At 72.0% G+C, this 55661-nt stretch carries 53 protein-coding genes, 1 tRNA gene and 1 pseudogene (1 of these 55 running past the window's edge); 24 read left to right on the top strand and 31 right to left on the bottom strand.

Features of this window, described 5'->3' with window-relative positions:
• From ACWEBX_RS09065 to ACWEBX_RS09045, 5 genes are all read right to left on the bottom strand, one after another.
• Positions 1-469, bottom strand: partial view of an FG-GAP repeat domain-containing protein gene (locus ACWEBX_RS09065; RefSeq protein ID WP_451884243.1) — the beginning only. It extends 2627 nt beyond the left edge of the window; the window shows 469 of its 3096 coding nt (coding positions 1-469); its start codon is at positions 467-469; its stop codon lies off the left edge, out of view.
• A 109-nt stretch (positions 470-578) separates the two neighbouring features.
• Positions 579-2306 carry a methionine--tRNA ligase gene (gene metG / locus ACWEBX_RS09060; protein WP_451884242.1) on the bottom strand — a complete coding sequence of 576 codons (1728 nt, stop codon included), beginning with the start codon at positions 2304-2306 and terminating at the stop codon, positions 579-581.
• 163 nt (positions 2307-2469) lie between these two features.
• Positions 2470-4236, bottom strand: a complete 1767-nt coding sequence (locus tag ACWEBX_RS09055) for a VWA domain-containing protein (RefSeq protein WP_451884241.1) — start codon at positions 4234-4236, stop codon at positions 2470-2472.
• Between the two features lie 243 nt (positions 4237-4479).
• Positions 4480-6414: an FUSC family protein gene (locus tag ACWEBX_RS09050; RefSeq protein ID WP_451884240.1), complete on the bottom strand. Its 1935-nt coding sequence runs from the start codon at positions 6412-6414 to the stop codon at positions 4480-4482.
• A gap of 135 nt (positions 6415-6549) precedes the next feature.
• A complete protein-coding gene (locus ACWEBX_RS09045) occupies positions 6550-7449 on the bottom strand; it encodes a hypothetical protein (protein WP_451884239.1) in 900 nt (299 codons plus the stop codon).
• Positions 7450-7638: 189 nt separating this feature from the next.
• Between ACWEBX_RS09045 and ACWEBX_RS09040 the strand changes: the two genes are divergently transcribed.
• The gene (locus ACWEBX_RS09040) at positions 7639-8190 is read left to right on the top strand and encodes an SH3 domain-containing protein (protein ID WP_451884238.1); all 552 of its coding nucleotides are present in this window, start codon (positions 7639-7641) and stop codon (positions 8188-8190) included.
• A 69-nt stretch (positions 8191-8259) separates the two neighbouring features.
• Here the strand turns inward: ACWEBX_RS09040 and ACWEBX_RS09035 are convergent, their stop codons facing one another.
• Positions 8260-8697: a hypothetical protein gene (locus tag ACWEBX_RS09035; protein WP_451884237.1), complete on the bottom strand. Its 438-nt coding sequence runs from the start codon at positions 8695-8697 to the stop codon at positions 8260-8262.
• A 180-nt stretch (positions 8698-8877) separates the two neighbouring features.
• Here ACWEBX_RS09035 and ACWEBX_RS09030 point away from each other — a divergent pair, with 180 nt between their 5' ends.
• The 3 genes from ACWEBX_RS09030 to ACWEBX_RS09020 all read left to right on the top strand — a co-directional run bounded on the left by ACWEBX_RS09030 (position 8878) and on the right by ACWEBX_RS09020 (position 12187).
• Positions 8878-9516: an NAD(P)-dependent oxidoreductase gene (locus ACWEBX_RS09030; RefSeq protein ID WP_355768400.1), complete on the top strand. Its 639-nt coding sequence runs from the start codon at positions 8878-8880 to the stop codon at positions 9514-9516.
• Between the two features lie 28 nt (positions 9517-9544).
• Complete coding sequence (locus tag ACWEBX_RS09025; RefSeq protein WP_451884236.1) at positions 9545-10738, top strand: PP2C family protein-serine/threonine phosphatase; 1194 nt, start codon at positions 9545-9547, stop codon at positions 10736-10738.
• A gap of 168 nt (positions 10739-10906) precedes the next feature.
• Positions 10907-12187 (top strand): hypothetical protein, encoded by a 1281-nt coding sequence (locus tag ACWEBX_RS09020; RefSeq protein WP_451884235.1) that lies wholly within the window; start codon positions 10907-10909, stop codon positions 12185-12187.
• Positions 12188-12208: 21 nt separating this feature from the next.
• Here the strand turns inward: ACWEBX_RS09020 and ACWEBX_RS09015 are convergent, their stop codons facing one another.
• Positions 12209-13456: an amidohydrolase gene (locus ACWEBX_RS09015; RefSeq protein WP_451884234.1), complete on the bottom strand. Its 1248-nt coding sequence runs from the start codon at positions 13454-13456 to the stop codon at positions 12209-12211.
• A 72-nt stretch (positions 13457-13528) separates the two neighbouring features.
• Entirely contained in the window at positions 13529-13702 is a 174-nt protein-coding gene (locus ACWEBX_RS09010) for a hypothetical protein (protein ID WP_451884233.1), read from the bottom strand.
• Positions 13703-13852: 150 nt separating this feature from the next.
• On the opposite strand from ACWEBX_RS09010, the gene ACWEBX_RS09005 reads away from it, so the two are divergent.
• The gene (locus tag ACWEBX_RS09005; protein WP_451884232.1) at positions 13853-15196 is read left to right on the top strand and encodes a helix-turn-helix domain-containing protein; all 1344 of its coding nucleotides are present in this window, start codon (positions 13853-13855) and stop codon (positions 15194-15196) included.
• 21 nt (positions 15197-15217) lie between these two features.
• Here ACWEBX_RS09005 and ACWEBX_RS09000 read toward each other — a convergent pair whose 3' ends face one another.
• Together ACWEBX_RS09000 and ACWEBX_RS08995 are read right to left on the bottom strand one after the other, a co-directional pair.
• Complete coding sequence (locus tag ACWEBX_RS09000) at positions 15218-15967, bottom strand: hypothetical protein (RefSeq protein WP_451884231.1); 750 nt, start codon at positions 15965-15967, stop codon at positions 15218-15220.
• Positions 15957-16514: a SigE family RNA polymerase sigma factor gene (locus ACWEBX_RS08995; RefSeq protein WP_384790505.1), complete on the bottom strand. Its 558-nt coding sequence runs from the start codon at positions 16512-16514 to the stop codon at positions 15957-15959. The genes ACWEBX_RS09000 and ACWEBX_RS08995 overlap by 11 nt, the downstream gene beginning before the upstream one ends.
• Before the next feature lie 111 nt (positions 16515-16625).
• Between ACWEBX_RS08995 and ACWEBX_RS08990 the strand changes: the two genes are divergently transcribed.
• The 3 genes and pseudogenes from ACWEBX_RS08990 to ACWEBX_RS08980 all read left to right on the top strand — a co-directional run bounded on the left by ACWEBX_RS08990 (position 16626) and on the right by ACWEBX_RS08980 (position 19133).
• Entirely contained in the window at positions 16626-17573 is a 948-nt protein-coding gene (locus tag ACWEBX_RS08990) for a L,D-transpeptidase (RefSeq protein WP_451884230.1), read from the top strand.
• Positions 17574-17736: 163 nt separating this feature from the next.
• A pseudogene (locus tag ACWEBX_RS08985) lies at positions 17737-18626 on the top strand (tyrosine-protein phosphatase).
• A 285-nt stretch (positions 18627-18911) separates the two neighbouring features.
• The gene (locus ACWEBX_RS08980; RefSeq protein ID WP_037614735.1) at positions 18912-19133 is read left to right on the top strand and encodes a hypothetical protein; all 222 of its coding nucleotides are present in this window, start codon (positions 18912-18914) and stop codon (positions 19131-19133) included.
• Positions 19134-19213: 80 nt separating this feature from the next.
• Here ACWEBX_RS08980 and ACWEBX_RS08975 read toward each other — a convergent pair whose 3' ends face one another.
• Positions 19214-20062 carry a hypothetical protein gene (locus ACWEBX_RS08975; protein WP_451884229.1) on the bottom strand — a complete coding sequence of 283 codons (849 nt, stop codon included), beginning with the start codon at positions 20060-20062 and terminating at the stop codon, positions 19214-19216.
• 176 nt (positions 20063-20238) lie between these two features.
• On the opposite strand from ACWEBX_RS08975, the gene ACWEBX_RS08970 reads away from it, so the two are divergent.
• Together ACWEBX_RS08970 and ACWEBX_RS08965 are read left to right on the top strand one after the other, a co-directional pair.
• Positions 20239-20574, top strand: coding sequence for a MerR family transcriptional regulator (locus ACWEBX_RS08970; RefSeq protein ID WP_451884228.1), 336 nt, complete (start codon positions 20239-20241; stop codon positions 20572-20574).
• A gap of 302 nt (positions 20575-20876) precedes the next feature.
• Positions 20877-21080 (top strand): cold-shock protein, encoded by a 204-nt coding sequence (locus tag ACWEBX_RS08965; RefSeq protein WP_020871138.1) that lies wholly within the window; start codon positions 20877-20879, stop codon positions 21078-21080.
• Between the two features lie 142 nt (positions 21081-21222).
• Here ACWEBX_RS08965 and ACWEBX_RS08960 read toward each other — a convergent pair whose 3' ends face one another.
• Positions 21223-21645, bottom strand: coding sequence for an ATP-binding protein (locus ACWEBX_RS08960; RefSeq protein ID WP_451884227.1), 423 nt, complete (start codon positions 21643-21645; stop codon positions 21223-21225).
• 224 nt (positions 21646-21869) lie between these two features.
• Positions 21870-22328, bottom strand: coding sequence for a cupin domain-containing protein (locus ACWEBX_RS08955; protein ID WP_451884226.1), 459 nt, complete (start codon positions 22326-22328; stop codon positions 21870-21872).
• 81 nt (positions 22329-22409) lie between these two features.
• On the opposite strand from ACWEBX_RS08955, the gene ACWEBX_RS08950 reads away from it, so the two are divergent.
• Positions 22410-23342 carry an FkbM family methyltransferase gene (locus ACWEBX_RS08950; RefSeq protein WP_451884225.1) on the top strand — a complete coding sequence of 311 codons (933 nt, stop codon included), beginning with the start codon at positions 22410-22412 and terminating at the stop codon, positions 23340-23342.
• Between the two features lie 7 nt (positions 23343-23349).
• On the opposite strand, the gene ACWEBX_RS08945 is transcribed toward ACWEBX_RS08950, so the two are convergent.
• The 3 genes from ACWEBX_RS08945 to modA all read right to left on the bottom strand — a co-directional run bounded on the left by ACWEBX_RS08945 (position 23350) and on the right by modA (position 26467).
• On the bottom strand, positions 23350-24432 hold the full coding sequence (locus ACWEBX_RS08945; RefSeq protein ID WP_451884224.1) for an ABC transporter ATP-binding protein: 1083 nt from the start codon (positions 24430-24432) through the stop codon (positions 23350-23352).
• A 106-nt stretch (positions 24433-24538) separates the two neighbouring features.
• Positions 24539-25423, bottom strand: coding sequence for a molybdate ABC transporter permease subunit (gene modB / locus ACWEBX_RS08940; RefSeq protein WP_451884223.1), 885 nt, complete (start codon positions 25421-25423; stop codon positions 24539-24541).
• A 198-nt stretch (positions 25424-25621) separates the two neighbouring features.
• Positions 25622-26467 (bottom strand): molybdate ABC transporter substrate-binding protein, encoded by an 846-nt coding sequence (modA, locus tag ACWEBX_RS08935; protein ID WP_451884222.1) that lies wholly within the window; start codon positions 26465-26467, stop codon positions 25622-25624.
• 220 nt (positions 26468-26687) lie between these two features.
• Here modA and ACWEBX_RS08930 point away from each other — a divergent pair, with 220 nt between their 5' ends.
• Complete coding sequence (locus ACWEBX_RS08930) at positions 26688-27185, top strand: molybdopterin-dependent oxidoreductase (RefSeq protein WP_451884221.1); 498 nt, start codon at positions 26688-26690, stop codon at positions 27183-27185.
• Between the two features lie 21 nt (positions 27186-27206).
• Here the strand turns inward: ACWEBX_RS08930 and ACWEBX_RS08925 are convergent, their stop codons facing one another.
• From ACWEBX_RS08925 to ACWEBX_RS08910, 4 genes are all read right to left on the bottom strand, one after another.
• Positions 27207-27602, bottom strand: a complete 396-nt coding sequence (locus ACWEBX_RS08925) for a TOBE domain-containing protein (protein WP_451884220.1) — start codon at positions 27600-27602, stop codon at positions 27207-27209.
• 226 nt (positions 27603-27828) lie between these two features.
• A complete protein-coding gene (locus ACWEBX_RS08920) occupies positions 27829-29187 on the bottom strand; it encodes a M20/M25/M40 family metallo-hydrolase (protein ID WP_451884272.1) in 1359 nt (452 codons plus the stop codon).
• Positions 29188-29189: 2 nt separating this feature from the next.
• Positions 29190-29627: a hypothetical protein gene (locus ACWEBX_RS08915; protein ID WP_451884219.1), complete on the bottom strand. Its 438-nt coding sequence runs from the start codon at positions 29625-29627 to the stop codon at positions 29190-29192.
• A complete protein-coding gene (locus ACWEBX_RS08910; RefSeq protein ID WP_451884218.1) occupies positions 29624-31093 on the bottom strand; it encodes an APC family permease in 1470 nt (489 codons plus the stop codon). Before ACWEBX_RS08910 ends, ACWEBX_RS08915 begins: the two co-directional genes overlap by 4 nt.
• Before the next feature lie 360 nt (positions 31094-31453).
• Between ACWEBX_RS08910 and ACWEBX_RS08905 the strand changes: the two genes are divergently transcribed.
• Positions 31454-32707 carry a threonine/serine ThrE exporter family protein gene (locus ACWEBX_RS08905; protein ID WP_451884217.1) on the top strand — a complete coding sequence of 418 codons (1254 nt, stop codon included), beginning with the start codon at positions 31454-31456 and terminating at the stop codon, positions 32705-32707.
• Here ACWEBX_RS08905 and ACWEBX_RS08900 read toward each other — a convergent pair.
• Positions 32679-34106, bottom strand: coding sequence for a hypothetical protein (locus ACWEBX_RS08900; RefSeq protein WP_451884271.1), 1428 nt, complete (start codon positions 34104-34106; stop codon positions 32679-32681). The genes ACWEBX_RS08905 and ACWEBX_RS08900 overlap by 29 nt on opposite strands.
• A gap of 261 nt (positions 34107-34367) precedes the next feature.
• Here ACWEBX_RS08900 and ACWEBX_RS08895 point away from each other — a divergent pair, with 261 nt between their 5' ends.
• Positions 34368-35651 carry a molybdopterin-dependent oxidoreductase gene (locus tag ACWEBX_RS08895; RefSeq protein WP_451884216.1) on the top strand — a complete coding sequence of 428 codons (1284 nt, stop codon included), beginning with the start codon at positions 34368-34370 and terminating at the stop codon, positions 35649-35651.
• Between the two features lie 445 nt (positions 35652-36096).
• Here ACWEBX_RS08895 and ACWEBX_RS08890 read toward each other — a convergent pair whose 3' ends face one another.
• Genes ACWEBX_RS08890 through ACWEBX_RS08880 form a run of 3 tightly spaced genes read right to left on the bottom strand, consistent with a single transcriptional unit; the run spans position 36097 to position 38695 of the window.
• Positions 36097-37140 carry a class I SAM-dependent methyltransferase gene (locus tag ACWEBX_RS08890; protein ID WP_451884215.1) on the bottom strand — a complete coding sequence of 348 codons (1044 nt, stop codon included), beginning with the start codon at positions 37138-37140 and terminating at the stop codon, positions 36097-36099.
• Positions 37137-37916, bottom strand: a complete 780-nt coding sequence (locus ACWEBX_RS08885; RefSeq protein WP_451884214.1) for a TIGR04282 family arsenosugar biosynthesis glycosyltransferase — start codon at positions 37914-37916, stop codon at positions 37137-37139. Before ACWEBX_RS08885 ends, ACWEBX_RS08890 begins: the two co-directional genes overlap by 4 nt.
• Complete coding sequence (locus tag ACWEBX_RS08880; RefSeq protein WP_451884213.1) at positions 37913-38695, bottom strand: glycosyltransferase family 2 protein; 783 nt, start codon at positions 38693-38695, stop codon at positions 37913-37915. The genes ACWEBX_RS08885 and ACWEBX_RS08880 overlap by 4 nt, the downstream gene beginning before the upstream one ends.
• A gap of 103 nt (positions 38696-38798) precedes the next feature.
• Here ACWEBX_RS08880 and ACWEBX_RS08875 point away from each other — a divergent pair, with 103 nt between their 5' ends.
• Both ACWEBX_RS08875 and ACWEBX_RS08870 read left to right on the top strand, forming a co-directional pair.
• Entirely contained in the window at positions 38799-39593 is a 795-nt protein-coding gene (locus ACWEBX_RS08875) for a response regulator transcription factor (RefSeq protein WP_451884212.1), read from the top strand.
• A gap of 14 nt (positions 39594-39607) precedes the next feature.
• Positions 39608-40702, top strand: a complete 1095-nt coding sequence (locus ACWEBX_RS08870) for a sensor histidine kinase (RefSeq protein WP_451884270.1) — start codon at positions 39608-39610, stop codon at positions 40700-40702.
• A 17-nt stretch (positions 40703-40719) separates the two neighbouring features.
• Here the strand turns inward: ACWEBX_RS08870 and ACWEBX_RS08865 are convergent, their stop codons facing one another.
• From ACWEBX_RS08865 to ACWEBX_RS08845, 5 genes are all read right to left on the bottom strand, one after another.
• Positions 40720-41715 (bottom strand): NAD-dependent epimerase/dehydratase family protein, encoded by a 996-nt coding sequence (locus ACWEBX_RS08865; RefSeq protein WP_451884211.1) that lies wholly within the window; start codon positions 41713-41715, stop codon positions 40720-40722.
• Between the two features lie 170 nt (positions 41716-41885).
• Complete coding sequence (locus tag ACWEBX_RS08860; RefSeq protein ID WP_451884210.1) at positions 41886-42233, bottom strand: hypothetical protein; 348 nt, start codon at positions 42231-42233, stop codon at positions 41886-41888.
• Positions 42234-42455: 222 nt separating this feature from the next.
• Complete coding sequence (locus tag ACWEBX_RS08855; protein WP_451884209.1) at positions 42456-42800, bottom strand: helix-turn-helix domain-containing protein; 345 nt, start codon at positions 42798-42800, stop codon at positions 42456-42458.
• 614 nt (positions 42801-43414) lie between these two features.
• Complete coding sequence (locus ACWEBX_RS08850) at positions 43415-44911, bottom strand: DEAD/DEAH box helicase (protein ID WP_451884208.1); 1497 nt, start codon at positions 44909-44911, stop codon at positions 43415-43417.
• Between the two features lie 534 nt (positions 44912-45445).
• Entirely contained in the window at positions 45446-45649 is a 204-nt protein-coding gene (locus ACWEBX_RS08845) for a cold-shock protein (RefSeq protein ID WP_073754952.1), read from the bottom strand.
• A 588-nt stretch (positions 45650-46237) separates the two neighbouring features.
• On the opposite strand from ACWEBX_RS08845, the gene ACWEBX_RS08840 reads away from it, so the two are divergent.
• Positions 46238-46882 (top strand): hypothetical protein, encoded by a 645-nt coding sequence (locus ACWEBX_RS08840; RefSeq protein ID WP_451884207.1) that lies wholly within the window; start codon positions 46238-46240, stop codon positions 46880-46882.
• A 72-nt stretch (positions 46883-46954) separates the two neighbouring features.
• Here ACWEBX_RS08840 and ACWEBX_RS08835 read toward each other — a convergent pair whose 3' ends face one another.
• Positions 46955-47620: a DUF4142 domain-containing protein gene (locus ACWEBX_RS08835; RefSeq protein WP_451884206.1), complete on the bottom strand. Its 666-nt coding sequence runs from the start codon at positions 47618-47620 to the stop codon at positions 46955-46957.
• 600 nt (positions 47621-48220) lie between these two features.
• Between ACWEBX_RS08835 and ACWEBX_RS08830 the strand changes: the two genes are divergently transcribed.
• The 3 genes from ACWEBX_RS08830 to ACWEBX_RS08820 all read left to right on the top strand — a co-directional run bounded on the left by ACWEBX_RS08830 (position 48221) and on the right by ACWEBX_RS08820 (position 49450).
• Complete coding sequence (locus tag ACWEBX_RS08830) at positions 48221-48376, top strand: hypothetical protein (RefSeq protein ID WP_451884205.1); 156 nt, start codon at positions 48221-48223, stop codon at positions 48374-48376.
• 2 nt (positions 48377-48378) lie between these two features.
• Positions 48379-48906: a hypothetical protein gene (locus ACWEBX_RS08825; RefSeq protein ID WP_451884204.1), complete on the top strand. Its 528-nt coding sequence runs from the start codon at positions 48379-48381 to the stop codon at positions 48904-48906.
• Between the two features lie 289 nt (positions 48907-49195).
• Positions 49196-49450, top strand: coding sequence for a hypothetical protein (locus tag ACWEBX_RS08820; RefSeq protein WP_451884203.1), 255 nt, complete (start codon positions 49196-49198; stop codon positions 49448-49450).
• 778 nt (positions 49451-50228) lie between these two features.
• Here ACWEBX_RS08820 and ACWEBX_RS08815 read toward each other — a convergent pair.
• Positions 50229-50993 carry a hypothetical protein gene (locus ACWEBX_RS08815; RefSeq protein ID WP_451884202.1) on the bottom strand — a complete coding sequence of 255 codons (765 nt, stop codon included), beginning with the start codon at positions 50991-50993 and terminating at the stop codon, positions 50229-50231.
• 811 nt (positions 50994-51804) lie between these two features.
• On the opposite strand from ACWEBX_RS08815, the gene ACWEBX_RS08810 reads away from it, so the two are divergent.
• The 4 genes from ACWEBX_RS08810 (at position 51805) to ACWEBX_RS08795 (ending at position 55208) form a co-directional block, all read left to right on the top strand.
• Entirely contained in the window at positions 51805-52086 is a 282-nt protein-coding gene (locus tag ACWEBX_RS08810) for a hypothetical protein (protein WP_451884201.1), read from the top strand.
• A 422-nt stretch (positions 52087-52508) separates the two neighbouring features.
• A complete protein-coding gene (locus ACWEBX_RS08805) occupies positions 52509-53120 on the top strand; it encodes a hypothetical protein (RefSeq protein ID WP_451884200.1) in 612 nt (203 codons plus the stop codon).
• Between the two features lie 9 nt (positions 53121-53129).
• Positions 53130-53214 (top strand) — tRNA-OTHER (locus ACWEBX_RS08800).
• Positions 53215-54992: 1778 nt separating this feature from the next.
• Entirely contained in the window at positions 54993-55208 is a 216-nt protein-coding gene (locus tag ACWEBX_RS08795; protein ID WP_451884199.1) for a hypothetical protein, read from the top strand.
• Positions 55209-55661: the final 453 nt, after the last annotated feature.

Below are 55661 nucleotides of genomic sequence, written 5' to 3'. Positions count from 1 at the left end.
CCCGGTACGCCTCGTCCGAGGCGAACGACGTCGTCGTCCGGGTCGCCGGGTCCCACAGGGCGACGGAGCCGGACGACGGCAGCGCGACCAGGTCGGCGTCGCTGCCGTACCAGGCGGTGGGGCAGGTCGACGAGCCGAGGTTCGCGCAGACACCCGTGGGCGCGTACACGCCGTCGGCGGTCCGGACGACCGTGCTCGTGCCGGCGGCGTAGTCCGTCCACAGCAGCCCGGTGATCCCGGTCTGCCGGTGCAGGAAGCCGCTCGCCCCGGCCACCAGCGGGCGGTCGGCGCGCGGCTGGGTGCCGACCGGATCGGTCAGGGTGATCTCGGAGGTGGACCCGGCCGGTGCGGCCGGGTCCGCCGAGGCGCCGCTCTGCGGCAGAACGGCGATGGCCGCTGCCGCTACGGCGACCGCGAAGGAGGAGACGGCGGCGGCAAGGCCGCGCCGTCTCGGGGCGTGTCTGCCCACGTGCGAAGTCCCTCCCCGCGAGGGCGCTCGCCCTCGCCAAGTGAGCGGACTTTACCAGCCCTTTTACCGCCCTTGACGGGCGGGTGGGCCGCTGCGCGCGGGGGCTCCCTCAGCCCTGCTGCTCGCCGCCGAAGCGCTCCTTGTACGACTCCAGGTCCTCGTCCGTGATCTTGGCGAAGAGGACCGGGGGCACGGTGAAGGGGGTGCCGGCGGGGAGGAAGGACAGGGCGCGGGCCTCGTCGGCGCTCACCCAGGTCGCCGTGTCGTCCGCGAGGGCGAAGGCGGAGCGCATCGCGCGGGCGGACGCCGGGATGAAGGGCTCCGAGACCACCGAGTACAGGTGGATCAGGTTCATCGCCGTGCGCAGCGTCAGGGCCGCGCCCTCCGGGCTGGTCTTGATCTCCAGCCAGGGGGCCTTCTCCTCCAGGTAGGAGTTGCCCGCGGACCACAGGGCGCGCAGCGCGGCGGCCGCCTTGCGGAACTGGAGGGCCTCCATCTGGGTCTCGTACTCCGCGAGCAGGGCCGCGATCTCGGTGCCCAGCTTCGCCTCGGCCTCGCCGGCCTCCGCACCCGCGGGGACCTCCTCGCCGAAGCGCTTCTTGGAGAAGGACAGCACGCGGTTGACGAAGTTGCCGAGGGTGTCGGCCAGGTCCTTGTTCACCGTGGTGGTGAAGTGCTCCCAGGTGAACGAGGAGTCGTCCGACTCGGGGGCGTTGGCGATGAGGAAGTAGCGCCAGTAGTCGGCGGGCAGGATGTCCAGCGCCTGGTCCGTGAAGACACCGCGCTTCTGGGACGTGGAGAACTTCCCGCCGTAGTACGTCAGCCAGTTGAAGGCCTTGACGTAGTCGACCTTCTTCCACGGCTCGCGCACGCCCAGCTCGGTGGCCGGGAACATCACGGTGTGGAAGGGGACGTTGTCCTTCGCCATGAACTGCGTGTAGCGGACCGGGTTCTCGCCGGAGTCCGCGTCGTACCACCAGGACTTCCAGTCGCGGTTCTCCGTGTCCTGGTCCGACCACTCCTTCGTCGCGCCGATGTACTCGATCGGGGCGTCGAACCAGACGTAGAAGACCTTGCCCTCCGCCGCCAGCTCCGGCCACGTGTCGGCCGGGACCGGGACGCCCCAGTCCAGGTCACGGGTGATCGCGCGGTCGTGCAGGCCCTCGGTCAGCCACTTGCGGGCGATGGAGGAGGCGAGCTGCGGCCACTCCGACTCGTGGCGGGCCACCCACTCCTCGACCTCGTGCTGGAGCTTCGACTGCAGGAGGAACAGGTGCTTCGTCTCGCGGACCTCCAGGTCCGTCGAGCCGGAGATCGCCGAACGCGGGTTGATCAGGTCCGTGGGGTCGAGGACGCGCGTGCAGTTCTCGCACTGGTCGCCGCGGGCCTTGTCGTAACCGCAGTGCGGGCAGGTGCCCTCGACGTAACGGTCGGGGAGGAACCGGCCGTCCGTCGGCGAGTACACCTGACGGATCGCGCGCTCCTCGATGAAGCCGTTCTCGTTCAGGCGGCGCGCGAAGTGCTGGGTGATGTCGCGGTTCTCCGGGCTGGAGCTGCGGCCGAAGTAGTCGAAGGCCAGCTCGAAGCCGTCGTACACGGCCTTCTGCGCGTCGTGCGCCTGCGCGCAGAACTCGGCGACCGGCAGACCGCGCTCCTTGGCCGCGAGCTCGGCGGGGGTGCCGTGCTCGTCCGTCGCGCAGATGTACAGGACGTCGTGGCCGCGCTGGCGGAGGTACCGGGAGTACACGTCCGCCGGGAGCATGGACCCCACCATGTTGCCCAGGTGCTTGATCCCGTTGATGTACGGAAGGGCGCTGGTGATGAGGTGTCGAGCCATCGCGGGCTGCTCCCAGGTCGCTACGTGGGGCGACGATCGCGTCCGGTTTCCGGTGGGCCGGTCGTCGCCGGTGAACCTTGAAATCGTAGCCGACATGGGTGGGCCGCCCGCTTCCCGTTTTAAGGCGTGGGAAGGGGGCGGCCCGGGGTGCTGCTCGGACGGGTTACGGGCGCCAGTTCTCCAGCACGCCGTCGTAGACCTCGACGTCGGTCAACTCACGCGGGGCCGGACCCGCGTGGAAGAAGGCCGTATTCCCGGTCTTCAGCTTGCGCAGGTAGTCGAAGGCCTTGTTGTCGTGCTCGCCGAAGGCGACGAACGAGAAGAAGACACCCGGGTGGTCCTTCGCCGCGTCCGTGAGGGACTGGGTGGCGGGGGTCTTGGCGTCCGGGGCGCCGTCCGTCTGGAAGATCACCAGGGCCGGGTCGGTGGAGCCGGACCGCTGGTGGTGGGTGACCACTTCCTCCACGGCGACGTGGTAGCTCGTACGGCCCATGCGGCCGAGGCCGGCGTGCAGGTCGTCGACCTTGTTCTCGTGCTCGGCGAGCGTGAGGGTGCCGGTGCCGTCCAGCTCGGTGGAGAAGAAGACGACGTGGACCGTCGCGGCCGGGTCCAGGTGGGCGGCGAGGGCCAGGGCCTGCTCGCCGAGGGCCTGGGCGGAGCCGTCCTTGTAGTAGGCGCGCATGGACGAGGAGCGGTCGAGGACCAGGTAGACCTTGGCGTGCTTGCCGGTGAGGTCGTGCTTCTGGAGGGCGGTGCCGGCTTCCTGGTACGCCGTGACCAGGGCCGGGGCCTCGGCCCTGACGTGGTCGAGTGCGTCCGGCTCCGCCGTGGTCACCGGCTCCGTCTCGACCTGGGTCACGGGCTCGGCCTCGGTGACCGGCTCCGTCTCGGCCTCGGCCACGGGCTCCGCCTCGACCTCGACCTCGACCTCGACCTCGACCTCGGCCTCGGCCACGGGCTCGGCCTCGGTCACCGGCTCCGCCTCGGGCTCGGCCTCAGTGACCGGCTCGGGCTCGTCCGTGGCTTCCGCCTCGGCTTCGCCTTCGGCGCGGTCGTTCCCACCCGCACCACCCGTGCTGCTTTCGTCGTCGGCTGCGGGTGCCTCCTGTGGGGCCTCGCCGCCGTCGGCGACCGCGGGCTCGTCCACCTGCACGGCCTCGACGACCGGCTCCGCCTCCGCCTCGACGGCGGCGACGGGCTCGGCCTCAGCGGCCGGCTCGGACTCCGCGGCGGCTTCCGCCTCGGCCTCGGGGGCGGCCTCGGTCTCGACCTCGGCCTCGACGGTGGCGACGGGCTCGGCGTCAGCGGTCGGCTCGGCCTCGGGCGCAGCCTCAGCCTCGGCCTCGGCCTCGGGGGCGGCCTCGGTCTCTGCGACCGGCTCGGTCTCCACCTCGGGGGCAGCTTCCGCCACCACGGCGGGCGCAGCCTCGGGCTCGGGCTCGGTGACCGGCTCGGCCTCCTGCTCCGCGGGGGCCTCTGCTTCGGGGGCGGCTTCCGTCTCGGCGACGGGCTCCGCCTCGGGGGCGGCCTCGACCTCGGCCTCCGCGGTCGGCTCCGCGGCAGCTTCTTCCGCGACCTCGGCCTCAGCGGTCGGCTCGGCCTCGGCCTCGGGCTCGACCTCGGGGGTCGGGGTCTTCTGGCTGGTGGGTTCCGCCGGAGGCGTTTGCCTGGGGACCGTTACGTTGTCGAAGGCGGCCGACACCAGTTCGTCGACCACGGAGGGTTCGGGCTCGGAGGCGGGTGCCGGGATTCTCGGCTCGGCCTCCGGTGCTGAGGTGGAGGCCGGCTCGGCCTCGGGGGAATGTGTCGGCTCCGCGGCGGGAGCCGGGACCGTCGCGGTCGACGTGGCCTCTCGCGAGGTCTCCGCGTCAGCGTCACGACCCTTGCGTGAGCGGCCGAACGCATTCCGCAGGAGAGTGAGAATGCCCATGTGCGCAACCCTTCGCGTGAGTTGATCCCGTCAATCCCTGGCCAGGACGGACACGTAAGGTTAGCGGCCATAGATGGTGATCTTCGGCAGGGGCGGCGCTCCGGACAACCGTCGCGTCAACCCCCCTACAGCGCCCACGGGTTCACTTTCCTACCATGGTGATTTGTCGGAATTCCGAGTTCCGTCCGTCCCGCGCGTGGAGCCGGGACGATGGCCGAATAGTCGGTGCCGACGCCTCCCGTGTCAATGCGGTGAGGTGATCGCCCTCGCTGCCGCGACCTCCTGTCGCACCGGTTCGAGGACGCTGCCCGCGGGCCCGGTGAGATCGGTGCGGACGGCGAAGAGCACATCCGTCTCGCGCAAACCCTCGGACAGCTCCCGGAGCTGGCGGGCGATGGTGGAGATCTCGGCGGCGGACGGCTCGGCCGCACCCTGTCTGACCCGGACCCGGGCGGCGGTCGTGGCGTCCACGATCCGCTCGACGGCGACGACGAGCGGCATCCAGGCCGCGGCGCGGCGCCCGTTCGGCGGCGGTTCGGTCAGCGCGCGCTGGAACTCCGTACGGATGGAGGACAGGTCGCGGTACAGCCGGCGCCTGCTGCGGGCGCGGGCCGCGGGCTCCGCGGCGTCCCCGAAGGCCAGCTCGACATAGCCGGCGGTGTCGGCGACCGCGTCCGCGAGCCGGTCGCCGACCCGGGCGTGCCAGCTCTCCGGCCAGAGCAGATATCCGGCCACCAGGGCGATGCCGCAGCCGACCAGGGAGTCGACCAGCCGGGGGACGATGAGCCCGGTTCCCTGGTGGTTGAGGATGTCGGACAGCAGCAGGATCACCGGGGTGATGGCGGCGGTCTGGTAGCCGTAGCCGCGCGGGGTCAGGGCCGGGATGAGCGCGCCGAGCGCCATCAGCACGGGCACGTCCCACCAGCCGCGCGGTACCAGCGTCAGCACGGTCGCCGCGACCACGAGGCCCGCGACCGTGCCGAGGGCGCGCAGCAGGGCCCGGGAGAAGACGGAGCCGTAGTCGGGCTTCATGACGAAGGTGATGGTGAGCGCGACCCAGTAGGAGCGCGGTACTTCCACGGTCGAGACGAGCACCTGGGCGAGGCCGATGCACAGGGCGAGGCGGGTGCCGTAGCGCCAGGATGCCGCCGACAGAAGGACGTTGCGGGTGGCTCGGGCGGCGCGGACACGCAGCGCGGCGGGCCGGCCGAGGCGGTCGTCGAGGACGTACGGGTCCGGGGACCGGTCGGTCACGACACGGGCGGCGTGCCGCAGGGCGTGGTCGACGGCGCGCGCGGTCTCGTCGGCCGGGGCGGGCAGCCGCAGTTCGAGGGGGTCGGTGCCGCCGGTCTCGACGGTGTCGGCGAGCAGGCTCACGGCGGCGGGGATCGCGGCGGGCAGCGGCTCACCCCGCTGGTGGGCGGCGGGCGCGGCCTCGACGACGGGGGTGACGGCGTTGAGCTGGGCGAGCAGCCGGACGAGGTCGGGGCTGCGGCCGTGGTGGAAGGCGCGCCGGGCGAGGACGAGGTCGTACGACTCGTTCAGGGACTGGGTCACGGCGAGGCGGAGGCGGCCGTAGTCGTCGGTGCCGCTCGCGGCGAGCAGGTCGGCGACGGTGCGGTAGGTGCCCGCGACGGCGGACCGTTCCGGCACTCCCGAGCGCAGCGGCCAGGCGAGCAGGGTCAGCGCGAGGACGAGGAGTCCGCCGCCGGCCATCAGTAGCGGGGCGAGCCACCAGGCGCCGGGCAGCGGAAGTCCGGCGCCGATCACGCAGTTGAGGAGCAGCAGCAGTCCGGTGACGGAGGCGACGGCGCCGATCGACGAGATCATCCCGGAGACCAGCGCGACCACGGTCACCGTCACGACAGCGGTCCAGCCGTGCCCGTAGACCGCCGCGCCGATCGTGACGCCGATCGCGCCGAAGAGCTGGGGGACGGCGATGTTGAAGATCCGCATGCGGTACGCGTCGGCGGTGTCGCCGATGACTCCGGACAGCGCGCCCATGGAGGCGAGGGCGCCGTACGCGGGCTGTCCGCAGGCGAGGCCGACGGCGAGGGGGAGTGCCAGGGCGACGCCGGCGCGGGCGGTGGCGGCCCGGTTGACGGGGGCCCGCTGCGGCCGGAGGTTCCTGACCAGCCAGTCGGGAGGGGTGAGGCCGATGGGGAACTCGCGGGACATGCCCCAAGTATGGCGGTTTCCCCGGAGCGGCCCCGGGGACGGTCGCGCACGGTGGAGGGCGACTTCGCGCGCAGGCGCGCGGTGCGCGGTCGGGCTCCCCCGTGGCGCGTGGTCAGGCTCCCCCGTGGTACGCGGTCAGGCTCCCACGTGGGTCGACTGGTCCGCCGGAGTCTGCGCGGGGGCTTCGGCCGGCCGTCGGCGGCGGGCGTACGCGCGGGCGAGGGCGGCGGTCAGAGCCACCGTCAGACCCACGGCCAGCAGCAGCCAGCTCACGAACCGGAGGGTCTCGGTGAGGGCGTCGTACACCGCGCCCGCGGCGGTGCGTGACACGTCGGGCGGCAGGTCGTCGAGGGTGAGCCGGCGGCCCACGACGATCGCGGCACCGAGCAGCGCGGCGCCCAGAGCGACGCCGAGGCCCGTCGCGAGGACCGCCCGGCGGCGGCGCACGGCGATGACGATGCCGGTCGCCGCGAAGACGACCGACGCCGACGGGAGCCAGAATCCGGCGACTTCGAGCACGTGGAACCCCTTCCGGAGCCGGGCCAGGTCCTCGGCCTCAAGCACGGTGATCTCGGTGTGCTCGACCGGGATCCGGGCGGCCAACGGCATGTGGTCGTCGGCGAGCCGGCGTTTGACCTGCTCGGTGATGGGCGCGAGATCGACGGTCACCGCGCCCTCGTGGTCCTCGCGCAGCGCCCGCATCACGGCTTCGTGCGCGGCCAGGTTGGCGGTCTCCCACGCCGTGCGGTAGGCCTCGGTCTCGGTGAACGAGCGCACGGCGTCCCGCACGAAGTGGTTCACCGGCCCCTGGAGCCGCGGCCGTACGTGGACCTCGCGCAGGATGTCGTCGGTGACGCCGGCCGCGATGGCGTCCCGAACGTCCTCGTCGGCGGCGAGGGGCGCCATGGTGGCCTCGTACCGCTCGGAGTCGCCGAGGCCGTACGTCGCCCACGCCGACAGCGCGCCGAGCGGCGCGAGGAGGCAGGCGAGCGCGATCAGCACGGCCGACAGGGCGCTCCGGGCACGAGGGGACACGTCTTCAGGCAAGGCCTCCCGGACCCCGTACGCGACCGGGCCGCCTGCAAATGGGCGCATAGGACAAGCCGTACGGGGAGCCCCCACGCATCGGACGCACGCTTCCCTTGGGCCCCATGGGTTCTGGCCGTTCGGGTGGAGCCCTCACCCGAACGGGTGTTTCCTGGATCTGGGGAGAAGGAGGCCGATATGCGCACCACCCCAGCTCCGCGGATTCTTGCCGCGGCCCTGCTCAGCGGCGGTGTACTGACCGCCCTGGCCGCCGGTCCCACCATGGCGGCGACCGAGTCGGCGCACACCGGCGACGGCTCCGGCAGTTCGGTCCGCGGCACCGTCATCTCCAGCGGTGAGATGAACCTGCGGCTTCAGCCCAGCACCGCCTCGCCCGTCGTCGGCTCGCTTCCCTCGGGCAGCCAGGACCGCGTGGAGTGCGCGGTGAACGGGCAGAGCGTGTCCGGCACCACCGTCTGGTACTGGCTCGTCGGCGCCCATGCCTGGGCCAGCGCGGCGTTCGTCTCCACCGACGGCCAGTGGGTGCCGAGTTGCTCGGACCCGTGCCCCGACCAGAAGGACGGGACCTGGCACAACGCGCACTGGGACAACGACCGGAACCCCGGCAACGACCCCGGCTGGAGCGTGAGCGCCTCCGGCTCCTGGACCTTCACCGTCTCCAGCGCGTGGAGCTGGACCGTCTCCGGCTCCTCCTCGAACTCCTGGGACTGGGTCCCAGGTGGCAGGTGAGTAGGTGAGTGAGGGAGACGCATGAGGCCCCGGCACTGCGCCGGGGCCTCATGTGCTTGCTGTTCGCGCCTACTTGCTCGCCCTGCCCTCCGCGTCCTCGTGCGTGTAGTAGCGGTAGAAGGCCACCGCGTACACGCCCACCGCCACCGGCAGCGACATGAACACGGACCGCAGGACGGTCGCGTCGGTCTGGCTGTACAGGAAACCGAACGCGCAGCCCGCGAACACGGCCCACACCAGCGCGTGCGTCTCGCGCCGCATCAGCGGAGCCACGGTCCGTGCGGCCACGTAGGCCGCCGCGAACGCGATGGCGCACACGAAGCCGAACAGCACGTTCCAGCCCGTGATCGCACCGGCGTCCCGGTTGATGGCGGCGGCCCAGTAGCCGTAGACGAGTCCGCCGGCGACGGGTAGGGCCCACTGCGCGATCGTGTGGGTCTGTGCCCCGAAGACATCGGACGATCCGGATGTACCTGGTGTCCCTGACACGGGTGCGGCTTGAGCCATGGAAGGACTCCTCTCTGCTCGCCCCCGCCTTCCAGGTCACACCTCGCCGCAGCCCCTGGCAACTCGGGGTCGAACCCTCCCCAGGCGCCTCCAGGTCGCCCCGCCCGCATCCCCCACGGCACCCCTTTCCCCCGCTGTGCCGGGATGCGGTGATCATGGTCGCGTGCTTCGCTGAGGTGCATGAAGCTCGTACTCTTCGGTGCCACCGGCATGGTCGGCAGCCGTATCGCCACGGAGGCGTCGGCGCGCGGACACCAGGTCGTCGCGGTCAGCCGCTCCGGGCAGTCCCCGGTCCCCGGGGTCGCCGCGACGGCGGCGGACGCCTCGGACGCGGCGAAGGTCGCCGAGCTGGTGGCCGGCGCGGACGCGGTGGGGTCGGCGTGCGTCCCGCCCCGGGACGGCTCGGATCCCCGCGAACCCTTCCTGGCCCTCAACCACTCCCTGGTGGAGGGTGTCCGCTCGGCCGGGGTGCACCGGCTCGTGATCGTCGGCGGGGCGGGCACCCTGGAGGTCGCGCCCGGCGAGGCCGCCTGCGACCAGCCGGACTTCCCCGAGGCCTACCTGCCCGAGGCACTCGCCCACCGCGACGCCCTCACCTACCTGCGCAGCGACGTCGACGACCTCGACTGGACCTACATCTCGCCCGCCGCCGAGATCGCCCCCGGCGAACGCACGGGCGAGTTCAGGATCGGCGGCGACCGCATGCTCACCGACGCGGGCGGCCAGAGCCGCATCAGCGCCGAGGACTACGCGATGGCCTTCGTGGACCAGCTCGAGATGCCCGTCCACCCGCACGGCCGTATGTCCGTCGCCTACTGAGAAAACGAGACGGAGGCGGAACGGGGAGGTGGCCGCCCGGAGATCCGTACGCGAGCGGCTCCGGCACGCCCTGCGGCCCCGCCCCGGGCTGCCGGACGCCCTGCAGCGGTCGACGCCGCTGCGGTTGCACGGACACAGCGTGGCCTGGCTGCCCCCGCTGCTGCTCCTCCTCGGCATCGCGCTGCTCGACGCCAACACCTCCGGCCGGTTCCGGATCATCTCCTGGCTCGTGCTCGTTCCGGTCATCGCCGCGGCGATCTGCGGAGTCCTCGGCACGGTGGTGTTCGCCGGGCTGTCGCTGCTCGCCTACGGCGTCATCGACGCGTCCTGGCCACACCGGTACCAGAACGGCCTGCCCGATTTCGTTCTCGTCGTGGCCGGCAGCGCCCTCGCGGCCCTCGCCTGCTCCGTGCGGCTGCGCGCCGAGCGCCAGATGCTGCACATGCGGGACGTCGCCGAGACGACCCGGCGCACCGTGCTGCGCCCGATGCCCCCGGGCTGGGGCGGCCTCGACCACGCGGCCGTCTACCTCGCCGCCGACAGCGAGGCCCGGGTCGGCGGCGACTTCTACGACATCCAGCCCGGCCGGCACGGCACCCGCCTGCTGCTCGGAGACGTCCAGGGGAAGGGCCTGGCGGCGGTCGAGGCGGCGGCCTCGCTGCTCGGCACCTTCCGCGAGACGGCGTACCACGAGCCGGTGCTCACCACGGTCGCCGGGCGGCTGGAGGTGCGGATGCTGCGGCACAACGGCTACCGCGTGGCGCTCGGCAGCGACGACGGCGACCGTTTCGCGACCGGAGTCCTGGTCGCCTTCCCCGAGGACACCCCGGCCACGGTGGAGGTCATCAACTTCGGCCACGAACCACCGCTCGTGGTCACTCCGGACGGGGTGCGGAGCCTGCCTCCCGGCGACGGACTCCCGCTCGGCATGGGCGATCTGGCCTCCGCGCCGCCACCGGTGCTCCGCGTCCCCCTCGCCCTCGGGGAGACGCTGCTCATGGTCACCGACGGGGTGACCGAGGCCCGCGACGCGGCGGGCGTCTTCTTCCCGCTCCGCGACACCCTCACCAAGGCGCTGGCACGGGACCCGCGCACCGCCGACCCGCACCGGCTCGTCCGGTGGGTGCGCGACGGCACACTGGACCACTGCGGCGGACGGCTCGGCGACGACACCACGATCTTCGCCGTGCGCCGCCGGGCGGCCGACGGCCGGCGGATGTAGCCGGGGCCGCGGACACGGACTCCGGGAGGCCCGGACGCGGACACCGCGGACCCCGGACACGGGCTCCCGGTCCCTGGGCCGGGCGGGGGCGTTCGTCTCTTCGCGTCCCCTCTTTGCAGGCGCAGCCGTTACGGTGCTGAGGTGTCCGAACGATGGGGGAGAGAATCTGTGCCCGGAACCGTGCTGCTCCTCGCCGCCTCACCCGTGGGCAAGGGGTGTCTGGTGGACGCGGCTTCCGTGCTCCCCGTGCTCGCCGCCGTCGCCCCGCCGGTGCTGTCGGGAACCGACACGGCGAACGTCGTCGAACTGGCCGACCCGCTGGAGCCGCAGGGCGTGCTGACCCGGCTGCGCGCGGCGGCGACGGCGCCCGGACCGCTGACCATGTTCGTGACGGGACAGCTCCAACTCGACCGCCGCCAGCGGCTTCCGCACCTCGCGCTGGCCCGCACCACCCCGGCGACGGTCCGCTACACGGCCTTCCCCTGGCGCTGGATCGCCGACGAACTGCGGCTGCGCCCACCGGGTTCGACGACCGTCTTCGTCGACCTGCACGCGGACGCGGACGCCTGGGAGTTCCTCGCCGGGCGCCCCCTCACGGCGGGCCCGTCGACCGAGCTGTACGGGCGCGTCGCCCCGCCGCCGTCCCGTCGTACGGTGGCACAGCCGGCGTACATGAGAGCCGTCGCCACCCTGCTCCGCAGCGGCCACCGGCCACACCCCGCGCAACTCCACCAGCAGGCCCTGACGAGGGCGTCGGGCGAGGAGAGTGCCCGGCAGGGGGCGACGGACCTCGTGCTCGCGCCCGGACAGTCCTGGGCCGGGCAACCATGGCCTCCCGCGCCGGAGTTCACGACGGTCACGGCTCCGCCGCCGGAGTTCGCGTCTGTCACGGCTCCGCCGCGCACGCCCGCCTCGCCGGCTGCACCCGCCGCCGCGCCCGCGCCCCCGCCGGTTCCCCCGGCCGCCCCGCCCGCGCCACCCGTGGCGGTCCCCGGCCAGACGGAGCGGCGAGCCGGTTCACCGTCCCCCGATCCGCACGGGGAGATCACCGCGGCGGTCCGCGACGGCCGTCACGAGGACGCCCTCGCGCTGGCGGCGCGGTCGGAGCGGGAGGCGCTGCGGACGCACGGGCACGGCTCCGAGCAGGCGCTGCACTGGATGGAGGTACGGGCCGACCTGGCGATGCTCGCGGGGGACGCGGAGCGGAGCTGCCGCGGCTGGCTGGCCCTCGCCGCGACCCGGCTGGACGGGGGACAGGCGCCGGGCGCCCCGGAGGTGGAGTCGGCCGTGGACCGCGCCCATCACCAGTGGGGCCGTATCGCCGATCCGGCGCGGGCCCGCGAACTCGGGGCGGAACTGGCCCGGTTGAGGCAGCGTGTGCCCGGACGCCGGGAGGGCGCGCTGGACCATGTCCGGCGCCAGCTCAGCCAGTTGCAGACCCAGGCCTGAGCGGCGCCGGTCCGGGGGAGTTCAGGCCCCGGCCGCCAGCGAGGCGAGCGCCCCCGACACCAGGGTCCGCACACCCGGAGCGACCGTGGACAGGTCGGGGGCGAAGTGCGGACTGTGGTTGCTGGGCACGGCGGCGAGCCGGATCATGAGGTCGTCGGCGCCCGGGGCCGCGTTCCAGACGTCGGCGGGCGTGCTGGTCACGAACCAGTAGGAGTAGGGGATGCGGCCGTCCGCGAGCCGCGGGAAGTCCTCGCTGCCCATGGCCGGACCGGGGTCGAGGATCGTCCCGGCACCGAAGACCTCCCCGTGCACGGCGGTGATACGGCGGTCGGTGCCGGCGTCGTTGACGGTCATCGGGAAGTCGTTGCCGACGGTGACCGTGGGCTCGGCCGGGCAGCCGGCCGCCGAGCACTCGCCCGCCGCCACGCGCCGCACGGCGGCGATCATCCGTTCCCGCACGTCCGGCGACTGCGTCCGCAGGTTCAGGGCGATCCGGGCCTCGGACGGGATGATGTTGTGCCGGGTGCCCGCCTCGATCCGTCCCACCGTCAGCACGGCGGAATCCCGGGCCGCGATCTCCCGGCTGACGACCGTCTGGAGCCGCGTCACGATGTACGCGGCGGTCACCACCGGGTCGACGGTCGCCTCGGGCCGCGAGCCGTGCCCGCCCCGGCCGTGCACGACGATGTCGATGTCGGTCGAGGCGGACATGATCAGGCCCGGGGAGTGCGCGTAGAGCCCGGCGGGGCCGGGCGCCACGTGCTGGGCGAGCAGGACGTCGGCCACCGGGAAGCGTTCGTGGAGACCGTCCGCGACCATGCGGGCCGCGCCCTCGCCGGTCTCCTCGGCGGGCTGCCCGACCAGCACCAGCGTGCCGGACCAGGTGTCCCGTCCGGCGGCGAGCGCCTGTGCCGCGCCGGTGAGCCAGGTGACGTGCAGATCGTGGCCGCAGGCGTGCATGACCCCGGCCGTCTCCGAGGCGTACGGCAGCCCGGTCTCCTCGGTGACGGGCAGCGCGTCCATGTCGGCGCGCAGCAGGACGGTCGGCCCGTCCCCGTTGCGCAGGACGCCGACGACGCCCGTACCGCCCACGCCCTCGGTCGTGTCGTATCCGGCCTCGCGCAGCCGCTCCGCGAGGAGGGCGGCCGTACGGTGTTCGCGCAGCGACAGTTCGGGATGCCGGTGCAGATCCCGGTAGAAGTCCTCCAGGGCGGGGACCGGGAGGTCGGCGGTGAGGTCCAGCGCGGTACGAGCGGCGGTAGAGGTCACCGGGTCAGCGTAGGCGCCCTGTTCTCGCCGTACGGGGGATTCGCCGGTGCCGGGCGCCCGCGGGAGAGGACGTCACCGGCCCGCGGAGAGTCCCTGGTGACCGGTCGTGTGCGTGACGGTGTGGGCCGCGGGGGCCTGGTCGGCCGCTCTCGCGGGGCCGACGTTCGCCGCCGTGACCAGCGCGGCGACCGCGATGACGGCGGCGAGAAGCCCTCTGGAGTAGCGCGCGGAAATACGTCGGAGCACGGTGACCTCGCAACAACAGCGGCGTATTAAGCATGCTTAATCCGGCACTTAACGTAGAGGCTCCCGGGCGCACATCGCAAGAGGGTCCCGAAGTCGGACAGTAGTCAAAAGCCGGACCGGCTCGACTCGGCTTGATGGCATGCTTGACCCATGGCGGAGCGGGACGACCCTGAGATCATCGGGCGCAGGGTGCAACGGCTGCGTACAGAACGTGGATTGACGCAGAAACAGCTCGCGGAGCCCGTGTACACGCCCGCGTACATCTCCACGCTGGAGGCCGGCCGGGTCCGGGCGTCCGAGCCCGCGCTGCGGCACATAGCCGGCCGGCTCGGCGTCGCGTACGAGGAGCTGGCGACCGGACGGCCCGCCCACCTCGCCACCGACCTGCGGCTGCGGCTGACGGACGCGCAGCGCACGCTCTCCACCGGAGAGGCCGAGGTGGCCGCCGAGGTCTACGCCGTTCTGCTCGCGGAGGCGGAGGCCCACGGGCTGGTCGCCGAACAGGCGGCGGCGCTTCTCGGACTCGGTGAATGCGCCCTGGACACCGGGGATCTGGAGACGGCGCAGCGGCGCTTCGAGGAGTCGGAGCAGCGGCTGGGGGACGCGCCGCTGACGCAGCGGGTGCCCGCCGTGCGGGGCCGGGCGGTCTCCCACTATCTCGCCGGTGAACTCCGTTACGCCTGCTACCTGTTCGAGTCCACCCTCGACGAGCTCAACCGGACGGGCCTGCACGATCCCGAGGCGCTGCTCCTCCTCTACACGGGAGTCATAGCGCCCTACATGGACATGGGCGCGCATGCCCGGGCCGCCCAGGCAGCCGAGTTCGCGCTCGCTCTCGCGCCGCAGGTCCAGGACCCGGCGCTGGTGGCGCGGATGCACCGGTCGGTGGCGCGGACGATGATCGCCGAGGGGCGGATCGCCGAGGCCGACGCCTCCCTCGCCAAGGCCGCCGAGCTCTACCGCCAGCTCCAGATCCGCACCGAGCTCGCCAACTGCCACTGGATGCGCGGGTATCTGTACGCGCAGAACGGCGAACTGGAGCGTGCGGAGGGTGAGTTGCGCGAGGCGCAGGCCATGCTCTCCGCGAAGCGGGCCGCGCTCTACACCAGCCAGGTCGCGGTGGAACTGGCCGACGTGCTGCACCGGCGCGGCAGGTCCGACGAGGCGGACGAACTGCTGCGGCAGGTGCTCGGCGACCTGAACTCCGAGCGGGGCGCCATCCACGCGGCCGCCGCGCACCGCCTGCTCGGGATCATCGCGGAGGACGCCCGGGACACCGAGGCGGCCGAGGAGCACTATGTGCGGGCGATGAGCCTGCTGGAGCGGGCGGGCGCGGCGGGCGACCTGGCGGACCTGTGCCGGCTGCTCGGCGACCTGCTGCGGCGCACCGGCCGGGTGGAGGCGGCCCTGGACGCCTACCGCACAGGCCTGGGCCACCGCACCGCCCCGGGCACGACGACCCTCGGACCCGCCCCGGCCCAGCCGCCCCTCTGAGGGCACGGGCGGCGGGCCGCGCTAGCCGCCCGAGGTTCCCGAGTTCGAGGTCCCGGAGCCGGCCGTTGTGCCGGTGACCGTGCCCGAGGTGGTGGCCGCGTCCGCGCCCGCTGTCGCCTTACCCCTGTTCGCCGCCGAGGAGGCCGAGGCGTTGGCCGACGGCCGGATCTCGACCACCGCGCCCGGTGCGAGCCGGTCGTACAGCAGCTTGGCATCGGTCATGTCCAGACCGATCCAGCCGTTGTCGGGGTCGGAGATGCCCTTGTCGCCGACCGCCATGGAGCCGACGTAGTCCGTCGTGCCGTCGGGCCGGGCCAGCTTGACCACCCAGGAGGCGTTGAAGGAGTAGCCGCCGTCGAGGCCGACCGTCTTGCCGGAGACCCTCATGGTGGCCTCCTTCCCGGCGACCGTCGTCCGGACCGCCGGCCCGTCCTCGGTCAGGTTGTCGCCGTGGAGCGTCAGCCGGTGGCCGGCGACCGAGATCACACGCCTGCCCAGGTCGATCGTGGCGTCCGGCGCCGTCACCGGCAGGCTCGGGGCGACGGTGGGGCTAGCGGCCGGCGGAGGCTCGTGCCGCGCCCCGCCGTCCGGGCCCAGCACCGCGACCAGGGCGAGGACGAGGGCGACGGAGACGCCGGCCGCGGCCACAGCCATTCGGCGGCGGCGTCGGCGGCCCGTCGCCCGGCCCCGGATCTCCGTCCCCGTCAGCGCCGGAGGCCTCTCCGCCTCGGTCGCCAACTCGCGCAGAGCGGTGGTGAGTTCATCGGACACGGTCGTCCTCCCTCTCCCCCTCGCCCGGCGCGCCCGCGAAGCCCGACGGACGCGCGGAGCCGGCCGGATCCGCCGAATCCTCCGAGAGCACCCGTGCCAGCGCCGCCCGGCCCCGAGCGAGCCGGGCCTTGACCGTGCCGACGGGGGCACCGGTTTCGGAGGCTACCTGCTCGACACTCAAGTCGCACAGATGGTGCAGAACGATCGCCATCCGCTGCGCCTCGGGGAGCGTGCGCAACGCGGCGACGAGCGCGGTGCGTTCGGGTCCCGGGCCCGGGGTGTGGTCGGCCGGCGGGGTGCGCCGCACCAGTTCCAGCCAGCGGCGGGCCCGGCGCCAGCGGCTCACCGCGAGCCGTGTCGCCACGGTCCGTATCCACGCCTCGGGAGCTCCGTCGGCGAGGAACTCGCGCCGCCGGTCCCAGGCGCGGACGAACGCCTCCTGGACGACGTCCTGCGCCTCGCCGTGATCCCCCGTGAACGCGTAGAGCTGGCCGGTCAGCCGGGGGAACGCGGTCGCGTAGAACGCGTCGAACTCTTCCTCGGTCATGCCCCCCGCCCGAATGTCCGCGCATTCTCCGGCCGTGTGCAACCAGGCCGGCCCCGCCGCGCGTACAGGTCCCGTACGTCGCACATCGAAGCACACCACGGGGGGATCACCATGACCACGGAACTGCGAGGCCGCAGAGGCCGGTCGGCCCGCGCCTGGAGCGCGGCGGCGGTGTGCGCGCTCGCGCTCGCCGGATGTTCGGCGCAAGCGGCCGCCGACGGCGGGGGCGGGGCGGCCGGGCCGGAGGGCGGGCCGGCCGCCACCGCCGGGCCGACGGGCACGGCACGGCCGAAACCCTCGGTCACACCGCTCGAGTCCCTGCCGGGCGCGCACATCAACATCGCCGACGGGCAGACCGTGGGGGTCGGTATGCCGGTCTCGGTGACCTTCGACCGTCCGATACCGGTGGCCGAACGAGCCTCTGTCGAACGACAGTTGAAGGTGACCGCCGAGGTCGAGGGCTCCTGGGGCTGGGTGAAGGACCGTAACCTCGCCGACGGACAGCGCGTCGACTTCCGGCCCCGCAGGTACTGGAAGCCCGGCACGGCGGTCACCGTCCGGGCCGGGGCCGGAATCACCAGGCATTTCACGGTCGGCCGCTCCTTCGTCGCCACAGTGGATGTCCGTACACACTTCATGACGCTCGAAACCGCCGGATCGTCGCGCCGCGTCCCGATCACGGCGGGCGCGCCGGGCATGGACACCTGGAACGGCACGATGGTCGTCTCCGACAAGGCGTCCAAGGTCTTCATGGATTCGCGCTCGGTCGGCTACGGCGACCAGTACGCGGATTACTACTACTACGCCGTCCACCTCACCGCCTCGGGCACCTACCTCCACCAGAACCCGAAGGCGAACGTCTACGGCGGCCGTCAGAACGTCACGCACGGCTGCGTCGGACTCGCCACCGGCGGCCCCGCGAAGCGGTTCTTCGACGAGGTCATTCCCGGCGACGTCGTCAAGGTCGTCGGCTCCCGGGACACGGTCGCCGTCGGCAACGGCTACGGCGACTGGAACCTGACCTGGGACCAGTGGCGAGCCACGAGCGCGCTCGTCTGACGCGTCCGACGTCGGCACCGACCTGCCCGCCGCCGACGAGAACCACGCCGTCCGGCACGTCGTCGTCCGCGACACCACGGGCGGGGTCCACTCCCGGCCGGACCTGAGCTGAGCATTCACGTCCGCGACTGTCACCGCCGGCGACGACGGTTCGTACCGCATCGTGTGGAAGGCCCCCGGAGTGCGCGAGGTGGTCGTCCGCGCCGCCGGGCGGGCCGTCGCCAGGGGCGGTGCCAAGGGCGATGTCACCGTGCGCGGACTGCCCGCCGCCGACCGGCAGTGGTTCGACCTGGTCCCCCGGCACGGCGGCTCCCTCCACCTCGCCGACCGCCTGATCAAGCTCGACGGCGCGGTCAACTTCCGGGACGCGGGCGGCTACCGCACGACCGACGGCCACTGGGTCAAGATGGGCGAGATCTACCGCTCGGACGCCCTGAACAGGCTCAGCGACGCCGACCTCGCGAAGCTGAAGCGGGCATCCACGCGGTGTACGACCTGCGGATGGCGTCGGAGCGCGCCTCGGCCCCGGACCGGGTGCCCTCCGGCGCCTCCTACACCATCGCCGACGTGCTCGCCGGGTCGTCGACGCTCACGGTCATGCCGACCACCGAGGCCGAGGCCCTCAAGATCATGGTGGACGGCGAGAAGTTCATGGTCGGCGGCGACACCGCGCGGGCCGCCTACACGACCGTCTACGCCGGGGCGGCCGACGGCGACGGCGTCCTCTACCACTGCACGGCCGGCAAGGACCGCACCGGCTGGTCCAGCGCGGCACTGCTCACCGCCCTCGGCGTCCCGCGCTCCACGGTGACGAGCGACTGCCTCGCCAGCAACACCTACCGCGCCGCCGTCAACGCGGCCACGCTCGCGGCCATGCCCCCGGCCCAGGCCGCCGTCTACAAGCCCCTGCTCGACGTCCGCGCCGAGTATCTCGACTCGGGCTTCGACGAGGTCCGCGCCGAGTACGGCGACTTCCGCTCGTACCTGAAGGACGGCCTGCACATCGACGCCCGGGAACTGCGCGACCTCAAGCGCGAACTCCTGGTGGGCTGACCCGGGCGTCCGGCCGGCCTCCCGGGCGGGCCGGCCCGGGACTCGCCGTCGCTGGTTGTCCGGTCCGCGACAGGCTCGCCCGGCGGCCGGCCCCGCGCACCGGAAAGATCACGGAGCCCGCGCCCCGACGGCTGACCTCCGAGAACGCCCGGCCGGCCGGGCGGAGACCGCACGGGAGGCACCCCGTCCGCCCCGTTCCGCAGTCCGCGGGGACGCCGAGTCGGAGCGCGATCGAGACCATCAAGCCCTACCGCCCGCCGGAATAGGGCCCATACTGGAATCACGATGAGTAAATCCTCCGCGCCCCGGCGCCACCTGCCCACCAGCCCCTTCGCTGCACCCGTCGTCCCCGTGGCCAAGGAGTTCAGCCTCGGAGACCGCGTCTCCCACGACCAGTACGGCCTGGGCACGATCGTCGGCGTCGAAGAGGGCATCGCGATGCTCGTCGACTTCGGCGCCCGCCAGGTCCGCGTCCTGAGCCCCTACACCCGAATGGACCGGCTCTGACCCGCACCCACTGACACCTCCGGCCCGCGGCAGCCCCTTCACAGGTTGCCCGGGCCGCGGTGCGTCCGGGCGGCCGCTCCTCAGCCCTGAGTCGGGGCGGGCGACTTCCCCGCCAGGACGTCCTTCAGCCGGTTCGTGCCCGCCTGGACCGCCTGCTCGGTCGACTGGTGCTCGGTGCCGGAGAGGCCACCGTTGGTGAGGGACAGGGCGCTGTCGCCGACCCGCACCGCCGCGAAGTCGAGGGTCAGCGTCTCGGGGTCGCCCTCCAGCTCACCGCTCATCGTCACCCGCAGGCCCTGGCGGGCGTCCCCCACATCGGGCAGTTGTGTCGAGACGACCTGGACGGTCTGCCTGTCGCCCTTGCCGTTGACGGCCGTGAACTCGTCGCAGACGTCCGGCAGCGTCTTCAGCCAGTCGAACCGGGTGTCCAGGGCACTCTTCCCGTACGAGGCGACCTCGTAGCGCATCTGGGCGTCGTTGTCGCTGTCGTCGAAGCCGGTGACGGCACCGGCGCCCTGCGGCCTGCCGAGCAGGTCCTCCGTGTACAGGCCGTCCAGCAGCTTCTGGCACTGCTGGGCGTTCCCCTTGTCGGTGACGAAGGCCGAGGCGTCGACCTTGCTCTTGAGCAGCCTGTCGTGCCAGGCCGCCACGCCCTTCGACTCGTCCCACTGCGACCCCAGGTCGGAGTTGGTGATGAGCGCCGACTGCGCCTCGGCCCTGGTGAGCGCCCGGACGGACGGGGAGGGCGAGGCCTTCGCGGCACCGGTCTCCTCGGCCACGGGAGAGGCCGGGACCGTGGACGCCGGGGACGCGGGGGAGTCCGTACGGCCGGAGCCGCCGCCGTCACCTCCGCCGTTCGAGCAGGCGGCCGTCGAGAGCAGCACCCCCGCGGTCAGGGCGGAGGCGAGGAGACAGGACGGACGGATCATGCGAGGGCCTCCCGAGGACGGTCCCGAGGACGGGCTGTGTCCCTCCACGCCACCACCGGCCACCGCCCCCCACCAGCGCACCGGGCCGTCCGGGTGAGTGCGGCGCGCGGATGTCACCGGGCCGGTGCCGGGTGCCCCCGACCGGTACCGGCGACGATCTGCCAGAGTGGAAGGTGATGCATGCGCCCCAGGGAAGCACCATGAGCCCCACCGACCGGTTCGAAGACGACGACTACCCCGCCTACACGATGGGTCGCGCGGCCGAGCTGATCGGCGCCACCCCCGCGTTCCTGCGGGCCGTCGGGGAGACCGGGCTGATCACCCCCCTCCGCTCCGAGGGCGGCCACCGCCGCTACTCCCGCAACCAGCTCAGGATCGCCGCCCGCGCGCGGGACCTCGTCGATCAGGGCACGCCCGTCGAGGCGGCCTGCAGAATCGTCACGCTGGAGGACTGCCTCGACGAGGCTCTGCGGATCAACGCGGAGCTGCGCGGTTCGACACAGGACGCCTGAACGGGCCCTCGGCGGCCCTGTGCGGGTGTTTCCGGGCGGTCCGGGGCGGGTGTTTCCCGGCCGGGTCCGAATATCTGCTCCGGCCGGTGTAGAATTTGGTGCACGGGTCTGCGAGGTTTTGATATTCCCCGTGGCGGGGTGAGATAGTGCGCCCGCTTCGCGACGGCCGGCGTGCTACTGTCGATTTCAGTTGCAGTTGTGGTTCCCAAAGATTTTCCGGTGCATTCCGGTTGGGGCTTCATTGCGGCAGCGCGGGTTCACGAGTTGTGGATCTGCGAGCTTAGCCCCGAAGGAGATTTGACATGGCTACTGGCACCGTGAAGTGGTTCAACGCGGAAAAGGGCTTCGGCTTCATCGAGCAGGACGGCGGCGGCGCCGACGTCTTCGCCCACTACTCGAACATCGCCACCTCTGGCTTCCGTGAGCTCCAGGAAGGCCAGAAGGTGACCTTCGACGTCACGCAGGGCCAGAAGGGCCCGCAGGCGGAGAACATCGTCCCCGCCTAGTCCGGGACACCGGACGGCCGGCGCCCGCACCACACGGTGCGGACGCCGGCCGTCTGTTTTTTCGCGCTCATTGAAATTGCGATGAATTTTCGGTGCGCGTTCCCGTTTTCGGCGGCGCCAAACCCAGAATCTCGGCGAGCCGCTATCGCACCGCCAGCACCGCGCGTACGGTCTTGCCGCCGAAGCCCGTGCTGACGATCTCCAGGCTGTGAGCGAGCTCCTGGACCATGGCCAGGCCCCGGCCGCTTTCCGACTCCGTGTCCAGCGCGCCGATCCGCGGCCGCCCGGGACTGTCGTCGTGGACCTCGACGGTCACCCGCCCGTGCCCCAGTTGCAGCCGCAGCCGGCAACCGCTGCGGCCGTGGCGCACGGCGTTGGCGACGAGCTCGGAGGCGATCAGTGTGGCGTCGTCCACCTGGTCCGCGGTCGGCGCGGCGAGCCGTGGCCGTGGCCGGGTCAGAAACGCCGTCGTCAGCTTGCGGGCCCTGCCCGCCGAGACGGCCGTACGCGGCAGTGTGTACTCCACGCGGGCGGTCGGCCGGACGGTGCGCTGGTGCGCACGCATGACTGACACCTCTCTTCCCCCTCCCAGGACGACAAGCACCCGGCCGACGGCTCCGTCCCCGTCGACCGGGACCCCGCGCTGAACGGTGCGCGGCCGGTCCTGCCCTCGGGTGATGCCCCACCCGGACGATCCGCAACCAACGACCCGCGTCACAAAGCCGCCAAGGAACGTCCGAAGGCCGCTCGACGGCGGCTCAAACCGCCCATGAAGCGTCAACGGCCCCTTCAGCGACCGGAGTCCAGGAGATGGAAGTCGTCGTAGTCGAAGCCGGGCGCCACCACGCAGCTCACCAGAACCTCCTCGTCACCGGCCGGCCGGGCCGACTGCCAGACACCGCCCGGGACGAGGACCTGGGGGCGCTCCCCGGCCTCGACGCGGGGGCCGAGACGGACGACCTGCGGGGTGGACTGGGGGCTCGTCCCGTCGCCCCCGAGCAGGACGTCGAGGGGGCCGCCGCGGTGCCACAGCCAGAGTTCGTCCGAGCGGACGGTGTGCCAGGCGGAGGTGTCGCCGGGCGTGAGGAGGAAGTAGATGGCGGAGGCGGCGGCGCGGGGTCCGGGGTAGCCGTCGGGCAGGAAGGCCTGGGGCGCCGTCCAGGTCTCGACGAACCAGCCGCCCTCCGGGTGGGGGCTCATGCCCAGTGCGGCGGCCAGTTCCGGGATCCCGTTCTCAGGAGAGGTCACCCCCTGCCTCTATCACGTGGCCGAACGGCGGTTCAACCAACTGCCGGTGGACACGCGGGAATGTCTGACAGGGTGTGGTTCATGGCGACCCTTCACAGAAAGCTGCTAGGTCTGCTTCCCCGGATCGGGGTGCAGGTGCTGGACCTCGGATCGGGAGCCGCGGTGGTCTACCGGCGCGGGGTGCGCAGACGCGTCGAACTGGGCAAGGGCGCCGATCTGGTGCTGCGGGGGCGGGCGGCGGCCTGGAAGCAGGTGCCGCTCGGGGGCACCGGTGCCCGTCTCCTGCTCGACGAGAAGGAGACGGCAGCCGACGAACGCAAGTTCCAGCTTTCGGCCGCGTCCTATCTCTGCGGGCAGCACGTCACCGCCCTGCTGGACCGGTACGAGGTGAACTGCGTCTTCGACGTCGGCGCCAACTCCGGTCAGTACGGGCGCCAGTTGCGCCGCCTCGGCTACACCGGCCGGATCGTGTCCTTCGAGCCGACCGCGGAGGCCTTCGGGAAGCTCCGGCAGGTCGCCGAGGGGGACCCCGACTGGCAGGTGCACCGGATCGGTCTCGGCCGCGAGGACACCACCCAGTCCATCCATGTGGGCTGGAACACCATGAACTCCCTTCTTCCGCCCAGTGATTACGGCAAGGACCGCTACAAGCGCTTCGCCAAGACCCGTACGGAGGAGATCGAGGTCCGCCGTCTCGACGGGATGATGGACACGGCCCTCGCCGGGATCGACGCCCCCCGCCCCTATCTGAAGATGGACACCCAGGGCTACGACCTGGAGGTGTTCGCGGGCGCCGGGGAACGCGCGGCGGAGTTCGTCGGCATGCAGTCGGAGGTCGCGACGCTGCGGCTGTACGAGGGCAGTCCCCGCATGGCCGAGGCCATCGCCGTGTACGAGGAGCGCGGCTTCGAGATCACCGGCATGTACCCGGTGTCGCGGGAGGAGGCGACCGGCCGGGTGGTGGAGTTCGACTGCGTGATGGTCCGCGCGACGGCGGTCCCGGCGGGGACGTAGGCGAGGCCTACGCCGGATAGGCGTGTGTCTGGACCGCCTTCACCGTGGCCCAGACGGGCGAGCCGGGATGCAGGCCGAGTTCCGCCGCGGCGACCGTCGTCAGGTCGGCGGCGAGCGGGAGTTCGCCGGTGAGATCCACGCGGATCTGGTCGCCGTGCGTCTCCAGACCCGCGACACGGCACTGCCACAGGTTGCGGGCGCTGGAGCCGGTGGGGCGGTCGCGGTGGAGCGTCACGGCGCCCGGCGGGAACGCCACGAAGACGGGCCCGTCGAGCCGCTCGGTCGTGGTGATCGCCGGGCCCGCCTCCAGCCGTACGGTGTGACCCTCGGCCTCGCCCCGGTAGAGGTTGAGCCCGACCAGCCGGGCGATGTAGTCGGTGCGCGGCCTGCGGGCGATGTCCGAGGGGCCGCCCTCCTGGACCACCCGGCCGTCCTCGACGACCACGAGCCGGTCGGCCAGCACCATCGCGTCCAGCGGATCGTGCGTCACGAGGACGGCGACGGCCTCGAAGTCGGCCAGATGGTGCCGGAGCTGGGCCCGCACGTCCAGCCGCGTACGGGCGTCGAGCGCGGCGAGCGGTTCGTCGAGCAGCAGCAGCCGGGGGCGGGTGGCGAGGGCGCGCGCGACGGCGACCCGTTGCGCCTGTCCGCCGGAGAGCCGGCGCGGCTTGGTCCCGGCGAACCCGGCGAGGCCCATACGCTCCAGCCACGCGGCGGCCTGGGCGCGGGCCGCCGCCTTGGGCACACCCCGACAGCGCGGTCCGAAGGCGACGTTGTCGAGCGCGGACAGATGCGGGAAGAGCAGGTAGTCCTGGAAGACGACGCCGACGGGGCGGGACTCCGGCGGCGTACGGTCCAGACGCGCGCCGTCCAGCAGCAGCCGGCCGCCCTCGGACAGCGGGGTGAGCCCGGCCAGCGCGCGCAGTGCGGTCGTCTTGCCCGCGCCGTTCGGGCCGAGCAGCGCGACGACTTCGCCTGGGGCGGCGGACAGTTCGACGTCGAGGTGGAACGAGCCGCGCCGGACGACGAGACGGGCGTCGAGGCCCGTGCCGGACCGCGCGTCCGTCGCCGCCGCTCTCGCCTCCGTCATGACGCGATCACCTCACCCTCGTGCGGACGCCGGGGCGCCGTCCCCGTACCCGCGTCCGTCATGAGGCTCGTCCTCGTGTCCGTCATCAGGTTCGTCCTCGTGTCCGTCATGAGGTCGCCGTCATCCAGCGGTCCCGCAGTCCGGCGAGTACCGCGATCGACACCAGCAGCAGGACGAGACTCAGGGCGATCGCCGCGTCGGGGTCGCTCTGGAGGGCCAGATAGACCGCGAGCGGCATGGTCTGGGTACGGCCCGGGAAGTTGCCCGCGAAGGTGATCGTCGCGCCGAACTCGCCGAGGGCGCGGGCCCAGGCCAGTACGGAACCGGCGGCGATGCCCGGCGCGATGAGGGGCAGGGTGACCCGGCGGAACGCGGTGAAGCGGGAGGCGCCGAGGGTCATGGCGGCCTCCTCGTACCGCGGGTCGGCCGCCCGCAGGGTGCCTTCCACGCTGATCACCAGGAAGGGCATCGCCACGAACGCCTCGGCCACGACCACCCCGGCCGTCGTGAAGGGCAGCGTGATCCCGAACCACGCGTCGAGCAGCTTCCCGACGATGCCGTTGCGGCCGAGGGCCAGCAGCAGCGCGACACCGCCGACCACCGGAGGCAGGACGAGCGGCAGGGTGACCAGGGCCCGGACGAGTCCGCGGCCCGGGAACTCCGTACGGGCCAGCAGCCACGCGAGCGGCACCCCGAGCACCAGGCTCACCGCGGTGGCCGCCGTGGCCGAGAACAGGGAGAGCCGGAGGGCCTGCCACACCTCTGGCTTGGCCAGTTGTTCCGGCAGGCTGCGCCAGGGCGCCCGTACGAGGAGCGCGAGCAGCGGGAGGAGCAGGAACGCGAGCCCGACGAGGGCGGGGAGCAGCAGGGGAAGCGGAGGTCCGCCCCGCACCCGGCCCGGCGTCCGGCCGCGCCCGCGGCGCGGTCCACCGGCGAGGGTGTCGGCGGCCGGGGCGCCGGACGTGTCGGGCGAGGTCACGGGATCACTCATGGTTTCAGGAGACGGGGTTCAGGGCGTTCGCTTCAAGGGGCGCGCCGCACGGGAGAGTCCACCGTGCGGCACGCGCCGGGTCGTCATCCGACGGGGGCGCCGCGTGCCGGACCGGGGCAGGACGGACACGGCGTGTGCCGGACCGCCGCAGGGCGAAGACGGCGTGTGCCGGACCACGGCAGGGCGAAGACGGCGGGGTCAGGACGTGGGCTTCAGGAAGCCGGCCTCCGTCAGCACCTTCTGGCCCTCCGGGGACCGCACCAGCTCGATGAACGCCTTGGCCGCGTCGGTGTTGGGCGCGTCCTTGAGCAGGGCGATCGGGTAGTCGTTGACGGCGTCGGCGGACTCGGGGAACTCCACGCCCTCCACCTTGTCACCCGCGGCCTTCACGTCGGTCTTGTACACGACCGCCGCGTCGGCCTCCTTCAGCTCCACCTTGGTCAGGGCGCTCTTGACGTCCTGCTCGTAGGAGACGGGGGTGAGCTTCAGCCTGCTCGCGTCCAGCGCCTTCTGGGCGGCGGCGCCGCAGGGCACGGTCTTGTCGCACAGGACGACCTTGAGGCCGGACTTGGTCAGGTCCTTCAGGGAGGAGATCTTGTCCGGGTTGCCGGGCAGGGTGGCGATCTCGAGCTGGTTGCGTACGAAGGTCTCGGGGGTGGTCGCCGCGTCGCCCTTGTCGGTCACGATGGCCATCGTCTTGGGGCTGGCCGCGGCGAAGACGTCCGCGGGCGCACCGCCCGTGATGCTCGCGGCGAGGCTGTCGCTGCCGCCGAAGCTGAAGGTGACCTTGGTGCCCGGGTGGGCCTTCTCGAACTGCTCGCCGAGGGCCGTGAAGCTCTCCTTGAGGGAGGCGGCGGCGAACACGGTCACCGTGCCGGAGAGCTTCGGCGCGGAGGACGCCGAGGCCGAGCCCTTCGCCTTTTCCGTCGCGTCGGACGAGTCGGAGGAGGAGCAGGCGCTCAGGGCCAGCAGCGCGGCGGCACCGATACCGGCCACCTGAAGGGTCCGGGTGGTGCGGCGGGTCCGGCGCGCGGATCGGGTCATCACGGATCTACTCCCTCGAAGACTCTGAGGCTCGCTGAAGCCTCCGTCGTGATCCTCAGTCCTGAGCTCACGGTCTGCTATGGCCTGATCATACTTCCGCATATGCGAGCTGTAAGTCTCCTGTTACATCGCATGAGCTGTGCCCAGGGGCTTCGGATGTACGCATGTGCGTTTGCCTCGGGTCGCCCCCGGGGTGCGGTCCACCGGGAGGTGCTGTCCAGTGAGCCAGTCCCTGACACAGCCGACGCCGCCGGCTCCCCCGCTCGCGGAACTCGCTCTGAGCGGTGACCTCGCCCGGCCCGGCCTGCTGACCGTGCCCGACCTGCTCGCCTGGCCCCAGCACCATGTGCGGGTCGCCTTCGAGTGCGCCACCAGCGGTGTGCGCCACCACGGCTTCGAGGGCCCGTTGCTGCACGACGTGCTGCGGGACGCCGGCCCCCGCTTCGACTCGTCCCGCCGCAAGGACCGGCTGCGCTTCCTCGTCGCGGTGGCGGGCGTGGACGGCCACCACGCCCTGCTCACCTGGGCCGAGATCGACCCCGACTTCGCGGACGCTCCGGTGCTGCTCGCGGTCGGCATCGACGGCACGCCGCTGGACCGGGCCGGCCCGCAACTGGTCCTGCCGCAGGACCGGTGCGGGGCCCGGCACATCAGCGGCATCAACAGCATCCGGGTGGACGGCCGTTATCCGTCCTGGCCCGCCGGGATGCCCGGCTGACCGTTCGTGCCCGGAGGCCGGTCAGGCGCGATCGATGTGCACGTTGGTCGACTTGACCCTGGCCGTGGCCTCCACGCCGACCTCCAGGCCCAGTTCCTCGACGGCCTCCCGGGTCAGCAGGGAGACCAGCCGGTGGGGTCCCGCCTGGATCTCGACCTGCGCCGCGACGTCGCCGAGCTTGACGGCGGTGACGATGCCGGGGAAGGCGTTACGGACGGACGTGGAGGACGTGACGCCCTCCTCGCCACCGGTTCCGGCCAGTTCCACCGAGAACGCGGCGAGGTCGCGACCCTCGATGAGGCGCCGTCCGCTCTCGTCCCGATGGGTGGCCACCCGCCCGGCGTCCGCCCAGCGGCGGGCGGTGTCGGGGCTCACGCCGAGGAGCCGGGCGGCCTGACCGATGGTGTAGGACTGCATGGCCGCGACGATAGGCAGGTGCTTCACACCCCTGCAAGCCGACCCCCGGGCGCGGCGCGCGCCGGTCCCGGAGCGCGGTGAGGGTCCCCGCCCGGTCCGTCGCCGGCGTCGGTCGAGCGACGGACCGGCGCTCGACCCCTGCACCGCGACGAGCGCCGCGGCACTCACCGCCACGACGCCGGCCGTGTCCCCTGTTCATCGCGTCCGCGCGGGCCGGCGGATACGTTCAGCGGCCGCGGCCCCCGGTGGCCGCGTAGGCGCGGAGGAAGAGCGCCTCGACATGGGCCATGTGCTCGATCTCGGCCGGGTCGACGCTCTCGTTGGGCGCGTGGATGAGGCACTTGGGTTCCTCCACGCCCATGAGGATGATCTCGGCGCGGGGGTAGGTCTCGGCGAGGACGTTGCACAGCGGGATGGAGCCGCCCTGGCCGAGGAAGGCCATGGGCTTGCCGTAGACCTCGTTCATGGCGCCGCCGAGCGCCGCGTAGGCGGGGCCGTCGGTGGCCGCCCGGAAGGGGGCGCCGGCGCTCTCGTCCTCGACGCCGACCCGGACTCCCCAGGGCGCGGCCTCGGTCAGATGCCGGGTGAGGGCCGCGCGGGCCGCCGCCGGGTCCGTGCCGGGCGGGATCCGCAGGCTCACCCGTGCCCGTGCGGTGGCCGGCACGGCGGCGGCGGAGCCGACGACCGGGGGGCAGTCGACGCCGAGGACGGTGACGGCGGGGCGGGCCCACAGCCGGTCGGCGACCGTGCCGGTCCCGGTGAGACGGACGCCGTCCAGGACGCCGGCGTCCGCGCGGAACTGCGCCTCGTCGTAGCCGACGCCCTCCCAGACGCCCTCGCAGTCGAGTCCCTCGACACGGGTGGCGCCGGTGGCCGGGTCGTGCAGGGTGGAGAGCATCTGGATCAGCGCGGCGAGCGCGTCCGGGGCGGGGCCGCCGAACATGCCCGAGTGGATCTCCCCGGCCAGGGTGTCGACGGTGACGACGATGTTGGCGAGGCCGCGCAGGGTGACGGTGGCGGTCCCCGTGCCGACCTCCGCGTTGCCGGTGTCGCACACGAGCAGCGCGTCGGCGAGGAACTGCTCCGGGTGCTCGGCCACGTAACGCTCCAGGCCGCCCGTGCCCTGCTCCTCCGACCCCTCGGCGACGAACTTAAGGCCGACCGGGATGTCGTCGCCGAGCGCGCGCAGGGCGGTCAGGTGCATCACGATGTTGCCCTTGCAGTCCGCGGTGCCGCGCCCGTACCAGCGGCCGTCGCGTTCGGTGAGGGCGAAGGGCGGTGTGGTCCAGGCGTCGTCGTCCAGCGGAGGCTGCACGTCGTAGTGGCAGTACAGCAGGACGGTGGGGGCGCCGGGCGGCGGCGGGCGGTGGCCGATGACCGCGTGGCTCCCGTCGGGCGTCTCGGCGAGATGCACGTCGTGCAGCCCCGCCTCGGTGAAGGCGTCGGCCACCCACCGCGCGGCCCGGTGGCACTCCTCGGGCGGGTACTGGCGCGGGTCGGCGACGGAGGGGACGGCGACCAGCTCGGTCAGGTCGGTCCGGGCCCGGCCCATCAACCCGGCGATCCTCTCGGCGAGTTCGGACATGGTCACCGCCTCACCGTGTCGTCGGTCTTCAGGTCGTCGAGCCTGTCCTGGATCTTGTCCAGCTTCTCCGGGCAGTAGATCTCGATGATCGTGGCCTCCGCCCGGAGCGACTTGCCGTCACCGATGACGGGCCGTTGCCCGACGAACGCGGCGCCGTTGGAGACGTTGATCTTCCACAGCGCCGACTTGAGGGCGCTGGCGGGATCGTCGCAGACCAGCCCGCCGTCGGTGCCGAGCAGGCTCGCGATCAAATCCGTGTCGGGGCGCGGGAGTCCGGCCTCGACCGCGGCGTCGGCGAGCTCGTTGGCCTTGCTCACGGCCTTGTTGTTCTTCGTGATCGCCGAGTAGCGCACGAGGCCGGCCACGACGAGACCGAGCAGCACGACGATCGCGCCGTAGTAGAGCCACTTGTGCTCGGATGCGAACCGGGTGGGACTCATGCCCCCGCCTCCTCCGCCCGCGCGGCTTCCGTCTGCCAGCCCGGCTTGCGGAACCTCAGGAACGCCCAGGGGATCAGCAGACCGAGGATGCCCAGGCCGCAGCCGATGATGACGACGTAGAGCAGGACGCTGTTGCTGCCGAACTGCGAGGGCGGCACGAAGCCGATGACCATGGCCGCGGCCGAGGCCAGGAAACCGACGACGCACACCAGGGTGAGCGCCGGGACGCGGTAGCCGCGCGGGTGGTCGGGCTGGTTCTTCCGCAGCCGGATCGCCGCGACGAACATCAGCAGATAGACGATCAGGTACACCTGCGTGGTGATCGTCGAGAAGATCCAGTACACGTTGGAGACGTTCGGGATGAACGCGTAGCCCAGCGCGATCACCGTGGTCACGATGCCCTGGGTCACCAGGATGTTCTGCTGGACGCCGAACCGGTTCAACTGCTGCAGGTACGGCGGCAGATAGCCCTCGCTGCGGGAGATCTCCAGCAGACCCTTGGAGGGCCCGGCGAGCCAGGTGAGCATGCCGGCCAGCGACGCGGAGATCAGCATCACCGCCGCGATGGGTGTCATCCAGCCGATGTCGAAGTACGAGAAGAACGCGTCGAACGCCTGCATGACACCGGCGGTGAGGCTGGTCTGGTCGGCGGGCACCACCCAACTGATCGCCAGCGCGGGCAGGATGAAGATCAGCAGCACCAGGCCCATCGCCAGGAACATCGACTTCGGATATTCCTTCGCCGGGTCCTTCAGCGACGACACGTGGACGGCGTTCATCTCCATGCCGGAGTACGAGAGGAAGTTGTTGACGATCAACACGAGGCTGGCCAGGCCCGTCCACGCGGGGAGCAGATGACTGGCCGTCATGGGTGCCGCCGAGGGGTTGCCCTGGGCCAGGAAGACCATGCCGAGCACGACGAGGAGCGTGCCGGGCACCAGGGTGCCGATGACCAGACCCCAACTGGACAGTCCCGCGAGGGCCTTGGTGCCGCGTGAGGAGACCCAGACGCCGGTCCAGTACAGGACCACGATGACGATCGCGGTGTAGAGGCCGCTGGAGGCGAGGGCGGGGTCGATGATGTACGCGATGGTGCTCGCCACGAAGGCCAGCAGGCTCGGGTAGTAGAAGATCGTCATCGCGAACTGGCACCACACGGCGAGGAATCCGAGCGGCTTGGAGAGGCCCTCGCTCACCCAGCGGTAGACGCCGCCGTTCCAGCCCGAGGCCAGCTCGGCCGAGACCAGGGCGGTCGGCAGCAGGAACACGATCGCCGGGAGCAGGTAGAGGAACACGCAGGCCAGGCCGTACACCGCCATCGTGGGGGCGGCCCGCAGGCTCGCGACCGAGGCGGTCGTCATGAGGGCCAGCGTCAGCCAGGTGAGCCTCGGCGCCGCCGGGACCGCGGCCCGGGCGGTCCGCGCGCTCTGCCGTGGTGCGTCCGCGGGCATGTCCATCGAGCTCATCGGACGCCTCCCTGTTCCCGTGCCGAAACCGATGTGGCCAGCCTCCGCGCGAGTGAAGGCCGCCGCGCGCCGAGTGGCCCGTCCGGGTGAGCTGTGGTTTCCACCGGTCCCGGCAGTGCGCGCACCGTCCGGGCGGCCGGTGGTTCCACGCCGGTACCCGCACGACCTCGCCCGTCCGGGCCGCCGGGACTTCGCCGGTCCCCTGCTCCGGCCGGGGTAGCCCTGGTTCCCGTCGGGCACGGCCTTCTCACTCGTTCGGATCGCTTCGCTGGCCGGGTGAGGCGGGCGGTCCGCAGGCTGGTGGGGCGTCCGTGAGCGCATCCCGGCGCACGGCGGGCCGGGCGTCGAGGGAGGCGGCCGATGAGGCCGGACACGGAGGCCGCCCCGGACGACGTCGCCGCGTTCCTGGCCCGGCTGACGGGGCTGCTGCTGCGGTCCAGCGGCGAGGGCGCCGCCCTCATCGAGCGCACCGTCCGGCACACCGCCCGCGCGCTGGGCGCCGACGCCTCCGTCCTTCTCGTGCCGGACGGCGCGGCCCTGACCGTCAGCACCCGCGGCGACTCCCGCACGGTGACCCTGCGCGGTTTCCCCGAGGTCTTCCGGCTCGATCAGGTCGTGGCGCTGAAACCGCTCGTCCAGGACGTCTGCGCCGGACGGATCGGTGTGGCCGACGCGGACCGCCGGCTGGCCGCGATCGAGTCGTCCCGGCCGCCCTACCCGTGGTGGCTCAAGCTGCTCGGCATCGTCCTGTTCACGCTGGGCTTCGCGCCGTTGATGCAGTCCACGTGGTACGAGGTGGGCGCCACCGCGGTCCTCGGCACCGCCGCCGCCGTGCTGGCCGTCACCGCGGACCGGATCCCCCGGTTCGCCACGGTGCTGCCGCTGGTCGTCTCGACCACCGTCTCCGTGATCACCGTCGAGGTGTTCGCCCGCGACACCTCGCACGGCGGCCCCGTCCTGCTCATGCTGCCCGCGCTCTTCTTCTTCGTCCCCGGCGACTATCTGAGCGCCGCCGCGGCCGAGCTCGCCGCCGGCTACATCACCACCGGCGCGATCCGGCTCGTCTACTCCGCGTTCCTCCTCGTACAGCTCTACGTCGGTGTCCTGCTGGGCCTGTTCCTCACCGGCACCTCCACCCGCGCCCTCTTCGACATCGCCGCCGCCTCCGATCTGCCGCGCTGGGCCCTCTTCCTGAGCTGGATCGTCTTCACCGTCGGCACCGTTCTGGCCTTCGCCGTCCCGTTCCGGCTGCTGGTGCCGCTGCTCGTGCTGGTGTACCTCACCGTGGCCGTGCAGTCCCTGGCCACCAAGGCGATCGGCGAGACGGGCGGGACGTTCGTCGCGGCCGCGGTCCTGGCCGCCGTCGCCACCCGGCTGACCCTGCGCCCGCACCAGCCGCCCCGGCTCGTCCTGCTCCTGCCCGGCTTCTTCACCCTCACCGTCGGCTCCCTCGGCATGCGGGGGCTGACCACCCTGGCCGGCGGCTATGTCATCGAGGGCTTCCGCGACCTGCTGAAACTCGTCACGATCGTCACGGCCATCGCCGTCGGCCTGGTCTTCGGAGCGGCTCTCGCGCAGCCGAGGCTCACCAGCCCGTCAGCAGAAGGTGGTTGAGGAGCAGCGCCAGTGCCGCCTGGACGGCGAGCCAGGCACGGGGCCGGGGGAGGAACGCGCACGCCGGAAGCAGCCACAACGCGAACGGCAGCCAGATGCGTTCGGTCTCGGCCTTGCTCATGCCGGAGAGATCGGCGACGAGAAGAGCCAGCAGCGCGGCGACGACGAGAACGGCGAGACGCACGGGTTGCCCGGCGGCCGGGCCCGAGAGCGCCGGCGCGGGAGACCGGCCCGCCGGTGCCGAGGCCGGCCGGGGCCGTACCGTCGCCGCCGTGATCCGTCCGGCCGCCGCCCCGGCCCTGCGCAGTCCCGCCGCGGTCGCCGGACCCGTGATCAGCACCGTGCAGGCGAGATTCGCCCAGACCCAGTAGCCGTACGGCCGGACGCCGCCGGCTCCTTCGTAGTAGCGGGTGACCAACAGGCGGTAGGCCTCCCACCAGTCGAAGCCGAACAGGGTGAACACCAGCGGTACGACGGTGAGTCCGGCCAGGACGTACGGGAGCGGACGGAGCCTGGAGCGGGCACCGAGCAGCAGGACGGCGCCGGCGATCACGGAGATCAGCGTCAGGCCGTACGAGAGATACGCGGTGAGGCCGAACAGGAGACCGGAGGCGAGGCCGGCCGTCCGCGGCCGGTGTCCCGCGACCGCGAGGGCCAGCAGGGCGAGGGCCCAGGCGGCGACGGCCGCGAAGTAGCCGTCCGCGGAGGTGCCCATCCACACGGCCGCCGGGGCGAGGGCGAGGAAGGGAGCGGCACGGCGGGCGAGTGCCTCACCGGCCAGCGCCCGCACGGCGACGAGCACCGCCACCCCGGCCGTCGCGCCGACGGTGACGCACCAGACGCCGGCCCAGGCCCCGCCGCCCAGCCCGGCCCGGTCGAGGAGGACGAAGGTGAGGGTGGCGGCCGGCGGATGCCCGGCGACGTGCGCGGGCCAGTGGCCGGGGGAGTGCAGGAGGATGTGGTGGGTGAAGTCCCGCAGGGCGGCCGGGATGTCGTGGAAGCGGTCGACCGGGGAGATGACCTGGAGGTACTCGTATCGCGTGGTGAGGCGCCGGGCCACGCCCCGCTCCCAGCCGTCGATCAGCGCGAGCGAGAACGTCCACGCCGTCGTCGTGCCCCACACGGCCGGCAGCAGCCCCCGCCAGGGCAGCCGGGCGGCGAGGACAGGTCCGTACGCCACGACCGCGACGGCCACGGCGACCGCGGCGGCGGTGCCGGGTCCGGTGTGCGGTCCCCAGTGCCCGAGCAGCGGGGCCGCGCTCACGAACAGCGTGCCGTCGCGGTGCTCGATGACGTAACCGACGACGGCCGCCGTCAGCACGAGCAGGGCGGCGGCGAGGGCGGCGGCCAGGTCGCGCCGGGTGTCGCGGGGCCGTTCGCCCAGCAGCGTCCGGGACAGCCCGGGGGACCGGGCCTGGGATCGGGCCTGGGAGCGGGCCCGGGACAGGACCGGCGGCAGGTTCCGGGAGGCGGCGCCCGTGGGACGGGCCTCGGGAACGTCTTCGGGGCGGGTGCGCGGCAGATCGCGGGGGAGGTCGCGGTTCACTCCTCGCACGCTAGGCCGGGAGGCGCCGGCGGCAGCGGCCACTGAGGTGGACGTCAGGGTTTCGTCATGGTTTGAGAACCCGTTCGGGGGGTGCCCGCGGCCTACGGTCGGGGCATGCCACGGTCTCCCTCGTCCCCCGCGTTCTGGCGCAGCCCGCTGCGCGGCCCCTGGTTCACCTCCGTGCTCGGCGTGGTGCTCCTGGCCGGCATCACGGTGCTGTTCGTGACCGGACTGCTGTCGTACGCGGCGTACAACCCGAACCTCTCGGCCGTGAACGACAAGACCCCCGACAAGGGGATCCTCGGGTTCTACCTCTTCTCCTGGCCGACCGGCCCGGTCTGGCTGTACCGCCTCACCCAGGGCGTCCACGTCACGCTCGGCCTCGCGCTGATCCCCGTCCTGCTGGCCAAGCTGTGGTCGGTCCTGCCGAAACTGTTCGCGCTGCCCCCGGCCCGCTCGCTCGCGCACGCCCTGGAACGGCTCTCGCTGCTGCTCCTGGTCGGGGGCGCGCTCTTCGAGTTCACCACCGGCGTGCTGAACATCCAGCTCGACTACGTCTTCCCCGGCTCCTTCTACACGCTGCACTTCTACGGAGCCTGGGTGTTCATCGCGGCATTCGTCGCGCACGCGGTCCTGCGCGTGCCGACGGCGTTGCGCAACCTGCGTCACCTCCGTCACCCGGACGAGCGGGAGGCGGCGGCGAGTTCACCCGCCGGAGCGGGTGAACCGGCGCGGCCCGAGGACGCGTTGGTGTCCCCGGACCCGCTGCCGCCCACCGTCTCGCGGCGCGGGGCCCTCGGGTTCGTCGGAGGCGGATCCCTGCTGCTGGTCGCCACCTCCGCGGGCCACGGCTTCGACGGGCCGCTGCGCGACACGGCGCTGCTGGCCCCGCACGGCGGCGCCGAACCGGGCTCCGGGCCGGGCGGCTTCCAGATCAACAAGACGGCCGCCTCGCGGGGCATCACCGCCACGGAGACGAGTGACGAGGCCTGGCGGCTGGTCGTCACGGGGAACGGACGGACTGTCCGGCTGAGCCGTGACGACCTTCTGCGGCTCCCCCTGCACAGCGCCGCGCTGCCCATCGCCTGCGTGGAGGGCTGGTCGACGTCCGACCAGTGGTGGCGCGGAGTGCGGCTGCGCGACCTGGCGGGGCTCGTCGGCCACGAGACGGACGCGGCCCCCGACGTGCTCGTGGAGTCGCTGCAGCGGCACGGGGCGTTCCGGGTGGCCGCCCTGCGGGACAACCAGGTGCGCGATCCGCGTTCCCTGCTCGCGCTGCTCGTCAACGGCGCGGATCTGACCCCCGATCACGGCTACCCGGCACGGGTCATCGTCCCGGCCGCGCCCGGTGTGCTGAACACCAAGTGGGTGGCCCGGATGACGTTCGGAGACCTGTGATGCGACGCCCTGACCCGCGCCGACTGGACCCGCGCCGACTGGATCCGCGCCGACTGGATCCGCGCCGACTGGATCCGCGCCGACTCGCCCCGCGACGACGGCTCGGCGCGCCGCGCCCCGCGACGCGTCCGCGGTCCGGCCGGGAACTGATCGGCAGCCCGTTCCAACTCCTCCTGCTGGCCTGCTCGTTCGCGCTCGCCGCCTACGCGGGGGTGCGGCTGCTCGCGGACGACTGGTCCCGGGTGGCGCTCTGGTTCGTGGGCGCGGCCGTGCTGCACGACCTGGTGCTCGTACCGCTGTACGCAGGTGCGGACCGGGCCGTCGCGAGGACGCTGGACGGGCGGGGCCACCGGGACCGGACGATGTACGTCCGTGTTCCGGCGGCTTTCTCCGGTCTCCTGCTGCTGGTGTGGTTCCCGCTGATCAGCGGGCAGGTCGCCGACCGCTACCGGTCGGCGACCGGTCTCCCGGCCGACGGGTTCCTCGACCGCTGGCTGCTGATCACGGCGGCGCTGTTCGCCGGGTCCGCGCTGCTGCTCGTCCTGCGTTCCCTCCGGGCCTCGCGCCGCGGTCCGTTGCGCAGGGCCACGAAAGAGCGTCCGCCCGCCGCCCACTGAGCGTCTGCGCGCCATCCGGCGCGCTCCGCGTGCCGGAGCAGGGCGGGGGTGCCGAGCCGGGCCCACGGGAAGGCGGTCCGGTCCCCGGAGGCGTCCTGGCCCTCGCCTGCCTCGCCTGCCTCGCCCGCCCCGCCGGCGTTCCCGCTCCCGGCCGTACCGGCGGCGGTGGGGCCGGTGGGGTGGGGGTGGTCGGTGTCGCCGGGGTGCGCGGCGCGGACGATGCGGACGTCGACGCGTTCGTCGATGTCCGCGCCCGTCACGGTCTCGGCGATCAGCAGGCCGCCCGGGGCGAGGAGTTCGGCCGTGCGGCGCAGGAGTGCGGCCGGGTCGCCGCCGATGCCGATGTTGCCGTCGACGAGGAGGGCGGTGCCCCAGCGGCCCTCTCCGGGCAACGGCTCGAAGACCGACCGGTGCAGGGCCCGTCCGCCGAGCCGCAGCGTGCGGGCCACGGCCGCCTCGCTGACGTCGATGCCGAGCGAGGGCCTTCCGCGTGAGGTGAGTTCCGCGACCAGGCGTCCCGGTCCGCAGCCCACGTCGAGGACGGAGCCCTCGCAGTACGCGAGCACCTGGAGGTCCACCGCGTCGGCGCGGGCGCACCAGCGTTCCACCTCCAGGGGGAGGAGCCAGCCGTCCGTCCGGCGCAGGAACAGCGGACCGCGGCCGGCGCCCAGCGCCTCCGCGTAGGGATCGGCGGCCCAGGAGCGCGCGGCCCGCCCGGACAGGGCGCCTTTCCCGGCTCCGCTCGCGCCGCCGCTCCTGCCGCTGCTGTCGCCTCCGGCCCGGTTTCCGGTCCTCGTCGCCTCGCCCGCTTCCGCGGCTCTCCCCGTCCCCGTTTCCGGTCCCGTCTTCGTCCTGGTCCGTGTGCCGCTCATCGTCCGGCACCTCGTTGCCCGGCCACCGGGCCGATGTCCCGGCCGGTCCGGACTCCCGGGGGGATTCCGGCGGCCTGCACGGTCCTGTGTCCGGCGACGAGGCCCGGGGCCGTGCCGGTCGCCTCGCCCCTGGAGGGCGGGGGAACGTCTCCGGCGCCCGGGGCGACCATCGTCCCGAGCCGGTGCAGCTCCCTCGTGAAGGCCCCGCCGGGCGCGGCCGCCGCGACCGCCGTCGCGTCCGCGGCCGTGTCGACGTCCCGCAGGCGGGGAAGATCCCGTACGCGCAGCCCGGCCCCGACGAGACGCCGCCGTTGCACGGCACCCGTCGTGTCCGTCGACATCGGTACGCCCCGCAGGAGCTCCGGGTCGGGCTCGGCGAGACCCAGCGCCCAGAAGCCGCCGTCCTCGGCCGGCCCGAAGTACGCGTCGCAGTCCGCGAAGTCCACCGTGAGGAGGGCGGGCGTCACCTGGGGCGTGTCCATGCCGATGAGCAGCGCGGGTCCGTCGCAGCCGGCGAAGGCCGCGGCCAGCCGCTCGTCCAGACCGCCCGCGCACTGTCGTACGACGTCGAAGCCGGCCGGAAGCCAGGGGCCGGGCGCTCCGTCGAGCACGAGGACCCGGCGCCGCGCGGGTGTCGCCGCCACCGCGCGCAGGGTGTCCACGAGTGCCGCCTCGGCCAGCGTCGCCGCCTCCCCGGGGGTGAAGGGCGGGGTGAGCCTTGTCTTCACCCGTCCGGGACGCGGTTCCTTGGCGATGACGAGCAGAGTGACGCTCACTGGACGGTTCCTCCTCGGGACGGTGCGGGGTCGGCCGCCGGTGACGGCGCCGGGACCTGGGCTCCGGCCCGGGCCTGCACCCGGGCGGGCGGGGGCGGTTCGGCCAGGACGCGCCGCATGTCCCGTACCGCCTGCCAGGTACCGCGCCAGGTGCCGGTGACCTTGGAGACGCCGGTGCGCGCCAGGTACGGGACGTCGTGCTCGGTGACGCGCCAGCCGGCGTCGGCGGCACGCACGACCATCTGGAGCGGGTAGCCGCTGCGCCGGTCGGTGAGCCCGAGGCCGAGCAGCGCCTCGCGGCGGGCCGCGCGGAGCGGACCGAGGTCGTGCAGGCGCAGGCCGGTGCGGCGCCGGAGCATCCGGGCCAGCGCGATGTTGCCCGCGCGGGCGTGCGCGGGCCAGGCGCCGCGTTCCGTCGGCCTGCGCCGGCCGAGCACGAGGTCGGACTCCCCGGCCCGTACCTCGGCGACGAACGGCAGGAGCAGGGCCGGGTCGAGGGAACCGTCGCAGTCGCAGAAGCAGACGATGCCGGCGGTGGCGGCGGTCAGCCCGGCGTGACAGGCGGCACCGAACCCGCGGCGCTCCTCGCGCACGACGGTCGCGCCCAGCGCGCGGGCCAGTTCCGCGGAGCCGTCCGTGGAACCGTTGTCCACGACCAGCGCGCGCCAGCCGGGCGGGATCCGGGAGAGCACCCAGGGCAGGGCGCCGGCCTCGTTCAGACAGGGAAGGACCAGGTCGACGTCCGGGTCCGGTACGGGAAGGGTCGTCACGGCCCTCACCTTACGAACGCGAAAGGCATATAACGGACTTCGCGTCCTTACGAAACTCGGACGTCGGCGTCGAGGAGCCGCACCGGACCGAGCCGGGTGGGACGCTGGATCCATGGATCAACCGCCCGAATCCCCAGGTGCCGAACCGCCCCCGAGCACGGGAGTCACCACCCGCGTGCTCGTCGTGGACGACGATCCGACCGTCGCCGAGGTCGTCTCCGGGTACCTCGAACGCGCCGGATATCGCGTGGACCGGGCGGCGGACGGCATCGTGGCCCTCGCCCGCGCGACCGCGCACCGGCCCGACCTGGTGGTGCTCGACCTGATGCTGCCGGGCATGGACGGCCTGGAGGTGTGCCGCCGGCTGCGCGCCCAGGGGCCCGTGCCGGTCATCATGCTCACCGCTCGCGGCGACGAGGACGACCGGATCCTCGGCCTGGAGGTCGGCGCCGACGACTACGTCACCAAGCCGTTCAGCCCCCGGGAACTGGTCCTGCGGGTCGAGTCCGTACTCCGCAGGACCCGGCCGGTGTCCGCCGCGCGCCCGCTGCACGCCGGGGGGCTCGCCGTCGACCCGTCGGCCCGTCGCGCCACCAAGAACGGCACCGAACTCGCCCTCACCCTGCGCGAGTTCGACCTCCTCGCCTTCTTCCTGCGCAACCCCGGCCGCGCGTACGCCCGTGAGGACCTGATGCGCGAGGTGTGGGGCTGGGACTTCGGCGACCTGTCGACGGTCACCGTCCACGTACGCAGGCTGCGCGGCAAGGTCGAGGACGACCCCGCCCGGCCCCGCCTGATCCAGACGGTGTGGGGCGTGGGCTACCGCTTCGACGGCACGGGGTCGGAGGGCGCCCCCGCCGGACCCGGACGGGAACATCCCGCGACCGCGAAGGAGACCGGCTCGTGAACGACATACTGGTCATGGCCCTGTACGCCTTCCTGGGCGCCGCCGCCGCGGGCCTGCTCGGAGCGGGCGCCCTCCGGCTCCTCCGGCACCGTTCGCTCACCGCGTCCCTCGCCGTCATCGCCGCCGTCGCGGTCTGCGCGATGCTCGCGGGAACCCTGGCGGTGGCGTGGGCGATGTTCCTGTCGCCGCACGACCTGAGCGTGGTCACCACGGTGGTCGCCATGGCGGCCGCCGTCTCCCTGGCCACCGCGCTGCTGCTGGGCCGCTGGGTCGTGGCGCGCAGCAGGGCGCTGACCCTCGCCGCCCGTTCCTTCGGCGACGGCGGCGACTTCGCGGCCCCCGCGGGCCCGACGACCGCCGAACTTTCCGCGCTCAGCCGTGAACTGGCGGACACCAGCCGCAGGCTGGCCGAGTCCCGCGACCGCGAAAGAGCCCTGGAGACCTCGCGCCGCGAACTCGTCGCGTGGATCTCGCACGACCTGCGCACCCCGCTCGCCGGGCTGCGCGCGATGTCGGAGGCCCTGGAGGACGGGGTGGCGGCGGACCCGAACCGCTATCTGCGCCAGATGCGCACCGAGGTGGAACGCCTCAACGACATGGTCGGAGACCTCTTCGAACTCTCCCGGATCCACGCCGGCGCGCTCGTCCTCTCCCCCTCCCGCGTCTCCGTGTACGACCTCGTGGGCGACGCCCTCGCGGGAGCGGACCCGCTGGCCCGCGAGCACGGTGTGCGGCTGGTCGGGAGCCGTATCGAGCAGGTGCCGGTCGAGGTGGACGGCAAGGAGATGAGCCGGGTCCTGGGCAACCTCCTCGTCAACGCGATCCGCCGCACGCCCGCCGACGGCACGGTCGCGGTCGCCGCCGAACGCTCGGCCGCGGGCGTGGTCCTGTCCGTCACCGACGGCTGCGGGGGCATCCCGGAGGAGGACATCCCCCGGGTCTTCGACACCGGCTGGCGCGGCACCCACGCCCGTACGCCGCCCGCCGGAGCGGGCCTCGGCCTCGCCATCGTCCGCGGCATCGTGGAGGCGCACCGGGGCATGGCCGCCGTCCACAACGTCCCCGGCGGCTGCCGCTTCGAGGTCACCCTCCCGATGGCCGGGGTGTGAGCGCCGCCCCCGGAGCCCTACGCCCCGCCCAGCGGCGCCGTCGCGAACTCCTTCATCCCCTCGGCGAATCCGATCTCCGGACGCCACCCCAGCTCCGCCCGCAGCCGGGCCGAGTCCGCGGTGATGTGCCGTACGTCGCCCAGCCGGTACTCCCCCGTCACGACCGGCTCGGGGCCCCCGTACGCGTCGGCCAGCGCCCGGGCCATCTCGCCGACCGTACGGGGCTCGCCACTGCCGGTGTTGTAGACGGCGAGCGAGCCGTGCGGCGAACTCGCCTCAAGAGCCGCCACGTTGGCGGCGGCCACGTCGGTCACGTGGACGAAGTCCCGCCGCTGTCCGCCGTCCTCGAAGACCCGCGGGGCCTCACCGCGGGCGAGAGCGGAACGGAAGAAGGAGGCGACGCCCGCGTACGGGGTGTCGCGGGGCATCCCGGGGCCGTAGACGTTGTGATAGCGCAGTGACACCGCGGTGCCGGCGGTGGCGCGGGCCCACGCCGCCGCGAGGTGTTCCTGGGCCAGCTTGGTCGTCGCGTACACGTTGCGCGGATCGAGCGGAGCGTCCTCACCCACCAGGCCGGGCGCCAACTCCGCACCGCAGCGCGGGCATCCGGGCTCGAAGCGCCCCGCGTCCAGATCGGTGACGGCCCGCGGTCCGGGCCGGACCACACCGTGCCGCTCGCAGGCGTACCGCCCCTCCCCGTACACGACCATCGAACCGGCGAGCACGAGCCGTCGTACCCCCGCGTCAGCCATTCCGGTGAGCAGCACGGCCGTGCCGAGGTCGTTGCGCGACACGTAGGCGACCGCGTCGGCGAAGCCGGCGCCGAGACCCACCATCGCGGCCTGATGGCACACCGCGTCCACGCCGGCCAGCGCTCCCGCGACGGCTCCGGCGTCCCGCACGTCCTGTCCGTCCCGCAGGTCGAACACGACCGCCTCGTGCCCTCGCGCCCGCAGGGCCGCGACGATGTGACGTCCGATGAACCCGGCACCGCCGGTGACCAGTACACGCATGGAAGGCACGCTAGGACCGCCGCCGGGTCCGGCGGCAGCACCACGCCCGCCACGTCACCGGACGGTAAGACCCGGGAGCCGCGCCGGCCGGGTGACCGAGGGCCGGAACGGAGGGCGCGGACCGGGAGCGGCTCGGTCCGGGAGCGGCGTGGACCGGGAGCGGCGCGTGGTCACATGCGCAGCAGCCGCTGCGTCATCTCGCGGTACTGTCGCAGCGCGTGACGCAGTTCCTCGCCCTGGGTCTCCGGGTCCTGGCCGTGCCAGCCCGCGTGGAGGGCGCGCCGTCGTTCCGTGAGGGCGCTCATGAGCTGTGCCGCGGCCTCGTCGAACGCGGTCTCGGCCTCTTCCAGCGCTTCGAGCGGGCTGTGCGCGAACGTGTTGAGGGCGTGGTTAAGCCGCCCGGTGAGTTCGGCCCGCTCGTCCGCCCCGAGCAGCGGTTCCGGGCCCGGCGTACGACGTCCGGCCGAACCGGGCCGCTTGTCCGGGGGCTGCTGGGCGCGTGACTGGTCGTACATCATCGTGTGCCGCTTCCTGTCCGTCGTACCGGCCGGGCGCGCAGGGCGATCCGGTGGCGACGACCGGTGGTGTCGATCGGTGCTGCCGATCGGGCGGGGCGCTCCGGAAGGGCGTCACCGTGGTGCTCACGGCCGCCACGGTCACCGGAGGAATGGGCTGTACGCCGTCTGTCAGTCAACGCTGGGCGACTCCCCGTGTCAACGCGATGCGCGACCGGGGCGCGGTCAGCCCGCGCCGGCCCCGTCCGGTGCCGCCTGTGCGGCGCGCCGGTACTCGGCGTTGATGCGCTGAGCGTCCTCGAGCTGGTCCTCGAGAATGACGATGCGACAAGCGGCCTCGATCGGGGTCCCCCGGTCGACGAGTTCCCGCGCGCGGGCGGCGATCCTCAGCTGATAGCGGGAGTAGCGACGGTGGCCGCCCTCCGAGCGGAGCGGAGTGATCAGACGGGCCTCACCGATGGCCCGGAGGAAGCCGGGCGTCGTGCCGAGCATCTCGGCGGCCCTGCCCATCGTGTACGCGGGATAGTCGTCGTCGTCGAGACGACCACTGAGTGGAGTGTCCGCTGTCATTTCACCTCGTTGTGGCACGCGTCGAGGGGCCCCGATGCCGTACGGCACCTGGGCCCCGAGGGAATTGAACACCATCTGCCGGCTCTACTGCGGAGCCGACGTTCTGTTTCCGCTACCGGGCCCGAGGGACGGGCGGGTGAGCGGGGATCGTGTACGCGTGACCTGGAACCACCTTCCATTCCGGGCTCTTGCCTCACCCGGACCGGGATGCGTCACGGGCCGGGCGATCCTGATGGCGCCTGCTTCCTCGGTCCTTCCTCTGGATCGAACGCTTGCCGTGCCGGTATCGAAGTACGCCGGAACGACGATGTCTACGTAAAAAACCCTAACTAGATCACCCACCGATGTCTACTGTGGCCACGACAGATTTTGCGTGTTCGAGGCGTAGGGATACCACGGCACGCAGCGATGAGGGCCCCGCCGGCTGTGCCGGCGGGGCCCTCATGGTGTTCTGGCGTACGCGACGCACGCGGACGTCCTCGGAGTCCGAGCGGGGCGGGGCCGCCGAGCAGGGACGAGGCGTTCCGGAGCGGGTGGGAGAGCGGGCCGGAGGCCTGGGCTGCCGGGCGGGGTCCCGGTCCTCGCCCGGCCCACGGCCGCTGTCGGGTTCCGGACTACTGCTGGGCGGAGCGGCGTGCAGCGGTACCGGTGGACCGGCCCTGGCCGGAGCGGCCACGCCGGCCACGGGAGGCGGCGGAGGTGCCACGGCGGGGACGCTCCGTCACCGGCGCGCGAATGACGACCGGCACGCCCGACGGAGCCTGGGCGCCGGTGATGCGGCTCAGTTCTTCCTCACCCGAACGCACCTGACTGGTCTGCGGGGTGATGCCGGCGGCCGCCATCAGGCGGCTCATGTCCCGGCGCTGGTTGGGCGTCACCAGGGTCACGACGCTGCCGGACTCGCCCGCACGGGCCGTACGCCCGCCGCGGTGCAGATAGTCCTTGGGGTCGGTCGGCGGATCGACGTTGACCACGAGGTCGAGCTGGTCGACATGGATGCCGCGCGCCGCGACATTGGTCGCCACCAGGACCGTCACATGCCCGGTCTTGAACTGATCCAGGGTCCGGGTGCGCTGCGGCTGGGACTTGCCGCCGTGCAGGGACGCGGCGCGCACCCCGCTGTTCAGCAGGTGCTCGGTCAGCCGGTCCACCGCGTGCTTGGTGTCCAGGAACATGATCACCCGGCCGTCGCGTGCCGCGATCTCGGTGGTCGTCCGGTGCTTGTCCGCGGCGTGCACGTGGAGCACGTGGTGCTCCATCGTCGTGACCGCGCCCGCGGACGGGTCCACGGAGTGGACCACCGGGTCGGCCAGGTAGCGGCGCACCAGCAGATCGACGTTGCGGTCCAGGGTGGCGGAGAAGAGCATCCGCTGCCCCTCCGGACGCACCTGGTCGAGCAGCGCCGTGACCTGGGGCATGAAACCCATGTCGGCCATCTGGTCGGCCTCGTCGAGGACGGTGATGGCGACCCGGTCCAGCCGGCAGTCGCCCCGTTCGATGAGGTCCTTGAGCCGTCCCGGAGTCGCGACGACGACTTCGACCCCGCCGCGCAGGGCACCGGCCTGTCGGCCGATCGACATCCCGCCGACCACGGTGGCCGTCCGCAGCCGCAGGGAACGGGCGTACGGGGTGAGCGCGTCGGTGACCTGCTGGGCCAGTTCCCGGGTCGGCACGAGGACCAGGGCCAGCGGCTGCCGGGGCTCGGCGCGCTGCCCGGCGGTACGGGCCAGCAGCGCGAGGCCGAAGGCCAGGGTCTTGCCCGAGCCGGTGCGGCCCCGGCCGAGTACGTCACGGCCCGCCAGGGTGTTCGGCAGGGTCGCCGCCTGGATCGGGAAGGGGACGGACACGCCTTCGTGGCCGAGCGCCGCCAGCAAGGGGTCCGGCAGGCCGAGATCGGCGAACGCCTCCACGGCCGGCAGAGCGGGGGTGATCGTCACCGGCAGTGCGAACTCGCCCTGCAGTGAGTTCTGCTGGCGTCCGTAGCTCTTCGACCGGCCGGGAGCACCGGACCGGCCGGTGGAACCGGCTCCGAAGCGGCTGCCGCTCCTTCGGTTGCCGGCGCCTTCGGTGCGGGTGCGGGGGAAGCGATCGTTCGTGCGTGTGCGGTTCATGCGGAACCTTCCTTGACCGGGCACGTATCAAGGAATTCCCGCAGCGAATGAGCCGCGCAGAGAATTGCGAGAACGAGCCGAACGTAATTCCGTACCGAACGAATTTGATCGGTACGGAATTCTCACGGGATGTGATGCCTGGGAAGTGGCGGCATCCCGGAAACAGGGAGAATGGCAGGTGGTGAGAAAAACGGATCGGGCGCGGACCCGGAACGAGCATCGAGCCGGAACGGTCCGGACGTGGAACGGGGGTGACCCGGATCGGACCGGCGGGCCTCAGGAGCGGATCACGAGCGGATCGGGCGTGGGCCGGGCGGTCGACCGGGCGTGGACCCCTGGCGTCGGCGGCAGGAGGTCGGGAAACGCGGCGGAAAGGTCATCCGGAACCCGGAACCCGGAAGTGCGGTCGGGTCGAACGCGCCGTGGTCTGCCGGGGCGTCCGCTCTGCCGGGACGTCCGCGCCACGTGCCGAAAATGCGGCGAGCTGGGGCGCACCCCAAGGTGCGGGCCCCAGCTTCGCCGTGCGTGCCGGTGTCAGACGGAAACGATGTTCTCCGCCGTCGGGCCCTTCTGGCCCTGCGCGATGTCGAAGGACACCTTCTGGCCTTCCTGGAGCTCACGGAAGCCGGAGCTGGCGATGTTCGAGTAGTGGGCGAAGACGTCGGGGCCGCCGCCGTCCTGCTCGATGAAGCCGAAGCCCTTTTCCGCGTTGAACCACTTCACGGTGCCAGTAGCCATGTCAATTCTCCTTCGGGACGGTGCTGGGGATCCACACTGTGCGGATCCCGCGTCGCCGTGATGATTGCCCCGCCGGAAAACTACCGGAGACACAAAAGAACTCCACCCGGTAACGACAGGGTGGATGCTCGCAAGTTTTGGGAACCACAACTGCAACTGCTATCGACAGTAGCATGGCGCGGTCGATTGTGCGTCGCGGAAAATCTCGACCCATCTGTCGATCAAGAAATTCTCATCGTGCCCGGCGCCGATTTCTCATGTCGCTGCTACAGATATCGGCCGGCTCGGGCGGCAGAGAATCTGTCAGGGGCCGTACGGCGGCGGAGTCCGGACGGTGTGACGAAAATCGAACCCGTGCCGGCGCCGGTGACGAGGCCGTTCCCGCCGTTCTCGGGGGCGGCACGGCGACGGCACGGGCCGCACGGCACGTATGCGGAATCGAGACCGTCCCGCGTGCCTCCCTGTGCAACTGCCGGGCGGTCGCTTGCTGTCCTGTGGGGCAGAGCCGACGGCCCGGTGCACAGGGGCCGTCCGTCGTGGTCACACAGGGGGTGACCACGAGTTCGTCGATCGAGAAGAGGATGGGTCATGGCCGGTCTCAGACGTACGTCGGCGCTGGCGCTCGCGGGCGGGATCATGCTGCTGACGGGGTGCCAGGACACGGCGGGCACAGGCTCCGCCGCCGGCGCCCCCGGTTCCTCCGCGGCCGCTTCGGCCGGAGCGGCCGAACCGTCGGCGCCCGCCACCGAGGCCACGTCGTCCTCGGCGAGTCCCGCCGTCACGGGCACGCCGTCGCACGGCTCGGCCACCGGCTCCCCGAAGCGGGCCACGGAACAGGCCACCACCCCGGCCGCCCGCACGCCCACCGCCGTCGCGGGCTGCCGCAACCTGACCGCCGGTGACGCGGTGAAGGCCGACGTCACCCGGACGTACCGGCACGACGTCACCCACTTCGAACACATCGGGCCGGTCCCGCACGTCCTCTTCTACGGCCGGTGCGGCACCGTCCGCTACGCCGCCACCCGCTTCCAGCCCTTCGCGGGCGCCACCCAGGCGGAACTCGTGGGCATGCAGGACGAGGGAAGCGTCACCAAGTACTTCCGTGACTCGGGCGGCGGCTGGGTCTACGTCGCGACCGACGGATTCCCCGTCGCTCCACACGGCTGCGGTGACATCCCGGCGATACCCGACGCCCTGGCCACCGCCTGGGGAAACTGCTCGATCGCACCCTGAACAGCCGTTCCGGCCTGCCCCGACTCCCGGGGCGCACGGCGCGCCACGCTCGTGCGGGGCGCGCGCCGAGAGTCACGGCGACGACGGCGCCGGAAGCACGGTCGGGGTCGAGGCCGGAGACGCCGTCGCGTTCCGCGCGACGGCGTCGAAGTCGACGTACCCGGTCCTCTCCAGCGCCGAGATATGGGCGAGCTCGGTCCGATCGGCGACCGTGGCCAGGTCCCGTACCAGCGTGTTGCGCGTGCTGCTGCGCACCTGCGCGAGCTGCTGGAAGATCCTGCCGTGCTCCTCGCGCAGCAGATTCGCGAAGAGCTGCCGGTACTCGCCGTCCTGAGCCGCGGCCAACTGCGCCAGCCGGCCCTGCTGTTCGGAGGTCGGCTGGGTCGGCAGGGTGATGGCGAGGTCCTTCGCCACCTTGCGGACACGCTGGTCGAGGTCGGTGTGGCCGGTCACCAGTTGGCTGCCCGCGTCCTTGATCTCCTTCGTAGGCGCCTTCTCGACCGCCTGCCGGCCCGCGGATATCTCCCACAGTCCGTCCAGCTCCACCTGTACGACGAGGTCGCGGTCGGCGGCGCTCAGCGGTCCCCAGGGCGTGCTCACCAGGGGGCCGGGGTCGGCGATGGCGGCCTTCACCGCGTCGAAACGGTGGGGGTACGAGTAGAACACCGGGTACGCGAGTGAGCCGATCGTGCCGCCGATCGCCAGCACCATGAAGAGCGAGACGAAGCTGCGCCGCAAGGGAGCCTCCCTGAGGACCGGCTGTTCATCGGCAACCTTCACTCGGCCGGTGCGGTCCGTACCGGCCGGAGCCGTTCTTGGCGCGTACCGAGTGCTCCGGCCCATCCCGTACGGGGGGAACGGGAGTTGCGTGGGCGGGGGCACCCGGCCGCCAGGCCAGAAGATCACTTCGCCGCCCGGCACCGATAGGGCCGAACGGCCCAGGGCTCGGGGCCGGACGGACACCGTGCCGCGCCCCCCGCCCGGGCGGCTCCGTCCCCCTTCGCGCGCCTCACCGTCCCTGCGCCGAACGGCAGTTGACGGGGCCACCGGCGGTGGAGGCGGACATCCACGCTCGTCGCCGAGGCCCGCGCCCGGGAACCGGCGTCGTGCCGTCGGCCGCCGGTCCCGCGGTTCGAAGAGGGCCCGTGGGCCCTCCGAACAGGGCCCTCGCGAGGGCTGTTCGGCCCTACCCGACCCCCTCGCCCCGGAGCTGATCATGAGGCGGCGGCCGGGAAGCGGCACCGCGTCCACCCCCGTGCGCGCGCTTCCCGGCCCGCCGAGCCCTGAGCGGACGTACGCCGTGGGCGGGACAGGTGGAGAAGGGGAGGGAGTCGTCCGGTGGACGAGGCACAGATGCACCCGGTGGAGGGGACGCGACGGCGCGCCACGGTCTCCGCGGCCGACAGGGCCGGGGCGGCGGACACGGTCGACGTGGCCCGTACGGCTGCCGGTGGGGCGGCCGCGGTCGACGGGGCCCACCCGCCGCACTTCTGACCGTGTCCGGCAGCGTCTGGTACGTCCCGGCGCTCGCCGACCTGCGCGCGGGCGCCGACCGTCCTCGCTCCCGCCGTGACGCGGCCGGGGCCTGCGTGAGCGCCTGGGGCACCGCCGGGGTGTCGGCCGTCCTGTTCCTGGTGACCGAGGTGTGGTGGATCCCCGCCCTCGCCGTCGCGTCGGGCACGACGGTCGCCCTCGCCCTCCGGATCCGTGCGGCGGTACGACGCCGACGCGAGACGGAGGAAGCGGTCCGCGACTGGGCCCGGCTCCGGCTCGGCTCCCCGGCCGGAGCCCGCCCCCGCGACGGCCGCACGGCCTTCGCCGCCCTGCTCGTCACCGGACTCGCCACGGCTGCGGCCACGGCAGCCCTCCTGCTGACCACCGCCTCCGCCGGTGCCGTCCACTGGCCGACGGCAGCGGTCCCCGTGACGCTGGTCGCCCTGTTCCTGCTGATCGGGGTCACGGTGGCGCACGCGTACGCGCGCAGCGGCCCGCGCTCGCGCGATGTCCATGGCCGTACCGGCTGACCCGCCGCCGATCCCGGGGATGAGGGACGCGCCGCCCGGCTGTGAGCCGCGGCCGTCGACGCCGGTGCCGGACAGCGCCTCCGGTGTGAGCGTGTCGTCGGCCGCGGTCCGGCAGGGGCACGCGGGAGAAAGCACTGGTCGAGGGGGGCGTCCGGTGCGGGCCGAACGCTGTCGCCCATCGGTCGAAGCGTCCGTGAACCGATCGGAGGGGCTCGTCCGATGAGGGGGTGAACGCGGCTCCCGAGCGGAGCCCGAGCCCGAGGCCCGAGCCCGAGCAAGGAGAAGACGGATGCTGCACATGATGGACTTGCCGATCCTCGTGCTGATCGCCCTCGCGGCCACCATCTGGCTGTGGGGTCTGATCGACTGCGCCCGCACCCCCGCGGACCGCGTCCGCTTCGTACCGAAGCTGCTGTGGCTGCTCTTCCTGCTCAACGGCTCGGCCGTCGCCACCCTGGCCTGGCTCTACTTCGGCAAGAAGCAGATAGCGGCCCCGGCGAAGACCCCGGCCGGCCGACCCGGCTCCTTCGCCCAGGCGCGATAGCGGAGAACCTAGCGATGCGAGGGCGCCGGCGTGTCACCGAGGTGGTGGCCCGGGGTCTGGGCTGCTCTGAAGTGCGCGTACAACCAATGCCCCAGGTGGAGGGTCATCTGCGCACCCGAACTCCACGATCGGATCAGCGAGATCCAGTGAGATCCAGAAGCTGACCACCTCCGCCACCGTGAAGGACAACTCCGGTACCAAAACCGTGCGGTCGCTGCTCCTGGAAAACTCGTCTCGCCCTCCCCGCTTCCCGCGGGCGAGGTATCGCAGCCGCTTCAGCCCCAACTGATCATCGGCGACCGTGACTTGAGGCCGACCGGCCGATCACCGCTCTGACCTGTCACTGAGCTGGTCCGCGCCGGCCGGTCCTCCGAGGCGGCGGTACTTCCATCGACACTCCGACGCCGAGCGGCGACGGACCGTAGCCGCCGGGCTGGGACAACAAAGAACCCCCGGGTCGCCGACCTGGGGGCTTGATATGGAGCGGGTGACGAGAATCGAACTCGCACTCTCAGCTTGGGAAGCTGAGGTGATCTGGGGTTCGCTACCTGTCTGACTTGCGGCGAAACGGCGTTGGCTCTTGGCTACCGCCGTCTTGGTTCCCTCATGTTCCCCATGGTTCCCCGCACGATCTGGCACGGGCCTGGCACGACCTCTTCGCTCGCGGTCGGCCAGCGCAAGGTGTCAGGTTCGCCACGATCGCGGCGGACCCGACACCTTGACCGTCGCAGCCGCTATCGCCGGTTCGGCCCCCACCAGCCCGCCAGCACCGCGGACATCACTTCACCACGACGTTGTCCCCGGACGACGTCGACGCCCCGGTGGTGGTGTTGCCGTAGTACACCCAGCGCCACGTACCCGTCTTGGAGGCCTTCACGGTCGTCCTGAGATCACCCGAGCCGTTCGCGTACACCTTCTTCACCGTGGTGTAGGAGGCGGTGCCAGCAGGCTTGAACTGCAGGCTCACCAGGCGGCCTCCGTAGGAGGCGTACTTCCTGGTCTCCCAGTTGGCCCGCGTGACCTTTCCGGTCACGGTCATGGTCTTGTCCTTGGACACCGGTTCGGGCGAGGCGTTGACGGTCAGGTGGGAGTTGCGCTTGACGAGGACCGTCAGACCCTTGTCGTCGGTGTCACCACCGCCGCCCTCGAAGGACACCTCGGCCCCGACTTTCCAGGCCCCGGCCTCGCTGTTATGCATGTCCCACACGCTCGGGTCGAAGTACATCGTCTCGTTGAAGTCGCAGACGCCCGAGCTCACCTTGATGCAGTCGCTCGTCTCGATGGCGTGCCACAGCCGATCACCCGAACCACTGCGGTACAGGAACACCGCTGGCCACTTCCACTTGTGAGTGGTCGTCATCCGGAAGGAGGTGGGCGCCGCGACCTCCTTCGACACCCCGATCACAATCGACTTACCGCCGTTCACCTGGACACGGGAGAACGAGACCCCACCCTCGGCCGCCCCGGCCGGCACCGCGGCCACGGCCGTGAACACCGCCGCCGCACCACCGGCCACGATGACTCTCCAGACCTGCTTCCCCACCTGATCCCCAATCTCCTCACGGAAAAGCACCGAAGGATCATCCCTCCAGCGCCTAACAGACAGCCAGCATCCGCACGGGGTTGTACACCCGCGAATCACAATGGGGCATCAGACAATCCCCGCCTCCCGCGAGGCAGATGGGTCGGTGCGGTGCTTGCACGTGAACGGCGCATCTCGACTGCGGCGAGCCGTCATTGACCGTGGTTGACCACACGATGCGGCACGGCTGCGGCACGAGGACTGCTTCGTCCCGAAGCAAGTTGCACGGGGGCGCTGCCTTGGGTCGGTGTGCTTCTCACCTGCGCCGACGGTCCGCGGACGTCCGCGCTCGTCCGCCGGTGTCCGTCGGCGTTGTCACGCGGTTAGACACGCACCGCTCAACGGTCGATCACGTACAAGACCGTTGTCAGTGCCAGCCTTTAGGGTCTCAGGAGCGCGGCCGGCTTCCGGGGGTTCCAGCTCTGAAAGGAATGGTTGCATCCCCGGCCTGTCTGGGGGCGGCCCGGAGAATCGTCCGGGACCTAACCGACGGCCGGGCTTCGTCGATGGCCAAGCAGTGACCTGCCAGCGTCGGCCGCGCACCACCTCTGTCCCGTACCGATGGAGGGTGCACGCTTTCCAAGCCTGTTGGTCCCGTCCGGGACTCTGTCCGGGCTCGTTCACCTGCGTTCGTGTGCGGTTGTTCGCCAGGCGGTTTCTCGCTTCCGGCTTACCCCGAACGGGCCTGATCGTCACTGAATGAGACGGAAACTGAGACGGTGCCCCTCGAACGCGGGAGCGCTGACGACGTCCTTCGTGGCAGGTTGGCCCCATGAGCGAGACGCCAGACCCCGGTAATCCGAACGGCATTCAGGTGGGCGACATCTATGAAGACTGCTCGTTCCATCCGGTCCTGTGCACTGCGGTTGATGAGGTGGCGGGCGTAGTCCTCAGTGGCGTCTCCCTCATCGACGGCAGCTTTCCCCGCTCCTGCGATGCACTGCACTGCGGGCCCGTGCACATCCGGGTGGAGAACGTCATGGCTATCAAGCAAGACCCGGACGGCTACGCTCGCCGGCGAAAGGCAGAGCTACGGACCGGTGACAACACCTGATCCGTAGCTCTAGCCAGTTGGGTCAGTGACGGTCATTCCGGTCGCTTCGAGGTCCTGGAGGGACGTCAAGAGACAGGGGCAGATGCTGGGGTTGCAGTACTGCACTGCTGTACGGGCGGGCGTCTGGTCCGCGCCGATCATCCGGCCAGCTTTCAATGCTGGTCTGCCTCGGATGGACGGGAGACGGTCCGGCGCCGCCTCTTCGGCCGCGGATACATACGCTCCCACTCGATGAGTCCCGTTTCGACCAGTTCCGCGTCAGGCAAGGTTCGCCCTGCTCTGATGGCCGGGTTGTTGCCTGGTAGCGTCGCTCTCTTCGGCTGGGGCAGCCTGCTGGAGTCTTGATGGGATGCATGGTGACTTCTCCGGATGACAGTGTCCTTGTCGCTGCGATAGCGCGGGTCGCGAAGACCTTCGGCGGCATGACGGCCCGAGCGGACGAGGCCGGCTGCGGTCGGTGCTTCGATGAGGGGGAGGTCGAGCTGTTGCGGACTCCTAGCGTCCCGCTCCCGGCGGACCTCGTCCGCCGGGTCGCGCAGAAAGACCCTCGCCACTGGGACGACCAGCCCGCGATCATCCGTCGGGTTCTGCCGCAACTCGTCGTGGTGCTCGCCGAGGGCGAGTCCGATCCCGATCTCATGGCCCGTGGACTGGCCGCGGCAGGCTGGTCGCGGTGGCCCCGCGAGCAGGCTGGGGCAGTGACCGAATTCCTGGACGCATGGTGGACGCAGACCCTGAGAACGAAGTCACCGCCCACTTCGGCGTGTGAGGTGTTCGCGAGCTGCGTGATCGCGAGTTCCTCGGTCGCCCCGTGGCTCGCCCGCTGGGAGGCGGAGACGGGACCGGTCGCCCGCCGTCACCTGGCTGACAGCCTCGACCGGTGGCGGGAGGAGTTGACGTACGACGACTCGTCGCCTTTCGGGTGGTGGTGGGGTACCGAGGCGGAGGAGCTGGCCGCCTGGGACGAAGTGAAGCGGTCGCTGACCGGTGGCAGCGTGATGCCAGAAGGGGCTCGCCTGTCTTCGAGTTGGTAGTCTCCGCCTGGCCATGAGTCCTCTAGCGGCCTAAGACCCTGCGCTCGGGTTCGCCCCGACGCAGAAACCCCGGTTCGAATCCGGGCCGTGGCCACCTTTTGCCCGTCCGTTCTTGCACGGGAGTGGCACGCCTCGAGGGGCGTGCCATCACCTGGCCTCGTCCCCGTCGACGCGACTCTGGCGGTCGACCGCTGCAGCCAAGGCGAGGATTGCTTGGACCTGAGCAGCGGCGATGGCGAGTGCCCCAGAGCGTTGGAAGTCCTTGGCATGAACCGTGTCCAAAAGTTCCTGGGCCCTGCTCGCGTGAGTCTCGTAATCCGGCATTGTCCCCCCTCGTAGTGGTGATCCGCACTGTAGTGAACACGGCTACAAATGCCACTGCTCGGGATGTAAGGGCACGGCGTCTTGAACCTGTGGCCTCATCCTTGTCAGGTCGATCACAGGGGTCTACCAACGTCGGCCAACCGCCCGTGCGCCTCGGCCGATCAGCCTCTGAGGTCCGGCCTCGACCGCCGCTGTTCGTGCTTGTTGGTGTCAGCCGCTGATGTCATCTGCCGCAAGCGGTCTTGACGAACCCAATGGCCAGGGCCAGCGGAGCGTGGTCAACCAGCGTCGCGCTTGTCCAGCGACCTGCGCCGCCTCGGTCGCGGGCGGAGGCGATCGTGGATCGCGTCCCCAGCCATCACCACGCCCAGAACCAGCACGACGATGGAGCCGATCCTTCGCGACCCCTCGCCGTAGAGAGCCTCGTGGCCCATCCAAACCGCAAATATGCAGTTCATCAGGCCGTTGCCAACTCTCCTCCAGCGCTGCTCCATGCGTCCCCCGTCAGTGCGCCCGCGAGTCCGAGCCTCTGGAGTGTGGCATGAACCTTGAAAACCGTCGTGGCGCGAGTCACCGTGGGTTCAAATCCCACACCCACCGCAGGTGAACGGCCCCTGACCAGGTAACTCGGTCAGGGGCCGTCGGCATGTCGGTACACCGTGATCGCCCTTTGCTCCCCGTGCTTCCCCGTGCGATCGGGCACGTGAGGGGCACGGTTCAGTCAGAAGGCGCTCTGCCACCAACGATGCGGTGGGTTTCTGTACGACCCGGTGTCGGGGCGTTCTAGGATCTTGAGATCGAGTGCGTGCACGATGCTGCGGAGCTCCCGGGAGCTCTTCTTGGGGAGGGCGCAGATCGCCAGTTCCAGCAGATCTCGCTCATCCGCAGGCTCTGGGCAACAGTCGGTGACTCCGCACCGACCGCTGAATGGTGAAGGTAGCTGGTTGCTCGGTGCCCGCGCGATGGCAGTCCATCGAGAGAGCCTGCTTGACCAGGCCGGGTTGGAGTCGCGTCCGTTCCAACCGAATGATCTGTGCCTGAGCTGAGCCGGAAAGCTGACTGATCTTCGAGTAGCGGATATGCGCGGCAAAGCGCCTGCTGTCGGCCCGGAGGCCTGAGGGGCGCCTACGCGGCATTGCCCTTTCGGTTATGAGTCATGAACGGCAGTCTGACACGCGGCTGGACAGGTGCGTAGGTTGGTTGGGTCTCAACCGCCGGGCCAAGCCACAGACCACTCTCGTCAAGTTGACTCCCTTGGCCGGCCGCGGGACTTGGACCTGTGGCCTCATCCTTATCAGGTCAATCACAGGGGACCGTCGATGTCGGTCAACCGGGCCTGGGCCACAGTCGATTGTCCACTGAGGTCCGGCGCCGACCGCTGCTGTTCGTGCTTGTTGGTGTCAGCCGTCGTACGCAGTCTTGACGAGCGCGGCCATTCTCTCGGCCCTTCCTGGGACCGCCCCCATTGTCTTCGGCGCCTCCTGCGACAATGCCGCGACAGCGACGCTAGTCATGAGCAGGGGGAGGAACGGCGTGCTTCTCCGTGGGGTGCTCGCACTGATCGCGGGCGGCGCTTTCATCGTGGTGGCCTGCGGCTATCGCGGTGTGGACGTCTGGGTGTGGGACTGGGCAGACGTGACCTTTTCGCCGCGCTACAGGACGCGATGGGGGACGCCCTGGAAGAACCTTGAACGCATGAGACTGCAGTTCGGATTCATGGGAGTCGCGTTGGTGATCCTCGGACTGGTGACCTTGACGCGCTGATGGCGCGGTAGCAGGCGATCCTCTGCGTTCGTCCGCGCATCAGGCTTGCCACCGCCTGATCGCCCTCCTCTTCCTCAACCCACCGCCTTCCCCAGCTCTCGTCCCGTCTGCCGTCGGCCCACACACCGTGGAGCGGGCGTGGTTCATGGCGTCCAGGTGGAGCGCGCCACTGTACGAACGACCTGGACGCCATGGGCCGCGTCTGCTCGGCTCTGCCTGGGTCGATGGCAGACGGGATGGGAGCACCCCACGCACGCCACTGTCCGCCGGCACTCGCGAACGGTGCCCCCCATCTCGGAGCCTGAGCGCCCCCGCCGGAGGCTGTTCTGACCGTGGCTGCCTCTCTACAGTGATCGACTTATAACCCGGCGTCGGCCTCGTGGGCGCGCGTCGGCGCAGCGCGGGCGGAGCGGGCCGAAGGCAGGAGCGGCGCCTGCGGCGGAGCCGGGAGCG

The organism is Streptomyces sp. NPDC005070, assembly GCF_053600395.1.
This window is presented reverse-complemented; position numbering and strand designations above follow the sequence as displayed.

What these genes read in the sequence shown, in the direction of transcription:
- metG (WP_451884242.1), bottom strand. Translation starts at nt 2,306, where the DNA reads ATGGCTCGACACCTCATCACCAGCGCCCTTCCGTACATCAACGGGATC.
- ACWEBX_RS09055 (WP_451884241.1), bottom strand. Translation starts at nt 4,236, where the DNA reads ATGGGCATTCTCACTCTCCTGCGGAATGCGTTCGGCCGCTCACGCAAG.
- ACWEBX_RS09050 (WP_451884240.1), bottom strand. Translation starts at nt 6,414, where the DNA reads ATGTCCCGCGAGTTCCCCATCGGCCTCACCCCTCCCGACTGGCTGGTC.
- ACWEBX_RS09040 (WP_451884238.1), top strand. Translation starts at nt 7,639, where the DNA reads ATGCGCACCACCCCAGCTCCGCGGATTCTTGCCGCGGCCCTGCTCAGC.
- ACWEBX_RS09035 (WP_451884237.1), bottom strand. Translation starts at nt 8,697, where the DNA reads ATGGCTCAAGCCGCACCCGTGTCAGGGACACCAGGTACATCCGGATCG.
- ACWEBX_RS09030 (WP_355768400.1), top strand. Translation starts at nt 8,878, where the DNA reads ATGAAGCTCGTACTCTTCGGTGCCACCGGCATGGTCGGCAGCCGTATC.
- ACWEBX_RS09005 (WP_451884232.1), top strand. Translation starts at nt 13,853, where the DNA reads ATGGCGGAGCGGGACGACCCTGAGATCATCGGGCGCAGGGTGCAACGG.
- ACWEBX_RS08995 (WP_384790505.1), bottom strand. Translation starts at nt 16,514, where the DNA reads ATGACCGAGGAAGAGTTCGACGCGTTCTACGCGACCGCGTTCCCCCGG.
- ACWEBX_RS08990 (WP_451884230.1), top strand. Translation starts at nt 16,626, where the DNA reads ATGACCACGGAACTGCGAGGCCGCAGAGGCCGGTCGGCCCGCGCCTGG.
- ACWEBX_RS08980 (WP_037614735.1), top strand. Translation starts at nt 18,912, where the DNA reads ATGAGTAAATCCTCCGCGCCCCGGCGCCACCTGCCCACCAGCCCCTTC.
- ACWEBX_RS08975 (WP_451884229.1), bottom strand. Translation starts at nt 20,062, where the DNA reads ATGATCCGTCCGTCCTGTCTCCTCGCCTCCGCCCTGACCGCGGGGGTG.
- ACWEBX_RS08970 (WP_451884228.1), top strand. Translation starts at nt 20,239, where the DNA reads ATGCATGCGCCCCAGGGAAGCACCATGAGCCCCACCGACCGGTTCGAA.
- ACWEBX_RS08965 (WP_020871138.1), top strand. Translation starts at nt 20,877, where the DNA reads ATGGCTACTGGCACCGTGAAGTGGTTCAACGCGGAAAAGGGCTTCGGC.
- ACWEBX_RS08960 (WP_451884227.1), bottom strand. Translation starts at nt 21,645, where the DNA reads ATGCGTGCGCACCAGCGCACCGTCCGGCCGACCGCCCGCGTGGAGTAC.
- ACWEBX_RS08950 (WP_451884225.1), top strand. Translation starts at nt 22,410, where the DNA reads ATGGCGACCCTTCACAGAAAGCTGCTAGGTCTGCTTCCCCGGATCGGG.
- ACWEBX_RS08945 (WP_451884224.1), bottom strand. Translation starts at nt 24,432, where the DNA reads ATGACGGAGGCGAGAGCGGCGGCGACGGACGCGCGGTCCGGCACGGGC.
- modB (WP_451884223.1), bottom strand. Translation starts at nt 25,423, where the DNA reads ATGAGTGATCCCGTGACCTCGCCCGACACGTCCGGCGCCCCGGCCGCC.
- modA (WP_451884222.1), bottom strand. Translation starts at nt 26,467, where the DNA reads ATGACCCGATCCGCGCGCCGGACCCGCCGCACCACCCGGACCCTTCAG.
- ACWEBX_RS08925 (WP_451884220.1), bottom strand. Translation starts at nt 27,602, where the DNA reads ATGCAGTCCTACACCATCGGTCAGGCCGCCCGGCTCCTCGGCGTGAGC.
- ACWEBX_RS08920 (WP_451884272.1), bottom strand. Translation starts at nt 29,187, where the DNA reads ATGTCCGAACTCGCCGAGAGGATCGCCGGGTTGATGGGCCGGGCCCGG.
- ACWEBX_RS08915 (WP_451884219.1), bottom strand. Translation starts at nt 29,627, where the DNA reads ATGAGTCCCACCCGGTTCGCATCCGAGCACAAGTGGCTCTACTACGGC.
- ACWEBX_RS08910 (WP_451884218.1), bottom strand. Translation starts at nt 31,093, where the DNA reads ATGAGCTCGATGGACATGCCCGCGGACGCACCACGGCAGAGCGCGCGG.
- ACWEBX_RS08905 (WP_451884217.1), top strand. Translation starts at nt 31,454, where the DNA reads ATGAGGCCGGACACGGAGGCCGCCCCGGACGACGTCGCCGCGTTCCTG.
- ACWEBX_RS08895 (WP_451884216.1), top strand. Translation starts at nt 34,368, where the DNA reads ATGCCACGGTCTCCCTCGTCCCCCGCGTTCTGGCGCAGCCCGCTGCGC.
- ACWEBX_RS08890 (WP_451884215.1), bottom strand. Translation starts at nt 37,140, where the DNA reads ATGAGCGGCACACGGACCAGGACGAAGACGGGACCGGAAACGGGGACG.
- ACWEBX_RS08875 (WP_451884212.1), top strand. Translation starts at nt 38,799, where the DNA reads ATGGATCAACCGCCCGAATCCCCAGGTGCCGAACCGCCCCCGAGCACG.
- ACWEBX_RS08870 (WP_451884270.1), top strand. Translation starts at nt 39,608, where the DNA reads ATGGCCCTGTACGCCTTCCTGGGCGCCGCCGCCGCGGGCCTGCTCGGA.
- ACWEBX_RS08865 (WP_451884211.1), bottom strand. Translation starts at nt 41,715, where the DNA reads ATGCGTGTACTGGTCACCGGCGGTGCCGGGTTCATCGGACGTCACATC.
- ACWEBX_RS08860 (WP_451884210.1), bottom strand. Translation starts at nt 42,233, where the DNA reads ATGATGTACGACCAGTCACGCGCCCAGCAGCCCCCGGACAAGCGGCCC.
- ACWEBX_RS08855 (WP_451884209.1), bottom strand. Translation starts at nt 42,800, where the DNA reads ATGACAGCGGACACTCCACTCAGTGGTCGTCTCGACGACGACGACTAT.
- ACWEBX_RS08850 (WP_451884208.1), bottom strand. Translation starts at nt 44,911, where the DNA reads ATGAACCGCACACGCACGAACGATCGCTTCCCCCGCACCCGCACCGAA.
- ACWEBX_RS08845 (WP_073754952.1), bottom strand. Translation starts at nt 45,649, where the DNA reads ATGGCTACTGGCACCGTGAAGTGGTTCAACGCGGAAAAGGGCTTCGGC.
- ACWEBX_RS08840 (WP_451884207.1), top strand. Translation starts at nt 46,238, where the DNA reads ATGGCCGGTCTCAGACGTACGTCGGCGCTGGCGCTCGCGGGCGGGATC.
- ACWEBX_RS08820 (WP_451884203.1), top strand. Translation starts at nt 49,196, where the DNA reads ATGCTGCACATGATGGACTTGCCGATCCTCGTGCTGATCGCCCTCGCG.
- ACWEBX_RS08810 (WP_451884201.1), top strand. Translation starts at nt 51,805, where the DNA reads ATGAGCGAGACGCCAGACCCCGGTAATCCGAACGGCATTCAGGTGGGC.
- ACWEBX_RS08805 (WP_451884200.1), top strand. Translation starts at nt 52,509, where the DNA reads ATGACGGCCCGAGCGGACGAGGCCGGCTGCGGTCGGTGCTTCGATGAG.